The organism is Streptomyces sp. DSM 41931 (assembly GCF_050271085.1).
Classification (GTDB): Bacteria; Actinomycetota; Actinomycetes; order Streptomycetales; family Streptomycetaceae; genus Streptomyces; species Streptomyces albogriseolus.
Genome location: NZ_CP189902.1, coordinates 5687243 through 5743073 on the forward strand (window position 1 = coordinate 5687243; position 55831 = coordinate 5743073).

General features: G+C 74.0%; 52 protein-coding genes (2 of these 52 cut by a window edge). 24 read left to right on the forward strand and 28 right to left on the reverse strand.

The genetic code is table 11. The features are described 5' to 3' along the window. The 3 genes in view from ACP7TJ_RS26065 to ACP7TJ_RS26075 are tightly spaced (each overlapping or abutting the next) and all read left to right on the forward strand, a layout consistent with a single transcriptional unit that may run on beyond the window. A protein-coding gene (locus tag ACP7TJ_RS26065) for an extracellular solute-binding protein (RefSeq protein ID WP_427765762.1) crosses the window boundary here: on the forward strand, window positions 1-922 show its 3' portion. The gene continues 398 nt to the left of window position 1, outside the view; 922 of the gene's 1320 nt are visible here — the last part of the coding sequence; the start codon falls outside the window, past its left edge; the stop codon is at window positions 920-922. Beyond that, window positions 922-1881, forward strand: coding sequence for a carbohydrate ABC transporter permease (locus ACP7TJ_RS26070; protein WP_387790429.1), 960 nt, complete (start codon window positions 922-924; stop codon window positions 1879-1881). The genes ACP7TJ_RS26065 and ACP7TJ_RS26070 overlap by 1 nt, the downstream gene beginning before the upstream one ends. Then, entirely contained in the window at window positions 1878-2708 is an 831-nt protein-coding gene (locus ACP7TJ_RS26075) for a carbohydrate ABC transporter permease (protein WP_193458074.1), read from the forward strand. The genes ACP7TJ_RS26070 and ACP7TJ_RS26075 overlap by 4 nt, the downstream gene beginning before the upstream one ends. Before the next feature lie 22 nt (window positions 2709-2730). On the opposite strand, the gene ACP7TJ_RS26080 is transcribed toward ACP7TJ_RS26075, so the two are convergent. The 5 genes from ACP7TJ_RS26080 to ACP7TJ_RS26100 form a co-directional block, all read right to left on the reverse strand. Further along, the gene (locus ACP7TJ_RS26080; protein WP_427765766.1) at window positions 2731-4212 is read right to left on the reverse strand and encodes a TrkH family potassium uptake protein; all 1482 of its coding nucleotides are present in this window, start codon (window positions 4210-4212) and stop codon (window positions 2731-2733) included. Between the two features lie 62 nt (window positions 4213-4274). Further along, a complete protein-coding gene (gene trkA, locus ACP7TJ_RS26085; RefSeq protein ID WP_193458072.1) occupies window positions 4275-5588 on the reverse strand; it encodes a Trk system potassium transporter TrkA in 1314 nt (437 codons plus the stop codon). A 92-nt stretch (window positions 5589-5680) separates the two neighbouring features. After that, complete coding sequence (locus ACP7TJ_RS26090) at window positions 5681-6961, reverse strand: HRDC domain-containing protein (RefSeq protein ID WP_193458071.1); 1281 nt, start codon at window positions 6959-6961, stop codon at window positions 5681-5683. Between the two features lie 223 nt (window positions 6962-7184). Further along, on the reverse strand, window positions 7185-7847 hold the full coding sequence (locus ACP7TJ_RS26095) for a helix-turn-helix transcriptional regulator (protein ID WP_006130493.1): 663 nt from the start codon (window positions 7845-7847) through the stop codon (window positions 7185-7187). A 285-nt stretch (window positions 7848-8132) separates the two neighbouring features. Then, complete coding sequence (locus tag ACP7TJ_RS26100; protein ID WP_244353881.1) at window positions 8133-8765, reverse strand: DUF3000 domain-containing protein; 633 nt, start codon at window positions 8763-8765, stop codon at window positions 8133-8135. A gap of 203 nt (window positions 8766-8968) precedes the next feature. Between ACP7TJ_RS26100 and hemE the strand changes: the two genes are divergently transcribed. The 5 genes from hemE to ACP7TJ_RS26125 all read left to right on the forward strand — a co-directional run bounded on the left by hemE (window position 8969) and on the right by ACP7TJ_RS26125 (window position 15165). Continuing rightward, window positions 8969-10036: a uroporphyrinogen decarboxylase gene (hemE, locus tag ACP7TJ_RS26105; RefSeq protein WP_427765770.1), complete on the forward strand. Its 1068-nt coding sequence runs from the start codon at window positions 8969-8971 to the stop codon at window positions 10034-10036. 279 nt (window positions 10037-10315) lie between these two features. Further along, entirely contained in the window at window positions 10316-11608 is a 1293-nt protein-coding gene (locus tag ACP7TJ_RS26110) for an ABC transporter substrate-binding protein (RefSeq protein ID WP_093766258.1), read from the forward strand. A 10-nt stretch (window positions 11609-11618) separates the two neighbouring features. Continuing rightward, window positions 11619-12560, forward strand: coding sequence for a carbohydrate ABC transporter permease (locus tag ACP7TJ_RS26115; protein WP_266401800.1), 942 nt, complete (start codon window positions 11619-11621; stop codon window positions 12558-12560). Continuing rightward, the gene (locus ACP7TJ_RS26120) at window positions 12560-13411 is read left to right on the forward strand and encodes a carbohydrate ABC transporter permease (RefSeq protein ID WP_093766256.1); all 852 of its coding nucleotides are present in this window, start codon (window positions 12560-12562) and stop codon (window positions 13409-13411) included. The genes ACP7TJ_RS26115 and ACP7TJ_RS26120 overlap by 1 nt, the downstream gene beginning before the upstream one ends. A 17-nt stretch (window positions 13412-13428) precedes the next feature. Further along, on the forward strand, window positions 13429-15165 hold the full coding sequence (locus tag ACP7TJ_RS26125) for a CocE/NonD family hydrolase (protein WP_427765775.1): 1737 nt from the start codon (window positions 13429-13431) through the stop codon (window positions 15163-15165). On the opposite strand, the gene ACP7TJ_RS26130 is transcribed toward ACP7TJ_RS26125, so the two are convergent. The 3 genes from ACP7TJ_RS26130 to ACP7TJ_RS26140 form a co-directional block, all read right to left on the reverse strand. Next, window positions 15154-16197, reverse strand: a complete 1044-nt coding sequence (locus ACP7TJ_RS26130) for a LacI family DNA-binding transcriptional regulator (protein WP_093766254.1) — start codon at window positions 16195-16197, stop codon at window positions 15154-15156. The genes ACP7TJ_RS26125 and ACP7TJ_RS26130 overlap by 12 nt on opposite strands. A gap of 53 nt (window positions 16198-16250) precedes the next feature. Further along, the gene (locus ACP7TJ_RS26135) at window positions 16251-17786 is read right to left on the reverse strand and encodes a glycoside hydrolase family 43 protein (RefSeq protein ID WP_093766253.1); all 1536 of its coding nucleotides are present in this window, start codon (window positions 17784-17786) and stop codon (window positions 16251-16253) included. A gap of 86 nt (window positions 17787-17872) precedes the next feature. After that, entirely contained in the window at window positions 17873-18697 is an 825-nt protein-coding gene (locus ACP7TJ_RS26140) for a rhomboid family intramembrane serine protease (protein WP_427767475.1), read from the reverse strand. A 132-nt stretch (window positions 18698-18829) separates the two neighbouring features. On the opposite strand from ACP7TJ_RS26140, the gene ACP7TJ_RS26145 reads away from it, so the two are divergent. Continuing rightward, on the forward strand, window positions 18830-19180 hold the full coding sequence (locus ACP7TJ_RS26145; protein ID WP_093766251.1) for a hypothetical protein: 351 nt from the start codon (window positions 18830-18832) through the stop codon (window positions 19178-19180). A gap of 491 nt (window positions 19181-19671) precedes the next feature. Here the strand turns inward: ACP7TJ_RS26145 and ACP7TJ_RS26150 are convergent, their stop codons facing one another. After that, window positions 19672-21069, reverse strand: coding sequence for an FAD-dependent oxidoreductase (locus ACP7TJ_RS26150; RefSeq protein ID WP_093766250.1), 1398 nt, complete (start codon window positions 21067-21069; stop codon window positions 19672-19674). 37 nt (window positions 21070-21106) lie between these two features. Beyond that, a complete protein-coding gene (locus ACP7TJ_RS26155; RefSeq protein ID WP_427765781.1) occupies window positions 21107-22042 on the reverse strand; it encodes a DUF4349 domain-containing protein in 936 nt (311 codons plus the stop codon). 158 nt (window positions 22043-22200) lie between these two features. Between ACP7TJ_RS26155 and hemG the strand changes: the two genes are divergently transcribed. Both hemG and hemQ read left to right on the forward strand, forming a co-directional pair. Then, a complete protein-coding gene (gene hemG, locus ACP7TJ_RS26160; RefSeq protein WP_093766248.1) occupies window positions 22201-23658 on the forward strand; it encodes a protoporphyrinogen oxidase in 1458 nt (485 codons plus the stop codon). Window positions 23659-23663: 5 nt separating this feature from the next. Then, a complete protein-coding gene (gene hemQ / locus ACP7TJ_RS26165) occupies window positions 23664-24395 on the forward strand; it encodes a hydrogen peroxide-dependent heme synthase (RefSeq protein ID WP_093766247.1) in 732 nt (243 codons plus the stop codon). Between the two features lie 4 nt (window positions 24396-24399). On the opposite strand, the gene ACP7TJ_RS26170 is transcribed toward hemQ, so the two are convergent. The 3 genes from ACP7TJ_RS26170 to ACP7TJ_RS26180 all read right to left on the reverse strand — a co-directional run bounded on the left by ACP7TJ_RS26170 (window position 24400) and on the right by ACP7TJ_RS26180 (window position 28303). Beyond that, entirely contained in the window at window positions 24400-25968 is a 1569-nt protein-coding gene (locus ACP7TJ_RS26170; protein WP_427765785.1) for an alpha/beta hydrolase, read from the reverse strand. Between the two features lie 122 nt (window positions 25969-26090). Next, the gene (locus ACP7TJ_RS26175; RefSeq protein WP_427765787.1) at window positions 26091-26873 is read right to left on the reverse strand and encodes a TIGR04222 domain-containing membrane protein; all 783 of its coding nucleotides are present in this window, start codon (window positions 26871-26873) and stop codon (window positions 26091-26093) included. Between the two features lie 116 nt (window positions 26874-26989). After that, window positions 26990-28303 (reverse strand): DUF692 domain-containing protein, encoded by a 1314-nt coding sequence (locus ACP7TJ_RS26180; protein ID WP_427765790.1) that lies wholly within the window; start codon window positions 28301-28303, stop codon window positions 26990-26992. Between the two features lie 204 nt (window positions 28304-28507). Between ACP7TJ_RS26180 and ACP7TJ_RS26185 the strand changes: the two genes are divergently transcribed. Beyond that, window positions 28508-29161 (forward strand): DUF7691 family protein, encoded by a 654-nt coding sequence (locus tag ACP7TJ_RS26185; protein ID WP_427765792.1) that lies wholly within the window; start codon window positions 28508-28510, stop codon window positions 29159-29161. Window positions 29162-29189: 28 nt separating this feature from the next. Here the strand turns inward: ACP7TJ_RS26185 and ACP7TJ_RS26190 are convergent, their stop codons facing one another. Next, window positions 29190-31253 carry a neutral/alkaline ceramidase gene (locus ACP7TJ_RS26190; RefSeq protein WP_427765795.1) on the reverse strand — a complete coding sequence of 688 codons (2064 nt, stop codon included), beginning with the start codon at window positions 31251-31253 and terminating at the stop codon, window positions 29190-29192. A gap of 122 nt (window positions 31254-31375) precedes the next feature. Beyond that, window positions 31376-32095, reverse strand: a complete 720-nt coding sequence (locus ACP7TJ_RS26195; RefSeq protein ID WP_093766242.1) for a peptidyl-tRNA hydrolase — start codon at window positions 32093-32095, stop codon at window positions 31376-31378. Window positions 32096-32198: 103 nt separating this feature from the next. Between ACP7TJ_RS26195 and ACP7TJ_RS26200 the strand changes: the two genes are divergently transcribed. Continuing rightward, complete coding sequence (locus ACP7TJ_RS26200; RefSeq protein WP_167743827.1) at window positions 32199-32564, forward strand: gas vesicle structural protein GvpA; 366 nt, start codon at window positions 32199-32201, stop codon at window positions 32562-32564. A gap of 35 nt (window positions 32565-32599) precedes the next feature. On the opposite strand, the gene ACP7TJ_RS26205 is transcribed toward ACP7TJ_RS26200, so the two are convergent. The 3 genes from ACP7TJ_RS26205 to ACP7TJ_RS26215 form a co-directional block, all read right to left on the reverse strand. After that, window positions 32600-32791 carry a hypothetical protein gene (locus tag ACP7TJ_RS26205; RefSeq protein WP_367471742.1) on the reverse strand — a complete coding sequence of 64 codons (192 nt, stop codon included), beginning with the start codon at window positions 32789-32791 and terminating at the stop codon, window positions 32600-32602. Window positions 32792-32809: 18 nt separating this feature from the next. Beyond that, a complete protein-coding gene (locus tag ACP7TJ_RS26210; RefSeq protein ID WP_387749650.1) occupies window positions 32810-33652 on the reverse strand; it encodes a polysaccharide deacetylase family protein in 843 nt (280 codons plus the stop codon). A 103-nt stretch (window positions 33653-33755) separates the two neighbouring features. After that, window positions 33756-35282: an FAD-dependent oxidoreductase gene (locus tag ACP7TJ_RS26215; RefSeq protein WP_167743830.1), complete on the reverse strand. Its 1527-nt coding sequence runs from the start codon at window positions 35280-35282 to the stop codon at window positions 33756-33758. An 82-nt stretch (window positions 35283-35364) separates the two neighbouring features. Here ACP7TJ_RS26215 and ACP7TJ_RS26220 point away from each other — a divergent pair, with 82 nt between their 5' ends. Both ACP7TJ_RS26220 and ACP7TJ_RS26225 read left to right on the forward strand, forming a co-directional pair. After that, complete coding sequence (locus tag ACP7TJ_RS26220) at window positions 35365-35766, forward strand: ArsR/SmtB family transcription factor (protein WP_367494994.1); 402 nt, start codon at window positions 35365-35367, stop codon at window positions 35764-35766. Further along, window positions 35763-36248 carry an SRPBCC family protein gene (locus ACP7TJ_RS26225; RefSeq protein ID WP_427765801.1) on the forward strand — a complete coding sequence of 162 codons (486 nt, stop codon included), beginning with the start codon at window positions 35763-35765 and terminating at the stop codon, window positions 36246-36248. Before ACP7TJ_RS26220 ends, ACP7TJ_RS26225 begins: the two co-directional genes overlap by 4 nt. A gap of 54 nt (window positions 36249-36302) precedes the next feature. On the opposite strand, the gene ACP7TJ_RS26230 is transcribed toward ACP7TJ_RS26225, so the two are convergent. The 3 genes from ACP7TJ_RS26230 to zapE form a co-directional block, all read right to left on the reverse strand. Continuing rightward, entirely contained in the window at window positions 36303-37649 is a 1347-nt protein-coding gene (locus tag ACP7TJ_RS26230; RefSeq protein WP_380865715.1) for an alkaline phosphatase PhoX, read from the reverse strand. A 286-nt stretch (window positions 37650-37935) separates the two neighbouring features. Continuing rightward, a complete protein-coding gene (locus ACP7TJ_RS26235; RefSeq protein ID WP_367486725.1) occupies window positions 37936-39390 on the reverse strand; it encodes a SulP family inorganic anion transporter in 1455 nt (484 codons plus the stop codon). Window positions 39391-39982: 592 nt separating this feature from the next. Then, complete coding sequence (gene zapE, locus ACP7TJ_RS26240) at window positions 39983-41122, reverse strand: cell division protein ZapE (RefSeq protein ID WP_367494991.1); 1140 nt, start codon at window positions 41120-41122, stop codon at window positions 39983-39985. Here zapE and ACP7TJ_RS26245 point away from each other — a divergent pair. The 4 genes from ACP7TJ_RS26245 to msrB all read left to right on the forward strand — a co-directional run bounded on the left by ACP7TJ_RS26245 (window position 41121) and on the right by msrB (window position 44505). Further along, window positions 41121-41915 carry a pyrimidine reductase family protein gene (locus tag ACP7TJ_RS26245; RefSeq protein ID WP_167743835.1) on the forward strand — a complete coding sequence of 265 codons (795 nt, stop codon included), beginning with the start codon at window positions 41121-41123 and terminating at the stop codon, window positions 41913-41915. The genes zapE and ACP7TJ_RS26245 overlap by 2 nt on opposite strands. A gap of 224 nt (window positions 41916-42139) precedes the next feature. Continuing rightward, window positions 42140-42613 carry an indole-3-glycerol phosphate synthase gene (locus tag ACP7TJ_RS26250; protein ID WP_189908970.1) on the forward strand — a complete coding sequence of 158 codons (474 nt, stop codon included), beginning with the start codon at window positions 42140-42142 and terminating at the stop codon, window positions 42611-42613. A gap of 81 nt (window positions 42614-42694) precedes the next feature. Further along, entirely contained in the window at window positions 42695-44083 is a 1389-nt protein-coding gene (murC, locus tag ACP7TJ_RS26255; RefSeq protein WP_093766230.1) for a UDP-N-acetylmuramate--L-alanine ligase, read from the forward strand. A 14-nt stretch (window positions 44084-44097) separates the two neighbouring features. Next, a complete protein-coding gene (gene msrB / locus ACP7TJ_RS26260; RefSeq protein ID WP_093766229.1) occupies window positions 44098-44505 on the forward strand; it encodes a peptide-methionine (R)-S-oxide reductase MsrB in 408 nt (135 codons plus the stop codon). Window positions 44506-44520: 15 nt separating this feature from the next. Here msrB and ACP7TJ_RS26265 read toward each other — a convergent pair whose 3' ends face one another. Beyond that, window positions 44521-45897, reverse strand: a complete 1377-nt coding sequence (locus ACP7TJ_RS26265; RefSeq protein ID WP_427765808.1) for a hypothetical protein — start codon at window positions 45895-45897, stop codon at window positions 44521-44523. Between the two features lie 115 nt (window positions 45898-46012). Here ACP7TJ_RS26265 and ACP7TJ_RS26270 point away from each other — a divergent pair, with 115 nt between their 5' ends. Together ACP7TJ_RS26270 and ACP7TJ_RS26275 are read left to right on the forward strand one after the other, a co-directional pair. Beyond that, complete coding sequence (locus ACP7TJ_RS26270; RefSeq protein ID WP_167743838.1) at window positions 46013-47275, forward strand: molybdopterin-dependent oxidoreductase; 1263 nt, start codon at window positions 46013-46015, stop codon at window positions 47273-47275. A gap of 23 nt (window positions 47276-47298) precedes the next feature. Next, a complete protein-coding gene (locus ACP7TJ_RS26275) occupies window positions 47299-47736 on the forward strand; it encodes a hypothetical protein (protein ID WP_093766226.1) in 438 nt (145 codons plus the stop codon). A 28-nt stretch (window positions 47737-47764) separates the two neighbouring features. Here the strand turns inward: ACP7TJ_RS26275 and ACP7TJ_RS26280 are convergent, their stop codons facing one another. From ACP7TJ_RS26280 to ACP7TJ_RS26290, 3 genes are read right to left on the reverse strand one after another with little or no spacing between them, the layout of a single operon-like run. Beyond that, window positions 47765-48505: a class I SAM-dependent methyltransferase gene (locus ACP7TJ_RS26280; protein WP_427765811.1), complete on the reverse strand. Its 741-nt coding sequence runs from the start codon at window positions 48503-48505 to the stop codon at window positions 47765-47767. Beyond that, complete coding sequence (locus tag ACP7TJ_RS26285; RefSeq protein WP_093766224.1) at window positions 48502-49122, reverse strand: TIGR04282 family arsenosugar biosynthesis glycosyltransferase; 621 nt, start codon at window positions 49120-49122, stop codon at window positions 48502-48504. The genes ACP7TJ_RS26280 and ACP7TJ_RS26285 overlap by 4 nt, the downstream gene beginning before the upstream one ends. After that, a complete protein-coding gene (locus ACP7TJ_RS26290; RefSeq protein WP_427765814.1) occupies window positions 49119-49853 on the reverse strand; it encodes a glycosyltransferase family 2 protein in 735 nt (244 codons plus the stop codon). Before ACP7TJ_RS26290 ends, ACP7TJ_RS26285 begins: the two co-directional genes overlap by 4 nt. 104 nt (window positions 49854-49957) lie before the next feature. On the opposite strand from ACP7TJ_RS26290, the gene ACP7TJ_RS26295 reads away from it, so the two are divergent. Together ACP7TJ_RS26295 and ACP7TJ_RS26300 are read left to right on the forward strand one after the other, a co-directional pair. Then, window positions 49958-50698 (forward strand): response regulator transcription factor, encoded by a 741-nt coding sequence (locus tag ACP7TJ_RS26295; RefSeq protein WP_093766222.1) that lies wholly within the window; start codon window positions 49958-49960, stop codon window positions 50696-50698. Between the two features lie 4 nt (window positions 50699-50702). Next, window positions 50703-51812 (forward strand): sensor histidine kinase, encoded by a 1110-nt coding sequence (locus ACP7TJ_RS26300; RefSeq protein ID WP_093766221.1) that lies wholly within the window; start codon window positions 50703-50705, stop codon window positions 51810-51812. Window positions 51813-51883: 71 nt separating this feature from the next. Here the strand turns inward: ACP7TJ_RS26300 and ACP7TJ_RS26305 are convergent, their stop codons facing one another. From ACP7TJ_RS26305 to ACP7TJ_RS26315, 3 genes are read right to left on the reverse strand one after another with little or no spacing between them, the layout of a single operon-like run. Then, on the reverse strand, window positions 51884-52873 hold the full coding sequence (locus ACP7TJ_RS26305) for an NAD-dependent epimerase/dehydratase family protein (protein ID WP_427765818.1): 990 nt from the start codon (window positions 52871-52873) through the stop codon (window positions 51884-51886). Between the two features lie 52 nt (window positions 52874-52925). Beyond that, entirely contained in the window at window positions 52926-54338 is a 1413-nt protein-coding gene (locus ACP7TJ_RS26310) for a sensor histidine kinase (protein WP_093766530.1), read from the reverse strand. Window positions 54339-54376: 38 nt separating this feature from the next. Further along, the gene (locus ACP7TJ_RS26315) at window positions 54377-55066 is read right to left on the reverse strand and encodes a response regulator transcription factor (protein ID WP_093766219.1); all 690 of its coding nucleotides are present in this window, start codon (window positions 55064-55066) and stop codon (window positions 54377-54379) included. 292 nt (window positions 55067-55358) lie between these two features. On the opposite strand from ACP7TJ_RS26315, the gene ACP7TJ_RS26320 reads away from it, so the two are divergent. Beyond that, window positions 55359-55831, forward strand: partial view of an ABC transporter ATP-binding protein gene (locus ACP7TJ_RS26320; protein ID WP_376724137.1) — the beginning only. It continues 661 nt past the right edge of the window; 473 of the gene's 1134 nt are visible here — the first part of the coding sequence; the start codon lies at window positions 55359-55361; the stop codon falls past the right edge of the window.

Here is a 55831-nt window from a genome sequence, read left to right on the forward strand (position 1 = left end):
CACCGACTACTCCACCGTCGGCGGCAAGGTCTACGGCCAGAGTCCCCTCGGCGTCGTCCCCGGCTTCCTCTACAACAAGAAGGTCTGGAGCCGGGCCGGCGTCACCGACTGGCCCACCACGCCCGGCGAGTTCCTCGACGCCCTCAAGGCGATCCGGGCGAAGACCGACGCGGTGCCGTACTACACCAACTTCAAGGACATGTGGCCGCTGACCCAGTGGACCAACGTCAACGGCTCCGTCAGCTGCGACACCCGGGCCACCACCAGGCTCGCCGAGGGCGACCCGTGGGCCGAGGGCGCCGACCTGCGCGTGGGCGACACCCTGCTCCACGACATCGTGCGCGGCGGACTCGCGGAGAAGGACCCGACGACCACCAACTGGGAGGCGTCCAAGCCCCGCCTCGCCAAGGGCGAGATCGCCACCATGTGGCTGGGCTCCTGGGCCGTCGTGCAGATGCGGGACGCCGCGGAGCAGGCCGGCGCCGACCCGGCCGACATCGGCCTCATGCCGTTCCCCGTCCAGAAGAACGGCGTCTTCTGCGCGGTGACGTCCCCCGACTACCAGCAGGCCGTGAACGTCAACTCCGACAACAAGCAGGCGGCACGCGCCTGGATCGACTGGTTCACCGACAAGTCCGGCTACGCGCAGGCCAATCTGGCGCTGTCCCCGCTCAAGGACGCCCCGCTGCCCGACGTCCTCGCGCCCTACCGGGAGGCGGGCGTGAAGCTGCTCGACCTCGACGACAGCAAGGGCGCCGAGGTCAAGTCCATCGACAACTCCTCGGAGGTCGGCATCTTCAAGCCCGACTACCGCCAGGACCTCGTCGACCTCGCCCGCGGCGCCCGCAAGGGCAGCCTCGACGACTACCTCGCGGGCCTCGGCGAGCGCTGGGCCGAGGCACGCGACGCGCTGGGGTCGTGATGACCGACACCACCCGCAAGGGGGCGCGGCCGGAAGCGCCGGCCGCGCCCCCGGCCCCCGGGCACGCGGCGCCCGCCGCCCGCCGCACCCGGCGGCGGGCCCGCGCCGGCGTCACCCCCTGGCTGTTCCTCGCCGTCCCGCTCGCCCTGCTGCTGACCTTCACCTACGCGCCGATCGCCAACATGGCCGCGTACAGCTTCACCGACTGGGACGGGGTGAGCCCGGATCTGAACTGGACCGGCGCCGAGAACTACACCGAACTCCTCACCCGCTCCGAGCTGTTCGAGGTGTTCCTGGTCAGCGGCTACTACCTGGTCGCGTCGGTGGTGCAGATCGTCCTCGCCCTGTACTTCGCCACGGTCCTCAGCTTCAACGTCCGCTTCCGGAACTTCTTCAAGGGCGTGCTGTTCTTCCCGTACCTGATCAACGGGGTGGCGATCGGCTTCGTCTTCCTCTACTTCTTCCAGGACGGCGGCACCCTCGACTCCGTGCTGCGCCTGCTCGGCGTGGAGACCGACCACGCCTGGCTGGGCACGCCGTTCTCCGCGAACACCTCGCTGGCCGGCGTCTCCGTCTGGCGCTACCTCGGCCTCAACTTCGTGCTGTTCCTGGGCGCCATCCAGTCCATCCCCGGCGAGCTGTACGAGGCGGCCGAGATCGACGGGGCGAGCCGCTGGCAGCAGTTCCGCCACATCATCGCGCCCGGCATCCGGCCCGTGCTGAGCCTCAGCGTGATCCTGTCCGTCTCCGGCTCGCTGTCGGTCTTCGAGATCCCGTACATCATGACCGGCGGCGCCACGGGCACGGAGACGTTCGTCATCCAGACCGTGAAGCTGGCCTTCCAGTTCAACAAGACGGGGCTCGCCTCCGCGGCCGCCGTCGTGCTGCTGCTGATCGTCCTGGCGGTCACCTGGGTGCAGCGGCGCATCGTCCCCGACGAGAAGGTGGACCTGGTATGACCCGCCGTACCGTGGCCCGCGCCCTGGTGTACCTGTCGCTGACCGCCGCCACCCTGGTGGTGCTGCTGCCGCTCGCCGTGGTCCTGCTGACCTCGCTGAAGACCCCCCGCGAGATGGCGGACGGCAGCGGGGCGCTCGCCCTGCCCGACGACCCGCTGAACGTCGCCAACTACGTGACCGCGTTCCGGGACGGCCAGATGCTGTCCGCCTTCGCCAACACGGCGGTCGTCCTCGTCGTCGCGGTCGGCGGCACCATCCTCATCGGCTCGATGACCGCGTACGCCATCGACCGCTTCCGCTTCCGCTTCCGGAAGCTTGTGGTGGCGCTGTTCCTGCTGGCCGCGCTGGTGCCCGGGGTGACCACCCAGGTGGCGACCTTCCAGATCGTCGACAGCCTCGGCATGTTCGACAGCCTGTGGGCGCCCATCGCCCTCTACATGGGCACGGACATCGTGTCGATCTACATCTTCCTGCAGTTCATCCGCTCCATCCCGGTCTCCCTGGACGAGGCGGCGCGCCTGGACGGCGCGAACGCCTTCACCGTCTACCGCAAGGTCATCCTGCCGCTGCTGAAGCCGGCGATCGCCACGGTGGTCATCGTGAAGGGGATCAACGTCTACAACGACTTCTACATCCCCTTCCTCTACATGCCGTCCGAGGACCTTGGCGTGATCTCGACGTCCCTGTTCCGCTTCAAGGGCCCCTTCGGGGCGCACTGGGAGACGATCTCGGCGGGCGCGATCCTGGTCATCCTGCCCACGCTGGTCGTCTTCCTGTTCCTCCAGCGGTTCATCTACAACGGCTTCATGCGGGGGGCGACGAAGTGAGGGCCCGTTGTGCCGGGCGCGCCTACGCCCGCCAGTAGCCGCGCCGGAGCAGCACCGCCAGGGGCACGATCTCGATGCGGCCGAGCAGCATCAGGGCGGTCAGCAGCACCTTCGACGCCTGCCCGAGCGGTGCGTAGGAGCCGAACGGGCCGAGCTCGCCGAAGGCCGGGCCGACGTTTCCCAGGCAGGCCGCGGCGGCGCCGAGCGCGGTGAACGCACTGGTGCCTCCCTTCTCGGCCCCCGCGTCCAGGGCGAGGCCCAGTGTGCCGAGCGCGAGGGCGAACAGGTAGAGGAGGACGAAGAGCAGGACCGAGCGGAGCACGGGGGTGCCGACCACCCGGCCGCTCACCCGCACCGGCAGGACGGCGTCCGGATGCACTGCCTGTTCCAGCTCGCGGCGGGCGAAACGGAAGAGGACGAGATGGCGGACGACCTTGATCGAACCGCTCGCCGAACCGGCACAGGCCCCGGCGAACATCAGCGTCAGGAGCGTCAGCGTCGCGAGGGCTCCCCAGTCCGACCAGTCAAGCGTCGCGAAGCCGGTGGTGGTCATCACCGAGACCGCCTGGAAGGCGCCGTGCCGCACACCGGCGAGCCCGGTGACGGTGCCCGCGGCGAACAGCTCGGCCGCCACGACGCACGACGCCACGAGCAGCAGGCCGAGGTAGAGGCGCAGTTCCTCGTCGCGGGAGACGGCCCTGACCTGGCGCAGCACGGCCAGGCGGTACAGTCGCAGCAGGTTAAGCCCGGCCACGGCCATCAGCCCGCACAGCGCCCATTGCGTCACCGGGGCGAGGTTCCGCGCCGAGTCGTCGTCCGGCGTGAACCCGCCGAGCGCCACGGCGGACGTCGCGTAGGAGAAGGCGTCGAAGAGGCCCATCCGCCGGTCCAGCCCGGCCCACCCCAGCGCGGCCAGCACCAGGACGCCGGCCGCCGTCACCGCGAGGTAGACCTTCCACAGCCGGCGGGCGGTCCCGCGGACGGTCGCGCCGAGCGGCTCCGTCTCGATGGGGCCCGGCAGCTCGGAGCGCAGCAGCTCGCGCCCTCCGATGCGCAGCCGGGGCAGCACCGCGAGCGCGAGCACGATGATCCCGGCGCCCCCCAGCCAGTGGGTGAACTGGCGCCAGAACAGCATGTCGGGCCTCAGCGCGTCCACGTCCGTCAGCACCGTCGCACCGGTGGCGGTGAACCCCGACATCGCCTCGAACCAGGCATCGGCCGGGTGATCGAGCTGCGGGACGTCACCGATCAGGAACGGCATCGCGCCGAACGCGGGCACGAGCAGCCAGACGGCGACGACGACGAGGAACCCCTCCCGGACGCCCAACGGGGGCCGGCTGCCCGTCAGGCGCCTGAGGACCGCGCCGGTCACGGCCACGGCCGCCGCGGTGACGAGGAAGGGCCACGGGGGCTCGCCTGCCGCCAGCGCGACGGCCGCCGGAGCGGTGAACGCGAAGGCGAACCAGGTGAGCAGGGCGCCGACGACCCCGAGCGCGGTCCGCACGTCGACGCCGGTCCGTCCGCGTGGGCTCCACCGGCGCCGGACCGGCGACGGACGCGGCCGCCTCACAGGTCGTGCTCGATCGACGGGACGCGGGCGGGTTCGGTGAGGACGACCACCCGGTCGCCGGGCAGCAGTTCGTCCCGCCCGTCGGGAAAGAGCACGGTGCCGTCCCGCACGATCGCGCCCACACCGGCGCCGGGCAGCGCGTCGACGGGACCGTACGCGAACCGGCTGCCCGGCCGCACGGTGACGTCCAGCACCTCGAAGCGGTCGTCCCCCAGCATCGCCATCTGGCGAGTGCGCTCGTCGAACGTGAAGCGGGCCATCTTCTCGGCTGTCTCGTCACCCGGGTCGATCGTCACATCGGTGCCGGCGGCCTCGAAGACCCGGGCGGCGGCGGGGTCTTCGAGCACCGCCATCGTCAGCCCGATCCCGTGCAGCCTCGCGAGCACGGCCGCGTGCAGGTTGCGCGAGTCGTCCCCGCCGGCGAGCACCGCCGCCCCCGCCGTGCCGATACGCTCCCGGCTCAGGAACGCCGGGTCCAGACCCGACGCCCGGAACACCCGTGCACGGTCGAGCGCGGCGGCCGCCGCGCGTGCCCGGGCCGCGTCCGGTTCGACGATCCGCACCAGGACGCCCCGGTCGAGCAGCACCTGGGCCACGGCCCGGCCCATGCGCCCGGCGCCGAACACCACCACGTCGTCGACGGGATCTGCCCCGGTGACCAGACGGCTCCAGGCACGCGCCGCCGAGGGGGACGCCATTGCGATGATCCAGTCGTCGGGGAGCACCACCTCGTGCGCGGCCGGCACGGTCCAGGTGCCCTCGCGCACGAGGGCGACCACCCGCGACGCGGCGGGCAGCCCCGCCTCGCGCAGCGGGCGGCCGGCCAGCCGCGGTGACGCCGTCCCGCGGACGTCGACGCCGAGCACGACGACCTCACCGCGGGCGAAGAAGTCCACGTGCCGTGCGCCCGGCACGTGCAGGACGCGTTCGACGGCGCTCGCCGTCTCGAACGCGGTCGAGACGAGCAGGTCCACGTCGAGGTCACCCGCACGCCAGGCGTCCAGGTAGTCCGTCCCGGTGGCCCGCACCACCGTCCGCGCCGACGACAGCCGGCGGGCGAGCATGGCGGTGACCAGGTTGACCTCGTCCCGCGAGGTGCACGCCAGGACGAGGTCCGCGCCGGCCACGCCGGCGTCCAGGAGCGTCTCGCGGCGGGTGCCGCTGCCGTGCGCCGTCCGTACGTCGTAGGCGTGCGACAGGGCGTCAAGACGTGTCCGGTCGATGTCGATCACCGTGCACTCGTGCGCCTCGGCGAGCGACTTGACCACGGTGTGACCGACCTGGCCCGCACCCACCACGACGACCCGCATGCCTGCATCGTGGCACGCCCACCGGCGGCCCGCCCGGCACCGCTCACCCCGGTTGCGGTGTGCCCTGTGCCGGGCCCGGGGTGGAGGGGTGTTCAGGCGGTGAGCGCGGCCATCAGCACCGGCGTGACCTGCTCGACCTGCCAGGCGCGGGCGCCGTGGGCGGTCAGGGCCGCGGCGACCGACTCGGCCGTGGCCGGGGCCGGGGGCTCCCAGCAGACCCTGCGCACGGTGTCCGGCGTGATCAGGTTCTCCGCGGGCATGTTCAGCCGCTCCGCGAGCGCGGTCACGCCCGCCCGCGCGGCCGTCAGCCGGGCCGCGGCCGCCGGGTCCTTGTCGGCCCAGGCGCGCGGCGGCGGGGGACCGGTCACCGGCTGGCCCGGCTGGGGCAGTCGGTCCTCGCTCAGCGCCTTCGCCCGGTCGACCGCCGCCTGCCACTGCTCGAGCTGGCGGCGGCCCACCCGCTGACCGAAGCCGTTCAGCGCGGCCAGGGCCTGAGGGCCGGACGGCATGGCGAGGGCGGCCTCGACGATCGCCGCGTCGGACAGCACCTTGCCGGGGGAGACGTCACGGCGCCGCGCGATCCGGTCCCGGGTCTGCCACAGCTCCCGTACGACGGCCATCTGCCGGCGGCGGCGGATCTTGTGCATGCCGGAGGTGCGGCGCCACGGGTCCTTGCGGGGCTCCGGCGGCGGCGCCGAGGCGATCGCGTCGAACTCCTGCCACGCCCAGTCCAGTTTGCCCTGCCGGTCCAGCTCCTTCTCCAGCGCGTCCCGCAGGTCGACCAGCAGCTCGACGTCGAGGGCGGCGTACCGCAGCCACGGCTCGGGCAGCGGGCGGGTGGACCAGTCGACGGCGGAGTGCCCCTTCTCCAGCAGATAGCCGAGCACGCTCTCGACCATCGCGCCGAGGCCGACCCGGGGGAACCCGGCCAGCCGGCCCGCCAGCTCGGTGTCGAAGAGCCGCGTCGGCACCATGCCTATCTCGCGCAGGCAGGGCAGGTCCTGGGTGGCGGCGTGCAGCACCCACTCCACGCCGGACAGCGCCTCGCCGAGGGACGACAGATCCGGGCAGGCGACCGGGTCGATCAGCGCCGTGCCCGCGCCCTCGCGCCGGAGCTGGACGAGGTAGGCGCGCTGTCCGTACCGGTAGCCCGAGGCGCGCTCGGCGTCCACGGCGACGGGTCCGCGGCCCGCGGCGAAGGCGGCGACCACCTCGGCGAGGGCGGCTTCGTCGGCCACCACGGGCGGGATGCCCTCGCGGGGCTCCAGCAAGGGGATCGGCGCCTGTGCAGCAGAGGATCCGCCGTCGTCCGGAGGGGCGCCTCCGGTGGTGCGCAGTGAACTGTCTGCTGCGGTGTCGTGGGCGTCGGTCACCTGTCAAGAGTATCCGTACGGGCCGGTACCCGGCCCTCCCCTCCGCCCGGTGACCCCGCCGACCAGCGAGAACAGGCCGCTCCGGGTCCTGTGAGGTCCCTCGTGCGGGCGTGCGCGCGGGAGCGCCCGCCGACGCGGGGGCATCGGCGGGCGCGGGCAGGGACGGTCGGGACGGGTCCGGGGACGGTGGGGAAGGAGGGATCAGACAGTGGGGAAGGAGGGATCAGTGGATGATGCCGGTGCGCAGGGCCACCGCCACCATTCCGGCGCGGTCGCCCGTGCCGAGCTTGCGGGCGATGCGGGCGAGATGGCTCTTCACGGTCAGGGCGGACAGGCCCATCGAGACGCCGATCGCCTTGTTCGACTGGCCCTCCGCAACCAGCCGCAGCACCTCGACCTCACGGCCGGACAGCTCGCGGTAGCCACCCGGGTGGCTCGGGGCACCCGGGGGACGACGGTGCAGGCGCGCGGCCGCCGCGCCGATGGGGGCCGCACCGGGACGGGTGGGGAGCCCGAGGTTGGTGCGGGTGCCGGTGACGACGTAGCCCTTCACGCCGCCGGCGAGGGCGTTGCGCACGGCGCCGATGTCGTCGGCGGCCGAGAGGGCGAGGCCGTTGGGCCAGCCCGCGGCGCGGGTCTCGGAGAGGAGGGTGAGGCCGGAACCATCCGGCAGGTGGACTTCGGCGACGCAGATGTCGCGGGGGTTGCCGATGCGGGGACGAGCCTCCGCGACGGACGAGGCCTCGATCACGTCGCGCACACCGAGGGCCCACAGATGGCGGGTGACGGTGGAACGGACGCGGGGGTCGGCCACGACCACCATGGCGGTCGGCTTGTTCGGGCGGTAGGCGACCAGGCTTGAGGGCTGCTCGAGGAGAACGGACACCAGGCCTCCTGGGGTGCGGGACGGGGCCGGCTCGTGGGGGTGAAGCCGGGACGAACCGTGCTTTCAAGGTCACAGTCGTCTTCGGCAGCAAACCTGATGTCCTTTAGGAAATGATCACGATCTGGTGAGTAACAATCCGGGCAATTCGGACGCACGATCGATCATTCGAAGATCGAACGGTTTCGGTCTGCGTCGCAACGCTTCCGAATGTGGCCGTATCGACAAAGAGACGGCCAATGCGGCATGCAAGCGGCATGCGTGCGGCATCCGGCCGGCCGGCGAACCTCAGCGCGACTGCGGCCCCCGCCGCTGCGGCAGCGTCACCACCGACGCGTCCCCGGGCGCGGCCGGCGGCAGCCCCGCCACCTGCGCGAGCAGATCGCACCAGGCGACCAGATGGGTCGCCGTGTCCGGAACCCCGCCCAGCCCTTCCCGCGGCGTCCAGGAAGCGCGAATCTCGATCTGCGAGGCGGCCGGCCGCTCGGACAGTCCGCCGAAGTAGTGGGAGCTGGCCCGTGTCACCGTCCCGCTCGGCTCGCCGAACGCCAGCCCGCGCGCGGTGAGCGCACCCGTCAGCCAGGACCAGCACACGTCAGGCAGCAGCGGGTCCGCCGCCATCTCCGGCTCCAGCTCCGCGCGGACCAGGGTCACCAGGCGGAACGTGCCGCGCCAGGCGTCGTGCCCGGCCGGGTCGTGCAGCAGCACCAGCCGGCCGTCGGCGAGGTCCTCCTCGTCGTCCACGACCGCCGCCTCCAGCGCGTACGCGTACGGCGCGAGGCGTTTCGGCGCGGGGGTGGGATCGACCTCGATCTGCGGCCGCAGCCGTGCGCCGCGCAGCGCGTCGACAGCGGCCCGGAAGGGCAGCGGGGGCGTACCCCCGGGTCCGGTGGTGTCCCCTGCCCCCTTCGGTTCGTCCATTTCGCCAGCGCCGTCCGACAGTCGTCCCTGAGCCGCAGCCATGCGGGGAAGATTAAGCGGAACGGGCCGTCGGCGCAGGGAGGGACACCCGTGCCGTCCGGGGGTGTCCGGATCACGCCGTACCCCCGCCGCGCGCCGCCGCTCCCCGCGCCCCTGGATCCCGGCGGCCGGGACGGTTCCGGCGACATGCGAGACTGGCCGGTGTGAGCGCCAACGTGAGCCCGACGGGCAGCCAGCCGACTTCGACGTACGACAGTGCCTTCCTCAAGGCGTGCCGGCGTGAGCCGGTGCCGCACACCCCGGTGTGGTTCATGCGGCAGGCCGGGCGCTCCCTGCCGGAGTACCGCAAGGTGCGCGAGGGCATCGGCATGCTCGACTCCTGCATGCGCCCCGACCTGGTCACCGAGATCACGCTCCAGCCGGTGCGCCGCCACCAGGTCGACGCGGCCATCTTCTTCAGCGACATCGTCGTGCCCCTCAAGGCCATCGGCATCGACCTCGACATCAAGCCGGGCGTCGGGCCCGTCGTCGAGCGGCCGGTACGCACCCGCGCCGACCTCGACCGGCTGCGCGACCTGACCCCCGAGGACGTCCCGTACGTCACCGAGGCGATCGGGATGCTGACCCGGGAGCTGGGCGCCACCCCGCTGATCGGCTTCGCGGGCGCCCCCTTCACCCTCGCCAGCTATCTCGTCGAGGGCGGTCCGTCCCGCACGTACGAGAACGCCAAGGCGATGATGTACGGCGACCCGGAGCTGTGGGCGGACCTGCTGGACCGGCTCGCGGACATCACGGCCGCCTTCCTGAAGGTGCAGATCGAGGCCGGCGCCTCGGCCGTCCAGCTCTTCGACTCCTGGGCCGGCGCGCTCGCCCCCGCCGACTACCGCCGCTCGGTGCTGCCCGCGTCGGCGAAGGTGTTCGACGCGGTGGCCTCCTACGAGGTGCCGCGCATCCACTTCGGCGTCGGCACCGGCGAGCTGCTCGGGCTGATGGGCGAGGCCGGCGCGGACGTCGTCGGCGTCGACTGGCGCGTCCCGCTGGACGAGGCGGCCCGCCGCGTCGGCCCCGGCAAGGCGCTCCAGGGCAATCTGGACCCGACCGTGCTGTTCGCCGGCCGCGAGGCCGTCGAGGCCAAGGCGCAGGAGGTCCTGGACGCGGCCGTCGGCCTGGAGGGCCACGTCTTCAACCTCGGCCACGGCGTCATGCCGTCCACCGACCCGGACGCCCTGACCCGGCTGGTGGAGTACGTCCACACGGCTTCCGCCCGCTGACCGTATACGGCTGACCTTCGCCGAGGCCGGTGCCGCGCGCCCCCGCGCGAGGCACCGGCCTTTCGCGTTCCCGGGCACCCACCGAACCGACTCTCCCTTGCCTTGTTCGGCATTCCGAACGGCGGTCGCTATGTCGGTAACGATTGGGCATCTTGCGAAAACTTTCTGTTGCCGCACCGACATTTTCGGCGATAGACCTTGCCCAACTTCGCGGACGGCTCGTTAGTTTGCGCAAACTCATCACCGTTTGGATCACTGACGACAGATCAGGAGCGCCCGATGACGAGGAAGACCCGCAGCGCGACGGCTGCCGCGATCGGCCTGTGCTGCCTCGCGCTCGCCGCCGCCGGATGCGCCGGTGGCGGCGACGACGGCGCATCCGGCGGCGGCGAGGCGACGGTGACCGTCTGGACCAACGCGATGGAGGGGCGCGGCCTGGTGTTCTGGCAGAACGCCGCGAAGGAGTACCGGAAGCTGCACCCCGACGTCACGATCAAGATCCAGTCTGTGCAGAACGAGGACCTCGACGGCAAGCTGCAGAACGCCCTCAACTCGGGCTCGGCGCCGGACGTCTTCCTCCAGCGCGGCGGCGGCAAGATGCAGGCCATGGTCGACGCAGGCCAGATCAGGGAACTGGCGCTCACCGACACCGACCGGGCCAACGTGGGCGAGGCGGCCCTCGAGGGTTCCTCCCTCGACGGCAAGGTCTACGCCATGCCGCTCGACACCCAGCCCGAGGGCATCTACTACAGCAAGGACCTCTTCGCGAAGGCCGGCATCGACGCGCCGCCGACGACGCTGGACGAGCTCAAGGACGCCGTCGCCAAGCTGAAGGCGATCAAGGTCGCGCCCATCGCGGTCGGCGCCAAGGACGCCTGGCCCGCCGCGCACTGGTACTACAACTTCGCCCTGCGCGAGTGCAGCCAGGAGACCATGCAGGAGTCGGCCAAGTCGCTCACCTTCGACGACCCCTGCTGGACGAAGGCCGGTGAGGACCTCGCGGACCTGCTGGGCGCCGACCCCTTCCAGAAGGGCTTCCTCACGGCCACCTCGCAGCAGGGCGCCGGATCGTCGGCCGGCCTGATGGCCAACCACAAGGCCGGCATGGAGCTCATGGGGAACTGGAACCCCGGTGTCATCGCCGACCTCACCCCGGACAAGAAGCCGCTGCCCGACCTCGGCTGGTTCCCCTTCCCGGCCGTCCCCGGCGGCAAGGGCGACCCCACCGCCATCATGGGCGGCGCCGGCGGCTACTCCCTGTCCAAGAACGCGCCCGAAGAGGCCCTCGGCTTCCTCCAGTTCGTGGTGACCAAGGACCAACAGGTGGCCTACGCCGAGGCGTTCGACACCATCCCGGTGAACAAGGCGGCCCAGGGCGTCGTCACCGAGCCGTACAACATCTCGGCGCTCCAGGCCTTCAACAAGGCCGCCTACTCCATGCAGTTCCTCGACACCGTGTACGGCCAGAACGTCGGCAACGCCATGAACATCGCCGTCGTGAACCTGCTGGCCGGCAAGGGCTCCGCGGCCGACATCGTCAAGGACGTCAAGGCCGCCGCGGAGAAGGGCTGACCAGGCAGACATGAGCGACACCCTCGCCCCGCGGCGCGCGGCCGCACGCCGCCGGGGCAGGACGCGACTGGAGATCGCCGTCCTGTCCGCACCGGCGGTCATCGTGTTCCTGGCGTTCGTGATCTTCCCGGTCGCCCTCGCCGCCTACTACGGCTTCTACCGGTGGAAGGGCTACGGAGAGCCCACCGACTGGGTCGGCCTGAACAACTACCGGCTGATCCTCACCGACCCCGCCTTCCACGACGTCCTGTGGCACAACGGCCTGATCCTGGTGCTGTCCCTGGTCGTCCAGGGGCCGCTCGCCATCGGTCTCGCCCTGCTGCTCAACCGGCGGATCCGCGGCCGCTCGGCGATCCGCGTCCTGGTCTTCGTGCCGTACATCATCTCCGAGGTGATCGTCGGCACCGGGTGGAGCCTGATGCTGCAGAGCGACGGCGCCGTCAACGGCCTGCTGCGCGCGATCGGCCTGGGCTCGCTGGAGGCCGACTGGATCTCCGACCCGGGCCTGGCCCTCTGGACCCTGATGGCCGTCATCACCTGGAAGTACCTCGGCTTCGCGGTGATCCTGATGCTCGCCGGCCTGCAGTCCATCCCGGACGAGATCTTCGAGGCCGCGCAGATCGACGGCGCCTCCTACTGGCAGATCCAGCGCCGGATCACCGTGCCGCTGCTGGGACCGACGATCCGCATCTGGGCGTTCCTGTCGATCATCGGCTCGCTGCAGCTGTTCGACCTCGTCTACATCATCTGGGGCCAGTACGTCTCAGGCACCGCCGGGACTTCCACCATGGCGATCTACATGCTCGCCCAGGGCCGCAACGCGGGCAACTACGGCTACGGAAGCGCCGTCGCCGTCGTGATGTTCGTGATCTCGCTGGTCGTCGCGCTGATCTACCAGCGCTTCGTCCTGCGCCGCGACCTCCGGGGCGCCGTCACCGAAAGGACCGTGTGATGAGCGCGACGACCACCGTCTCCCGGAAGCCCACGGGGCGCGACGGCGGCCCGGTCACCTACTTCGTCGCGCTGCTCTTCGTCGGCGTCTGCGTCGCTCCGGTGCTGTACATCGTGCTCGGGGGCTTCCGCACCAACGCCCAGATCACCACCGACCCGGCCGCGCTGCCCGACCCCTGGGTCAGCGCCAACTACCTCGGCGTCCTCAAGTCGTCCGTCTTCTGGGGCGAGTTCGCCAACTCCCTGATCGTCGCGCTCGCCAGCACGGCCGGCATCGTCGCGCTCGGGCTGATGGTCAGCTTCGTCATCGCCCGCTACGACTTCCGGTTCAAGGGCGCGATGTACTCCCTGTTCGCGGCGGGCCTGATGTTCCCGATGGTCATCGCGATCACCCCGCTGTACCTGGTGATCAAGGACCTCGGTCTCGTCGACAACCTGCTCGGCGTGATCGTCCCGCAGATCGCCTTCGGCCTGCCGACGACGGTCATCATCCTGGTGCCGTTCCTGCGGGCCGTCCCGGACGAGATCGAGGAGGCCGCCGCGCTCGACGGGCTGAGCCGGCTCGGGTTCTTCTTCCGCATGGTGGTCCCGCTGTCGCTGCCCGGCGTCGTCACCGTCGGCATCCTCGCCTTCGTCGGCAGCTGGAACAACTACCTGCTGCCCCTGTACGTCCTCAACTCGCAGGCCAACTTCACCCTGCCGCTGGGCGTGCAGGTGTTCTCCTCGCAGTACTCCACGGACACCGCGAAGGTGCTCGCCTTCACCTCGCTCGCCATGCTGCCCGCCCTGGTGTTCTTCTCGGTCTTCGAGAAGCGCATCGTCGGCGGTCTCACCGGCGCGGTGAAGGGCTGAGGGAAGGAACCGCGGCCGTGCCCGTCACCTCCCGGCCGACACCGGACCCGGTCGCCGAACGCCGGGAGGTGACCTGCCCGTTGCGCGACGGAACCCGGCTGCGGACCCTCCTGCTCCTCCCGCACGGCGCCGGACCCTGGCCGGCCCTGCTCACCCGCCATCCCTACGACGTGACCCGCGAGGAGGACGACGGCCACCTGGACGTCCGGCGCCTCGTCGCCGCCGGCTACCTGGTCGCGCTCCAGGACGTGCGGGGCCGCTTCGGCTCCGAGGGCGTCTTCGAACCGTGCGCCCAGGAGGAGGCGGACGGCGCCGACGCCGTGGCCTGGCTCGCGGGACGCCCCGAGTGCGACGGCACCGTGGGCATGTGGGGCGCGTCCTACGCCTCCGACACCCAGTTCGCCGCGCTGCTCGGCGGCGCCCCGGCGCTGCGGGCGCTCGCCCCGGCCATGACGCCGGCGCTGTCGGCGCTCGACGGGTTCCGGTTCCGCGGCGGCGTGCCGGAGCTCGGCAGCACCCTGGCGTGGACGCACTACGCCATCGCCCCGGACGCCATCGCCCGTGCCGCCTCCGCCCGCGAACGGGAGACCGAGCGCCGGCGCTGGGAGGCGACCGAGCGCGCGATCACGACGGGCGAGGCGTACGGCGCCGGGGCCCTGCACGCGGGACGGGACGCCGAGGGGAGCGTCCGGTGGGGGCTGGACCGCCTGCGCGAGCCACTGGACTCGCCGCGTCACCGCGAAGGGAAGATCGTCGACCGGATCGACGCGGTCGACGTGCCCGTGCTGCTGACCGGCGGCTGGTTCGACGTGTTCCTCGGGCCGACCCTGGAGCTGTACCGGCGGCTGCGGCGCCGCGCGGAGGACACGGGCGGGCCGGCGCCCCGGCTGGTCGTGGGCCCGTGGACGCACGACGACCTGTCAGGCCGGGCGGCGGGCCTGGACTTCGGGCCGGAGGCGTCCGCCGACGCCGCGGACCTCACCGGACTGCACCTGCGCTGGTTCGACGCGATGCTGCGCGGGCGCGCGCTCGGTCCGGCGCCGGTCCGGGTGTTCCTGATGGGAGCCGGCCGCTGGGTCGAGACGGACGGGTTCCCGCCCCGCGACGCGCGGACGTTCGAGCTGTACCTGCACGCCGGCGGCGCCCTCGCGCCCGAGCCGGCGGGGAGCGGAAGCCTGCGGTTCGTCAGCGATCCGGCGTCCCCGGTGCCGACGTGCGGCGGGGCGGTCCTGCTGTTCGCGCCGTTCGGGGCGGGCCCCGCCGATCAGACGGCGGTCGAGGCGCGGCCGGACGTCGTCTCGTGGCGCACCGAGCCGCTGGAGAAGGACCTCACGGTGATGGGCGCGGTCCACGCCGTCGTCCATCTCAGCACCACCGGCACGGACGCGGACGTGGTGGTCCGGCTGTGCGACGAACACCCCGACGGCACCAGCCGTGTCGTCGCCGACGGCGTGCGGCGGGGGTCGGCGCGGTCCGTCGACCCGGTGACGGGCCGGGGCGAGAGGGGGCCGCTGGAGCCGGGCCGGGTGTACGAGATCACCGTGGACCTCTGGTCGACCGCGCACGCCTTCCCGCCGGGCCACCGGATACGCGTCGACATCGCGCCGAGTTCGTCACCGCGCTGGGACGTGGGCGTCAACGCCTTCGCACCGGACGGGGAGTTCGCCCAGCCCGTCGTGGCGGAGCACACAGTCCTGCTGGGACCCGGCCACCCGAGCCGGCTCGTCCTCGACGTCGTCACGTCACCGGCGTGACACGGGGCCGGTCGAGGCGCGGACGACCAGTTCGGTCGCCAGCTTCATCCGGGCCGGGGGCCGGCTCCCGCCGTCCTCGCCCCGCGAGAGGTCGAGCAGCAGCTTGACCGCCGCGGCGCCCAGTTCGGTGCTGGGCTGGCGGACGGTCGTCAGACCGGGGGTGATGTACTGCGCCTCCGGCAGGTCGTCGAACCCGATGACGCTGATGTCGCCGGGGACCCGCAGGCCCCGCTCGCCCAGCGCGTCGTAGACGCCGAGCGCCATCGAGTCGGCGCAGGCGAAGACCGCCGTGACGCCCGGATCCTCGTCGAGCAGCGCGTGGGTGGCGGCCGCCGCCTTGGCGCGGTTCCAGCCGCCGTGGGTCACCGTCACCGTGGCCCGCCCCCCGGTCTCCGTGTCGGCCGCGCCGCGGAAGCCGTCCACGCGCGCCCGGCTGAACAGATGGCGGGCGTGCCCGGCGACCACGCCCAACCGCTCGTGGCCGAGGGACAGTAGATGCTCGGCGGCCATGCGGCCGCCCTCCCAGTTCGCCACGCCGACGCTCGTCACGCCCGCCGGCGGTGTGGTCATCGGGTCGATCAGCACCACCGGGACGCCCGCCGCGAACAGCGCGCCGAACTGCGGCGAGGCGGGGTCGACCAGCGTGCCGACCACGCCGAGGGTGCGCCTGCGCAGCACCCGCGACACCCAGTCGCCGTGCGGCTCGGCGAGCGTCAGCACGACGTCGAGCCCCGCCGCGGCGGCCTCGCGGCCGACCCCGGCGACGAGGAGGTTCGCCCACGACCCCTCGAAGTGGGTGACCACCAGGTCGAGGACGTGCGACCAGCCGTTCTCGTCCCGCACGCCCTCGCTCCTGCCCCCGGCCCTGCGGGTGTAGCCGACGGCCCGCACGGCCTCCATGACCCGCGCGCGGGTCTCCGCCGAGACGTCCGTCCCGCCGCGCAGCACCTTCGACACGGTCGGCACGCTCGTGCCGGCGGTCTTGGCGACCAGGGACAGGGTGGGGCGCGTTCCGGCTGGTCGGGGTGGCATGGGGGACAGGTTAGCCGAACCGGCGCGGCGGCCCTCCGGCCGCGCGCCGCCCCTCACACGGCGGGCGCCGGGACGTACTCGAACCAGTCGAAGGCGACCGAACCCTCCGTGGCGTACATGCCGATGACGCGGCCGGTGAAGCCGCCGGCGACCTCGGTGGACAGGTAGCGCCCGTCCAGTTCGGCGAGCGGGTGGGCGCCCGGGGCCGTGGGGTCGCCCAGCCAGAAGGCGAGGGTGTCGGGTCCTGTGGCGTGGCCGTCGGTGAGCAGGGGCGACGCGGGCACCAGGTCCGAGGTGCGGACGGTCACCCCGAGGACCAGCGGACCGGGCGGGGCGGACCGCTGGGCCACGGTCTCGCTCAGCGGCCCGATCCGCGCCACGACGCGGACCTCCCCGTCGCCGGCCTCCACCTCGTAGTGATGGGCCTCGTCCAGCCGTACGCAGATCCCGCCGCGTCCCGTGCCCGGGTCGACCAGGGCGGTGACGCGGCAGTCGTGGTGCTGCTGGCGGCGGCCGACGAAGGTGTAGCCGGGGGTGTCCAGGGTGGGGCCGGTGGCGTGCAGCACCAGCGATCCGGGGCGCTCCGTGAGCGACCAGGAGCCCTCCGGGCGGGTGAACGGCGAGATCCAGTGCGGTGCGAGGACGGTCCCGTCGAAGTCGTCGCGGGCGGGCGGGGCCGGTACGGGGTGCCAGGCGCCGCCCGGCGCCGGATGACGCTCGGGTACGGGCGCGACGACCGGCCAGCCGTCCTCGTCCCACTCCACGGGCGTCAGGAACGTCTCCCGGCCCAGGACGTGCACATCGGGCGTGAATCCGCGCGGACGGACGCCGAGCAGCACCATCCACCAGCTCCCGTCGGGCGCCCGCACCAGGTCGGCGTGGCCGGTGTTCTGGATCGCGCGGCCGGTGCCGCTGTGGGACAGCAGCGGATTGCCGGGCGCGGCCTCCCAGGGGCCGCGCGGGGAACGGGCCCGGGCCACCGACACGGCGTGGCCGCGCTCCGTGCCGCCCTCGGCGATCAGCAGGTACCACCAGTCGCCAATGCGGTACAGGTGCGGCGCCTCGGGGTACTTGAGGCCGCTGCCCGACCAGGTGGGGAAGGGCCCCTCCAGCACCGCGCCCCCGACCGGGTCGATCCGCGCCAGGTTGACGCCGCCCGCGGGACCGGAGAAGGCGCACCAGCAGGTGCCGTCCTCCTCCCACGCCAGGTCGGGGTCGATCCCTTCCAGGCCGATCCAGACCGGGTCGCTCCACGGCCCCTCGGGCCGCTCGGCCGTGACGACGAAGTTGCCGCCGCCGTCCACGTTGGTGTTGACGACATAGAAGCGGCCGTCGTGGTGACGGATCGTCGGGGCGTAGAGGCCGCCGGACGCCTTCGAGCCGGGAAGCGGCAGCGGCAGTTGGGCGGGGCGGTCGAGCACGTTGCCGATCTGCTCCCAGTGCACGAGGTCCCGGCTGTGGAAGAGGGGCAGCCCGGGGACGTACTCGAAGCTGGAGCACACCAGGTAGTAGTCGTCGCCGACCCGGCACACGCTCGGGTCGGGGTGGAAACCGCTGATCACCGGATTGTCGTACGTGTGGTCGAACATGGTCCTCCCCATCGAACGGCGGGCCGCTGGGGGGAGTCTAGGCCCGCGGACGATCAAGCGGGCGGCCGATCGGGCGGCCCGGCCGTCTACCGGCCGGGCCGCGCCCGCCTGCCGAAGAGGACGCCGCGCGGCTCGGGCGGCGGGGGAGTGCCCGGCTTCAGCGGCCACGCCAGCAGCATGCCGACCACGAAGCCGACGACGTGCGCCGCGTACGCCACCGTGCCCGCGTCCGTGACGCCCTGGCCGGCCGAGTACACCGCCTGCAGCCCGAACCACAGGCCCAGCACGGTCCACGCGGGCAGCCGCAGCGGCAGGAAGATCAGGAACGGCACCAGCACCCAGACCCGGGCCCGCGGATAGAGGACCAGGTACGCGCCCAGGACGCCGGCGACGGCGCCGGACGCGCCGATCAGCGGTTCGCCCGAGCCGGCGTTCAGCACCGCGAAGCCGTACGCGGCCGCGTAGCCGCAGACCAGGTAGAACAGCAGGAAGCGGACGTGGCCCATGCGGTCCTCGACGTTGTTGCCGAAGATCCACAGGAACAGCATGTTGCCCAGCAGGTGCAGCCAGCCGCCGTGCAGGAACATCGCCGTCACCACGCTCAGTTCGGGCGACTTGTCGTAGCGGGCCGGGCCGATCACGCACCCGGCGCCCTGCGGGCCCACGCCGGTGGCGCCGGTGGGCACCAGGTTCGGCAACTGATGGTGGATCAGCTCCCTGGGCACCACCGCCCACCGCTCCAGGAACGCCTGGAGGTGGCACAGGTCCGCCAGGCTGCCGCCGCCCCCGGTCAGGGAGCCGACGACACCGGGCGTGAGCGCCACGAAGACGACGATGTTGGCGATGATCAGCGCGTACGTCACCCAGGGAGTGCGGCGCGCGGGGTTCACGTCATGGACGGGGATGACCACATCCCACTGGTGCCCGGACGGCCGCCGGTCAATCAAGGGGCCCCTGAACGCCGCCCGTCCGCCGTGCGTATGTCTCCTCAACCGCCCGCGGCGCGGGGAAGGCGCCGCGGGGCCGACGTGAGGACACAGGCGATGAACGACCGAGTGACCGTCCCCGTGCACGCGCTGCCCGACGGCGAGGCCGAGCTGACGCTCGTGGTCCGCCTCCCCTGGGAGGACGTCGCCCGGCTCGGCCAGGAGGCGGGGCGGCTCGCCTCGCAGATGCAGCGGCCGGTGACGCTGGACGAGGCGGTCGGCCACCGCCTGCGGTCCGTGCGCGCCACCGCCGCGCACGCCCGCCCGACGGCCGGCGAACAGCCGCCCGCCGTCCCGCCGGCCACCGCCTCCGCCACCCCGACGGCCGGCTCGGTCTCCTCCCTCCCGTCCCGCCCGCCGGCGGAACAGGCCCGCCAGGCGATCGAACGGATCAACGGGACGGCGTGACGCCGTCCCGTCGAGCGGGGGCGGGGTGCGCACGCGCGGTGTCCCGCACGGCGGCCGCGCGTCGGGCTCGTTCCGCCGGGCCGCCGGCCGGTACGACGTCCCGGGGCACGGGCCGGGCGGCGGGGGTGGATCCGCACGACGGGCGTGAGCCGCCCCGGCCGGGTGCGGGCCCGGGGCCTTGCGCGGCCGGGGCGCGGCCCAGGCTCAGGCGTGCCGTGCGCCGGGCTCGTTCCGCCGGGCCGCCGGCCGGTGCGACGTTCCGGGGCCACGGGCCGGGCGGCGGGGGTGGATCCGCACGACGGGCGTGAGCCGCCCCGGCCGGATGCGGGCCCGGCACCCCGCGGGGCCCGGTCCGCTCGGTCCCCTGCGGGGCGCCCCGCAGGCGGCCCTGACCCTCGGGCGCTCGCCCGTGGCCGTCAGCCGCGTCGTGTCGTCGGGAGCCGGGCACTGCCCCGCCGACCGCACCGGCCTGCCGGGAGCGTGGAGGGCGCTCAGCCCGTCGCCCTCACCTTCGCCGCCGCCTTCCGGGCCGCCACCTGGATCGGGTCCCACACCGGGGAGAACGGCGGGGCGTAGCCCAGGTCCAGGGCCGCGACCTGGTGGACCGTCATGCCCGCCGTGAGGGCCACCGCCGCGATGTCCACGCGCTTGCCCGCGCCCTCGCGGCCGACGATCTGCACGCCGAGGAGGCGGCCCGTGCCCAGTTCGGCCAGCATCTTCACCGTCATGGGCGCGGCGTTCGGGTAGTAGCCCGCGCGGCTGGTCGACTCGATCGTCACCGCCTCGAAGCGCAGGCCCACGCGGTGGGCGTCCTTCTCCCGCAGTCCGGTGCGCGCGATCTCCAGGTCGCACACCTTGCTGACCGCCGTGCCGACCACGCCCGGGAAGGTCGCGTAACCGCCGCCGGCGTTCGTGCCGATGATCTGCCCGTGCTTGTTGGCGTGGGTGCCGAGCGGGATGTGCCGCAACTGCCCGGAGACCAGGTCGAGGACCTCCACGCAGTCGCCGCCCGCCCACACGTTCTCCTGACCGCGCACCCGCAGCGACCGGTCGGTGAGCAGTCCGCCGTGGTCGCCGAGGGGCAGCCCGGCGTCCCGCGCGAGGGTGGTCTCGGGCCGTACGCCGATGCCCAGGACGACGACGTCGGCGGGGTACTCGGCGTCCGCGGTGGCGACCGCCCGCACCCGGCCGTCGGCGCCGGTGGGCAACGCGGTCACCTCGGCGTCGTCGACCATCGTGATGCCCAGTCCGGTCATGGCCTCGTGCACCAGCCGGCCCATGTCGGGGTCGAGCGTCGCCATCGGCTCCCGGCCCCGGTTGACGACCGTCACCTCGTAGCCGCGTCTGATCAGCGCCTCGGCCATCTCCACGCCGATGTAGCCCGCCCCCACCACCACCGCGCGGCGCCCTCCCGTACGGGCCAGCGTGTCCAGCAGCGCCTGCCCGTCGTCCAGGGTCTGCACCCCGTGCACCCCGGACGCGTCGATCCCGGGCAGGTCCGGGCGGACCGGCCGCGCACCGGTCGCGATCACCAGCTTGTCGTACGACGTCCAGGACTCGGCGCCCGACTCCAGGTCGCGGGCGCGCACCCGGCCCCGGGCCACGTCGATCTCCGTGACCTCGGTGCGCAGCCGCACGTCGATGTCCCGCGCGCGGTGCTCCTCCGGGGTGCGGGCGATCAGCCGGTCCCGGTCCTCGACGTCGCCGCCCACCCAGTAGGGGATGCCGCAGGCGGAGTAGGAGGTGAAGTTGCCGCGTTCGAACGCCACGATCTCCAGCTCGTCCGGGCCCCTCATCCGCCGGGCCTGCGACGCCGCGGACATGCCCGCGGCGTCGCCGCCGATCACGACCAGCCGTTCCCTCGCCCCGTGCGCAGCGCTCATGTTCATGACGCCACGCTACGGGGGAGGGGCAGAGGGCGGTCGGTCAGGCGTCGCCGTTGCCGGCGTCCGGGGACGGCCGCGGGCGGCGCGGCAGCCGGGGGCCGATCAGCCTGCTCCACACCAGGACCACCAGCGCCGCCACGGCCGCGAACGGCAGGATCGCGCCCAGCGCCAGCATCAGCCAGCGCAGCAGGGTCAGGAAGACGCCCCAGCCGCCTGCGAGCGCGTCCAGGAAACCGGGGTCGTCGTCAGCCTTCGCCGCCTTCTTCACCGGCGTCTCGGACAGCGTGAGCGTGATGGTGGCGAGGCTGGTGCGGTCCTTCAGGGACGCCTGCCGGGCGAGCAGCGACTCCAGGTCCGCCTGGCGGCTGCTCAGCTCGCCCTCCAGCGTCACCACGTCGCTGAGCCGGGTCGCCCGGTCCATCAGCTCACGGATCCGCGCCACGCTCGCCCGCTGCGACCGGATCCGGCTCTCCACGTCGACCACCTGGTCGGTGACGTCCACCGCGCTCGCGTTGCGCTCGACCAGGGTGCCCGTGCCCTCCAGCGCGGCCAGCACCCTGTCGTACGCGTCGACGGGGACGCGCAGCACCACGCGCGTGCGCTCATGCCCCTGGCTGTCCCGGCGGGTGGTCTCGTCGCCGACGTAGCCGCCCGCGCCGGTGATCGCGGTGCGGGCCTCGTCGAGGGCCGTCGGCACGTCCTTGACGCGCACCGTCAGGGACGCGGTGCGGATGATGTGCTCCGCCGCGATCCGGGGCGTCGACGGGGCGGACCGGTCCGCCGTGCCGCCGGGCGCGCCCTGCTTCGCGGACTCGGGCCCCGCCTGGGCGTCCGCCCTCTCGTCCGCGGCCACCCCCGCTCCGGCCTTGCTGTCGGCGCTGTCGCCGGCCCCGCTGCACCCCGTGACCAGGAGGGCCGCCGCCAGCAGGGTCCCGGCCAGGGCGTGGGCGGATCGTACGGTTCGTCGTGTGCGCATGCGGGGCTCCCCCTCGTGACCTGACGGCTGACGCTCCTCAGACGCCGTGAGGGGGGCGGGCGTTCGGGCCGTACGGTCGCGATGGGGTCACGGTAGGGACTCGGCAGGGCCACACGGCCCTGGCGGACCGGCGTGCGGCATTTGAGAAGGTGGAGGGCATGAGCGGATCACACAGGGACGGCGGCCGGCACGCCGTCGTCGTCGGAGCGGGCATCGCCGGGCTGGCGGCCGCGCACCGGCTGCTGGAGCACGGGGCGCGGGTCACCGTGCTGGAGGCCTCGGAACGGGTCGGCGGCAAGCTGCTGCCCGGCGAGATCGCGGGCGCCCGCGTCGACCTCGGCGCCGAGTCGCTGCTGGCCCGCCGCCCCGAGGCGGTCGGACTCGCCCGCGCGGTGGGACTGGCCGACCGGCTCCAGCCGCCCGCCACCGCCTCCGCCGCGCTGTGGACCCGCGGCGCCCTGCGCCCCATGCCGAAGGGGCACGTCATGGGCGTGCCCGGCACCGCCGCCGCCCTCGCCGGGGTGCTGTCCGACGAGGGCCTCGCCCGGATCGGGCGGGACGCCGAGCTGCCGCCCACCGAGATCGGCGACGACGTCGCCATCGGCGAGTACGTCGCCGAGCGGTTCGGGCGGGAGGTCGTCGACCGGCTGGTGGAGCCGCTGCTCGGCGGGGTGTACGCGGGGGACGCGTACCGCATCTCGATGCGCTCGGCCGTCCCGCAGCTGTTCGAGGCCGCCCGCGCGCACGCCACCCTGACCGAGGCGGTCCGCGCAGTCCAGGCGCAGACCGCCGCCGCCCGGCAGACCGGGCCCGTCTTCACGGGCGTCGCGGGCGGCGTGGGCACCCTGCCGCTCGCGGTCGCCGACTCCCTGCGCTCCCGGGGCGCCCGCATCCTCACCGGCACCCCGGTCACCGAACTGCGCCGTGAACCCGGCGACGGCTGGCGGCTCGTCGCCGGCGGCGAGGTGCTGCACGCCGACGCGGTCGTCGTCGCCGTGCCCGCTCCGGCCGCCGCCCACCTGCTGCGCGCCGAGGCGCCGGGCGCCGCCGCCGAGCTGTCCGCCGTCGAGTACGCCTCGATGGCGCTGATCACCCTCGCCTACCGGCGCGACGAGGCGCGGCTGCCCGAGGGCAGCGGGTTCCTGGTGCCACCCGTCGAGGGCCGCGACATCAAGGCGTCCACGTTCGCCTCCCGCAAGTGGGGCTGGATCGCCGAGGAGAACCCGGACCTGACCGTCGTGCGCACCTCGGTGGGCCGCCACGGCGAGACGGAGATCCTGCGCCGCGACGACGACGAGCTGGTGGAGCTGTCCCGGCACGACCTGAAGGCGGCCACCGGCCTGGACGCCGCCCCGGTCGCCGCCCGCGTGACCCGCTGGGACGACGGCCTGCCGCAGTACCCGGTCGGCCACCACGCGCGCGTGGCCCGCGTCCGCGCCCACCTCGCGGGCCTGTCCGGGCTGGCCGTGTGCGGCGCCGCCTACGACGGCGTCGGCGTCCCCGCCTGCATCGCGAGCGCGTACGCCGCGGCCGACCAGATCCAGGGTGACCTGCGCGGTGTGGAGGAGCTCACCGCGCACCCGGTGCAAAGCCTTCACGGAGGAGCAGGAGAATAAGGGACATGAGTGACGACGCCACCACCCCCGCGCCCGACCGGATCCCCAACAAGGGCAAGCTGGCCAAGGACCTCAACGAGGTCATCCGCTACACCCTGTGGTCCGTGTTCAAGCTGAAGGACGTCCTGCCGGAGGACCGCGCCGGCTACGCCGACGAGGTCCAGGAGCTGTTCGACCAGCTCGCCGCCAAGGACGTCACGATCCGCGGCACCTACGACCTGTCGGGCCTGCGCGCGGACGCCGACCTCATGATCTGGTGGCACGCCGAGACCGCCGACCAGCTCCAGGACGCCTACAACCTCTTCCGCCGCACCAGGCTGGGCCGCGCGCTGGAGCCGGTCTGGTCGAACATGGCGCTGCACCGCCCCGCCGAGTTCAACCGCTCGCACATCCCGGCGTTCCTCGCCGACGAGACGCCCCGCGACTACGTGAGCGTCTACCCGTTCGTGCGCTCCTACGACTGGTACCTGCTGCCCGACGAGGACCGCCGCCGGATGCTCGCGGACCACGGCAAGATGGCCCGCGGCTACCCGGACGTGCGCGCCAACACGGTCGCCTCGTTCTCCCTCGGCGACTACGAGTGGATCCTCGCGTTCGAGGCCGACGAGCTGCACCGCATCGTCGACCTGATGCGTCACCTGCGCGGCTCGGAGGCCCGTATGCACGTCCGTGAGGAGGTCCCGTTCTTCACGGGCCGCCGCAAGGACGTCGCCGACCTGGTCGCCGGACTGGCCTGATCTCTCAGGCGGTGGGCTCGGGCGCCGGGTGCGGTGCGCAGGACGCGCGCCGCCCCGGCACCCGGCCCTCCAGCAGATACGCCGTCAGGTGCGCGTTCACGCACGCGTTGGCGCCGCCCGCGAGGCCGTGGCTGCCGGCGTCCCGCTCCGTCACCAGGGTGGACCCGGCCAGCCGCCGGTGCAGCTCCAGCGCCCCGTCGTACGGGGTGGCCGCGTCCCGCTCGGCCGCCAGGATCAGCGTGGGCGGCAGCTCGCCCTTCCCGGCGCGCACGTCCAAGGGCTTCAGCCGGGGCGCGGGCCAGTAGGCGCAGGGCAGGTTCGTCCACACGTTGTCCCACGTCTCGAACGGCGCCCGGCGCGCGAGCCGCGTGTTGTCCCGGTCCCACACCGCGAAGTCCGTCGGCCAGGGCGCGTCGTTGCACTCCACGGCCAGATACACCGCGCGCGTGTTCTCCGCCTCCGCCGCCGCCTCGGGATGCTCCTCCGCCTGCTCCACCAGCGGTCCGGGGTCGCCCTTCAGATACGCCGACAGGGCGTGCGCGCGCTGCGGCCAGTGGTCGTCGTAGTACGCGGCCTTCAGCATCGCCGTGTGCAGCTGCGCCGGACCGACCTTCCCGCCCGCCGGCTCCCCCGCCAGCCGCTCCCGCACCACGTCGTAGCTGTCCCGCACCTCCCGAGCGGTGTCGCCGAGACCGTACACGTCGTGGTGGCGGGCGACCCAGGCCCGGAAGTCCGCCCAGCGGTCCTCGAACGCGGCCGACTGGGCGAGGTTGTTGCGGTACCAGATCCGCTCCGGGGCCGGATTCACCGCCGAGTCGAACACCATCCGCCGCACGTGCGAGGGGAACAGCGTCGCGTACAGCGCCCCGATGTACGTGCCGTACGACGAGCCGAGGAACGTCAGCCGGGTCTCGCCCAGCGCGGCGCGCAGCACGTCCAGGTCGCGGGCGTTGTTCGGCGAGGTGTAGTGCCGCAGCGCGTCGCCGGCCCGCTCGGCGCACCCCCGCGCGTACGCCGCGGCGCGGGCCGCGCGCTCCCGCTTGACCCGCGCCGACGGATGCCGGGGCGCCGGCGCGGGGCCCTGGTGGAAGGTCTTCGGGTCGGCGCACGACAGCGGGGCGGACCGGCCTACCCCGCGCGGCGCGTAGCCGACCAGGTCGTACGCCGCGGCCAGCCGCTTCCAGCCCGGGACCACGCCCAGCATCGGGAAGTACATGCCGCTGACCCCCGGCCCGCCCGGGTTGTTCACCAGGGAGCCCTGCCGGGGCACCGCGCGCCCGGTCGCGGGGTCCTCCCCGGTGGCCCGGGAGCGGCTGACGGTCAGCAGGATCTGCTCGCCGTCCGGGCGGGCGTAGTCGAGCGGGACGCGCAGCGTGCCGCACTCCACGGCGGGCGGCAGGTCCTGCTCCGCGGAGCACCGGCCGAAGTCGATCCCCTCGGACGCGGCGCGCGCGGCGGCCACCGCGGTGCCGTGCGCCTCGGACGCGGGCGCGGACACGGGGGTGCGGGCGGCGGCTGACGGGGTGGCGAGGAGCAAGGACCCGGCGGCCACGAGGGCGGCGGCGGTTCTCATCGGTGAGGTGATCCCTTCGGTGCGCTGCGGCGACAAAAGGGATGTTTTCGGCAGGCGTGGTGCCGGGCAAGGACCGTCCGCCGGGTGTCGGCGACCGGTTCACCGCCTCCGGGATCGCCCTGTCACCACTCCACGCGCGGCTCCCGGTGCGCGAAGGCCGCGCGCACCTGCGGTTCGCCCACCGCGTGCACCCCGCGCACGGCGACCGAGGTGAGGTACGCGCGGTCGTCGTCGGTGTCGCCGGCCGCCGCCCGGCGCGCGGAGGCCAGCAGCCGCTGCCCCGCCGGGGACGCCCAGGGCGAGGCGGGGCTCAGCTCGAAGCGGGCGATGACCAGGCAGCCCAGCGTGAACGCCAGCGGCAGCGCGAACCACAGCGCGACCAGCGGGCGCGGCACCGGTGACGGCACAGGCATGAGCAGCGCCACGGCGGCGAGACCGGCCACGGCCGGCACCGCGAGCCGCATCCGGCGCAGCGCCCGGGCGACGGTCCGGCCGTCGCCCTCGCGCACCGCGAGGCCGGCGCGCACCAGCCGTTCCGCCAGCGCGCGCACCGCCTCCGCGGTCGCCGCGGCCTTCCGCACCGGAGCTATGGGCGACTGACCCTCCGGTCCGATCGCCCCTATCACCGTGCGCTCCATGTCGTCCCGCCCCCGCGGATCGACGACGGTGGCCCAGCCGGTGTGGGCCAGCAGCAGCCGCCGCTGACGGGCCATCGCGACGAGCGTGAGATCGGCGACCCGGGCGGGTCCGCCGGACAGGAACGCCGCCTCGTACAGCGTCAGCCCCCGCCGCCCTCCCGCACCGTCACCGGCAGCCGCCGCCTCACGCACCGCGGCACGACACAGCCGCAACCCCGCGATCCCGGCGATCGCCCAGGCCAGCAGCAGGAGAGGAACCCAGAACATGAGTTGTTTGTAAGGGACACGGTCGCACGAACACCATGCCTTGTTCACGATCCGGACACAGCGTCGTGGGGAGGTGACCTCCCGGGAGACATCCCCGGCGGGCGTTCCGGACGGCGTCAGCGGCGCAGCAGTGCCCGGCGGGTGGCGCGGGCGAGGCGGATCGCCGGGCGGTGGGACCGGGGGCGGGGGCCCGAGCGGTCGTGGTGCCACTCGCGCAGATCGCGGCGCGTCCGGGGGTCCTCGAGGCGGCCGGGTCGCAGGAGCTGCTCCACGAAGGTCATCGCGTCCTGCCGGTACCCGCCGGTCATCGGGCGGGTCTGGGCGTACGCGAGGAAGGCCGGGCGGTAGGCGTCGCCGAGGATCTCCGGCAGCTCGGGGGCCACCTTCGCCACGACGTCCGCCCGCTTGGCGGTCAGCGCCCGCGCCTGCACCCGCATCCGCGTCCGGTCGAACCCCTCCGGCACCGGCGTCCCCGCGACCAGCGACGACAGCACCGCGGTCTGTGCGAGCGCCAGCCGTTCCCGGGTGGCCCCGGGGGCGGCCTCCACGGCGACCGGCTCCCGTAGCCGCTCCGGAGCCGGGGCCGTCCCGCGGGCCCGGGCGCCCGCCTCCAGCGCCCCGCGGACCGCGCCCAGTTCGTGCTCCAGCTCCGCCGGGGGCGGGAAGTTCTCGTCCCGCTCCAGCAGCACGCCCGGGGGCGACACCTGGGAGGCGAGGTCCGTGAGGATGTCCAGCACCGGACGCGGCACCGGGTGGGCGTGGCTGTCGTGCCAGACGCCGTCCCGCTCGAACCCGCCCGCGACATGGACGTACGCGAGGGCCTCGAGGGGGAGTTCGGCGAGCGCCTTGGCCGGGTCCTCGCCGCGGTTGACGTGGTTGGTGTGCAGATTGGCGACGTCGACGAGCAGCCGGACCCCGGTGCGGTCGGCCAGCTCGTACAGGAACTGCCCCTCGGTCATCTCCTCGCCGGGCCAGGAGAACAGCGCGGCGATGTTCTCCACGGCGAGCGGCACCGGAAGCGCGTCCTGGGCGATGCGGACGTTCTCGCACAGCACGTCGAGGGCGTCGCGGGTGCGCGGCACCGGCAGCAGGTGCCCGGCCTCGATGCCGGGGGACGCGGTCAGCGGACCGCCCGCCCGCACGAACGCGATGTGCTCGGTGACCAGGGGCGATCCGAGCGCCGCGGCCCGCTCGGCGAGCGCGGTGAGCCGCCGCTCGTCGGGGCGTGCGGCACCGCCGAGCCCCAGGGAGACGCCGTGCGGCACGACGGTCACGCCGCGCTCGCGCAGCCGCGTCAGCGACGCGGGCAGATGTCCGGGGCAGACGTTCTCCGCCACCACCTCGACCCAGTCGATGCCCGGCATGGCCTCCACCGCGTCCGCGATCTCCGGACGCCACCCGATCCCGGTCTCCAGCCGCACCGTCGTCATCCCCGTCCCCTCCCTCACCCCGGCGTTCCCGCCCGGCCCCCGATCCGTCCGCACGGGCGTTCCGGACGTGCCGGGGATATGACCCACGGCGCCGCGCCCGAACCGTCCTCCGGCCGCCTTCAGAGGAACATTTGAGGTTGGGGGAGCGCTTCCGGGGCACGAGCGCCTGATGCCCTGTCAGTGGGGTGCGGCAGGATGAGGATCATGAGTCGCGTGATCACGTACAACACGGCTGCGAAGGCCGACGTCCTGTCGTACCTCGGAGCGGGCGGGAAGCTCACGGCCGAGCAGCACCGCGTCCTCGGCATGGTGCGGGAGCGGGCCGAGGCCGCCCAGCGGGACCTGGACGCACAGCGCGTCGACTGGGGGCCGGCGATACCGGAGGCCCTCGGCCATCTCCTCGACGGCCGCGCGGACTCGACCGCGCACTACGCGGCCGGCGCCTACGCCACGGCCCTGCAGTGCATCATCGACATCAACGGGTCCGACCCGTACGAGCTGGGCGTCTACTCCAAGCCCGCCACCTTCTTCCTCGCCCTGGACGAGGAACTCCGCCGCGTCGGGGTGAGCGAGGACCTGCTGCTGTACCCGCACGTGTTCTCGGGCCCGCCGAAGGAGATGCCGTTCTTCTTCCCGCACGCGGTGGACGGCCCGCACATCGGCATGTTCCCGCTGGCCAAGGCCAAGCCTGCCGCGGACGCCTACCGCGCGGCGTACGAGGCCGTGTCACCGGACTTCCGCAGCGAGGTGTACGGGTTCGTGGTCCTGCTGGAGCGTGAGCACGACGAGTGGGAGTACGCGACGAAGGCCATCGACTGGTACGACCAGGACACGATCTTCTTCTCGATCACCGGCTGAGCCGACGCCCCCGTCGGCTCGGACGGGCTCACCGCACCTGGAACGCCGTCGACACACCCTCGATCGACGAGACCTTCCCGTCCAGGCTCTTCGCGTCGCCGTGATAGACGACGCGGTAGGTGCCCGAGGGGGTGCCCTGGGGGATGTCCCAGGTGATGGTGACCTTGGACGCGGCGATGCCGTCGCGGGCCCAGTGGAAGCGGGTCGCCCAGTCGCCGTCGTCGGCGACGGTGCGCCACGCGCCGCCGGAGTCCCGCCGCTCGATCCGCAGATACGTGTCGCCACGGTGCAGATCGTTGCCCGGGTGGGCGCCGGCGAAGACGACCTCGACGCGTTCCCCGGCCCGGTAGTTCTCCCTCGGCGGCACCAGCACGTCGCCGAACCTCCGGAACAGGGGCGGCGCGTCCAGCACCACGCCCGGCTGGAGCGAGAGCGCCTTGCCGGTCAGGTCCGGCGGCTCGGGCCCGAGCGGCAGGTCCGTGCCGTCGCGCAGGGAGACCGCCAGCTCGGCCGCGGTCTGCTGGAGCGCCGGGAGCTGCCAGCGCCCGAAGAGGGTGCTGCCGCCCTCGTACTGCTGGGCGTCGTACTCCTCCGGCGTGGTCACGTAGTGGAAGTAGGCGTTGCTGTACCCGGCGACCAGCACGTCGTCGAGGTCCGCGCCGACGATCCCGGCGACCGTGCGCCGCAGCCGCAGCCCCGCGCAGACGGTGACCTCGCCGGGGATGCCGATGAGGTACAGGCCGCCGATGCGCACCAGCATCACCGGCACCCGCTCCTGCACCCACGGGTAGATCCGGTTCATCTCCCCGATCGGCACGAAGACGTCCTTCGGCGCCTGTGCCTGCTTCAGCTCGGGGGAGACGGTGTAGACGACCGAGTCCGAAATGGCGTCCCAGAAGGGGTTGTCGCCCTCGTCGAAGCCGGGGAAGGCGGGCCCGTCCTCCAGGCTGCCCGCCGCCATCGCCGCGCCCACGCACGGTTTCGACGTGCGGTGGGTCTTCCCGTCACCGGTGAACTCCGGGCGCACGGTGACGTCGGAGAGGTCCACGTACACCAGCCGCGAGTCGACCGGCCCGGACAGCCGCACGCCCGGCTTGTCCGCCTGCGCCGCGGCCGCCTCGTACTGCCGCAGCCCGCTGGTGCGGGTGGCCTCGAAGTCGGCGGGCGTCGTGGGCGGCACCAGGTCCAGATTGGGCGACATGTCGCCGCTGTTGGTCTGGGCGAACGCCGACACGAACTCCGGTTCGCCGTCGGCGAGATAGTCCACTCCGTGGACCTCGCGCTCCCAGTGGTAGGCCGCGTAGCCCTTGTTGTCGGCGCTGATCAGACGGTTGTCGCCGGACATGCTGGTGCCGTGCACCGGGAACCAGTTGACCGCCCCGACCGTGCGGCCCTCCCGCTCCACCCGCAGCAGGGTGGTCAGGGTGTCCACGCCGTCCGGGAAGTGGTCGCGGTCGGCCTTCGGGTTGCGGTCGAAGGCGGTCCGTGAGCGGTTGACGCTCGCGCCGGTCAACGTGCCGTGGCTGAGAAGCAGTTCGGACGGGGCGAGGTCCTCGTGCGCGTTGCGCGCCGCCTCGAACAGGCCGTCCGCCACCGCCTCGAAGGTCGCCCGGTGGAAACCGAACGTCGTGGTGTTGTAGAGGAGATGGTGCGAGTAGCCGCCGGGGCCCGCGTGGGTGTGGGTGGCGGTGATGAGGACGTTCCGCTCGGTGTACAGATCGCCGTACGCCTGCCTCAGCCGCCGCAGCACCGCCCGGTGCACACTCTCGAAGATCATGGGGGAGTCGGCGACGATCAGCAGCACACGGCGCCCGCCCGCCTGCTCGGCCACGACGAACGCCCGCGCCCGCAGCCGGGTGTGCAGACCGGCCGCCTGCTGGTCGAAGCGGCCGTACCCCATCATGCCGACCTCGGCGACCTCGCCGGTGGCGTCGGAGATCCCCCGGCCGACCAGATATCCTCCGCCGCTTCCCGGGGCGGCGGCCGCGGCGCCCGGGGCGACCAGACGGGCGCCCGCGAGACCCAGGCCGGTGACGGCGCCCGCCCTCAGGACGGTCCGGCGGCTGCGCAAGGGACGACGTTCCGCGGTCATACGCTGCTCCTCAGGCTCGGCCGGCCCCCGGCGAAGAAACATGAACAACATTCAAGTTCCGTGCCTCATTGGTACACCGGCCGTCATGAACACGGCAAGAGTCGTGCGCGCATGACGCCGGGTCAGCGCAGCGCGGGGTGGTCCGCCACCACGGTGCACGAGCCGGGGGCGATCTCCGTGAAGCCCGCGTCGCGCACCGTCGGCAGGCCGCCTCCGGTCAGGGCCGGCCAGCCGGCCGGGTCGGCGGTGCGCACGGCGAGCGGGAAACCGGCCGCGTGCCAGGCCTCGCGAGCCGCGTCCGGCAGCTCCCACCAGGCGAGCTGGGCGCCGTGCCCGGCCTGGGCCATCGCCTTGCCGGCCGACATCTCCAGGTCCGGATTCATCCAGAGCACAGGCACGCCGGGGTCCGCCGGCGGCACCGGGTCCGGGTCGTCGAGGTCGGTGCCGGACACCTGGAGCCGGGCCAGGTCCTTGGGCCAGCCGTCCAGCGGCACCGGCGGGAAGACCCGCACCTCGGCCGTCTTCCCGGTCACGGTGATCCCGGGAAGCGCCTCCGCGCGCCGCCACTCCGCGCCGCGCGCCCGCCGCACCACCTTGCGGATCCGGGCGTCCTGCCAGTCGCGCATCGCCCGCGCCCACGCGCCGTCGCCCACCGACCGCTCGTCGGTCAGCATCACCAGCACCGCGCGGGCCGCCGTCTCCAGCGCGTCCGTCCGCGCGGGCGGCGAGCCGCGCTCGATACGGACCACCAGCGGCAGCACGAACTGCGGCGCCGCGTCGCGGTCGCCCGGGTCGGGTCGGAAGGGGCTGTCGGGGGCGGGTGTCGTCCGGTCGTCGTTCACCCGCCCAGTGTGCCAAGCGGGACGGGGACGGCGCCGGGCGGCACCGACGGACATCAAGGGGCGCCGAGGGGGCACCAGGGTGGAGGGAAGGGGCTGATGCGCGATGACTCAGGCGGTGCCGCAGCGTGGCGGAGGAGGCTCGAGCGGTCTCTACGACGTGCTGGAGCTGATCCTCGACCGAGGGCTGGTGATCGACGCGTTCGTGCGGGTGTCGCTGGTCGGGATCGAGATACTCAAGATCGACATTCGTATCGTGGTGGCGAGCGTCGACACCTACTTGCGCTTCGCCGAGGCGTGCAACCGGCTGGACCTGGAGTCCGGGCCGCGCAAGCCCGCCGGGCTGACCGAACTGCCCGACAAGATGCGCGAGTCGGGCTCCAAGGGGGCGGCCAAGGGGCTGCTGTCCGGCGCCGCGGAGACGGTCGCCGAGGCGTTCCAGTCCGCTCGCGGGGAACCGAGGCGACGGTAGCGGCGTGGGCGGCGGGCCCCGCCCGACGGCGCCGGTCAGCCGGAGCAGGCCGTGCGTTCCGCCTCGCGCCATTCGCAGACCGGGCACAGCGTGATGCCCCTGTACGCCTCCGGGTACTCCGTGGGCTCCTGGCACTGGACGCACGCCGCGTACGGCGGGCCGTCCGCCTTCGGCGGTCGGCCCGTGCCGACGAGGCAGTAGTCGCGGTCGGTCACGTCGTCGCTCATGACACCAGCGTAGGACGGTCAGCCGCGTCCGTTCGCCGCGCCGATCAGCTCGGAGACCTTCACGAAGCGGTATCCCTGCCGGCGCAGCTCCGGGACGATGCTCCGCACCGCCTCCTCCGTCGTCGGGGCGGCGCTGCGGGTGCAGTGCAGGACCACCACCGAGCCGGGCCGCACCCCGTCCAGCACCTGCCGGGCCACCGCGTCCGCGTCGGTGGCGAAGGCGTCGCCGCCGACGACGTCCCACTGCACGGCCGTGACGCCGGCCGGGGTGAGCGCCTCGAGGGCCCGCCGGTCGTAACAGCCCCCCGGGAAGCGGAAGTACGGCATCGGGTCGGGCACGCCCACCGCGCGGAACGCCTGGTACGCCCGCTCCACGTCGGCCCGCATCCGCTCCTTCGGCACCGTGGGCAGGCCGTAGCAGTCGGCGGTGAAGGCGTAGTGGCTGTACGAGTGGTTGGCGACCTCGAAGAGCGGGTCCCGGCCGATGGCGCGGGCCTGGTCCGGGTACTCCTCGGCCCATCGGCCCGTCATGAACACCGTCGCCGGCACCTTCAGCGCCCGCAGCGTCCCGATCAGCCGCGGGTGGTCGAAGTGCTCGCCCGCCGCGGCCCGCGGGCCCTGGTCGGCGGTCATGTCGGCGTCGAAGGTGAGGGCGACGGCCTTCCCGGCGGCCCGGGGACCGTGCTCGAAGACCGGGGTGAGCCCCGCGGGGCCCGCGGCGAGCGTGGGCGGCGCCGACGGGACGGCGGGGGAGGGCGCGGGCGCGGGTGGCCGTGCGGCGGGACCGGCGGAGGCGCCGCACGCGGTGAGAGCGGAGGCGAGGGCACAGACGGCGATAACACGACGTGAAAATGTGATCACCGTATGAAAATAGGGCGACGGTCGGCGGTGACCGTCGCGGCTCGGTCGGAGGGGGCGGCGCGCTCACCCGGTCGGAGGCGCCGCCGCTCCGGCCGGGGCGAACTCAGATGTCCCGTCGCTCCAGCGGCTTGGTCGCCGGCCCCTGCACGACCTTCCCGTCGGTGTCGAAGCGGGACCCGTGGCACGGGCACTCCCACGCGCGCTCGGCCGCGTTGAAGCCGACCAGACAGCCCATGTGCGTGCAGCGGGCGGACACCGCGTGCAGGGCGCCCTCGTCGTCCCGGTACACCGCCAGCCGGCCGCTCTCCGTGCGCACCACCGCTCCCTCGCCCGGCGGCAGCGCCTCCACCGGGGGCGACGGGCGCAGCCGGTCGCCGACGAAGTGCCCCGCGACCTGCGCCTGGTGCTTGAGGAAGGCCGGCGCCTCCCGCACGGCCGAGGCCAGGCGCCGCGGGTCGTACAGACCGGCCCACGCGCACTCCCCGCCCGTGATCTGCGCGGTGAGCAGCCGGCCCGCCATCATGCCGCCGCTCATGCCCCAGCCGCCGAAGCCGGTGGCCACGTAGGTGTGCCGGGCGCCCGGGTGCAGCGGCCCCACCAGCGGCACCGTGTCGGTGGGGTCGTTGTCCTGCGTGGCCCAGAAGTGCGTCAGCTCCACGCCCGGGAAGTGCCGGCGGGCCCACTGCGCCAGCCGGTCGAAGCGGGCGCGGGTGTCGCCGGTGCCCGGGGTGAAGTGCTCGCCGGTCACCACCAGCAGCCGGCGGGAGGCGTCGTCGCCGTAGGGCGCGGTGCGCACCGAGCGGGAGCCGCCGTACGGGGTGATGTACATCCCCTCCGGGTCCAGCTCGGCCGGCACCGGTCCCGCCACCACCAGCTCGCGGCGCGGGGAGAGGCGGGTGAACAGCAGCGCGCGGTCGAAGACGGGGTAGTGCGTGGCGACCACGACGTCCCGGGCCGTCACGAACGCCCCGGCCGACGTCGACAGCCGGCAGGGCTCGCCCTCCTCCAGCCCCAGCACGGTCGTGTCCTCGTACAGACGGCCGCCGTACGCCTCGATGTCGTCGGCGAGCGCCAGCAGGTACTTGCGCGGATGGAACTGCGCCTGGTCCGGCACCTCCACCGCGCCCGCCACCGGGAACGGCAGCCCCGTCTCCGTCACGAACGACGCGGGCAGGCCCGCCTCCCGCGCGGCCCGCGCCTCCGCGCGCACCTCGTCCACCCGGTCCGCGTCCGTGACGTACGTGTACGAGCCGCGCCGCTCCCACTCGCAGTCGACGCCCAGCTCCTCCACCACCCCGGCGGTCCGCTCGATCGCCTCCGCCTGCGACCTGGCGTACAGCCGCGCGCCCTCGCCGCCGCGGGTGCGGCGCAGCTTGTCGTAGACCAGCGAGTGCAGCGCGGTGACCTTGGCGGTGGTGTGCCCGGTGACGCCCGCCGCGATCCGGCCCGCCTCCAGCACGGCGACACTGCGCCCCGCCCGGGCCAGCTCCCACGCCGTGCACAGACCGGCGATCCCGCCGCCGACCACCGCCACGTCGACGTCGAGGTCGTCGGCCAGTGCGGGGCGGCGCTCCCCGCCGGGCGCGGTGTTCAGCCAGTACGAGTCACCCGAGTGCTGCTTCTCCGTCATGCGGGGGCGGGTACCCCGGCGCGGAGGCTTCACGGCGGTGTGCGGTTGCGGGCGTGGGGGCGCGGGGATAACGTACAACCAAATGGTTGTAGATGGGATCGACGAGGCCGACCGGGCCGTGGACCGGCTGTTCCACGCGCTCGCCGACGCGACGCGGCGCGACATGCTGCGCCGCTGTGTCCGCGGTGAGCTGTCCGTGTCACGGCTGGCCGCCGCGTACCCGATGAGCTTCGCCGCGGTGCAGAAACACGTCACGGTGCTGGAGCGGGCGGGGCTGGTCACCAAGGAGCGGCGCGGACGGGAGCAGCTCGTGCGCACCGACCCCGAGGCGGTGGCCCGCGCGCGGCAGGCGCTCGACGCGCTGGAGTCGGCCTGGCGGGCCCGCGTGGACCGGATGTCCGGCCTGCTCTCCGAGGAGGAGGACGGCCCAGACACCGGCCGGGGGCCCGCGAAGGGAAGCGACAGGAAAGGACCGGACGGATGACTGTCACCCGTGTCGACAAGGACGTCGACACCCTCACGCTCACCCTCGTCGCGGATTTCACCGCACCGGTGGAGCGGGTCTGGCGGCTGTGGGCCGACCCGCGGCTGCTGGAGCGCTGGTGGGGCCCGCCCGGATTCCCGGCGACCGTCGAGGAGCACGACCTCACCCCCGGCGGAGGCGTGAAGTACTACATGACCGGGCCGGAGGGCGAGAAGTACGGCGGCTGGTGGCGGGTCTCGTCGGTCATGCCGCCGACGTCCCTCGAGTTCACCGACGGTTTCGCCGACCAGGACGGGCGGCCGGACCCGGAGATGCCGGTCACCACGGTCCGGATGACCCTCACCGGGGGCGAGGGCGGGACGCGGATGGAACTGCGGTCCGTGTTCGACACCCGGGAGCAGATGGAGCGGCTGGCCGAGATGGGCATGGCCGAGGGCATGAGCCAGGCCGTCGGCCAGATGGACGCGCTGCTGGAGGGCTGAAGCGGCTCGGGCGGGGAGGACGGGCGTGCCGCGCCCGTCCTCCCCGCCCCGGTGTCATCGGCGCCAGGGGCCGGTCACGGCGAACGTCGTGCCCGGGTCGTAGACGTTGACGTACATCGTCCGGCCGTCCGGGGAGAACGCGACGCCGGCGAACTCGCCCCAGTCCGGCTTGTCCTCCGTACCCGTGTTCTGGCGGTTGCGGGCCATCGGATAGACGTCGCCGTGCCGGGTGACGCCGTAGACGTGCTGGGCGCCGCCGCCGTCCTCGCACACCATCAGACCGCCGCTGGGGGCGAGGCAGATGTTGTCCGGGGACTCTCCGGGCAGCTGGATGTCGGTGTCCGGACCGAAGACGACGACCAGGGTGAGGCGGCGGCGGTCCGGGTCGTAGCGCCAGATCTGTCCGTAGTGGTCGGCGGCCGAACCGTCCGAGGCGCGGGCGAAGGACGACACGAAGTAGACGGAGCGGCCGCCCCAGTAGCAGCCCTCCAGCTTCTGCGCGTGGGTGATGCCCTTCGGGCCGAAGTCCTGGAGACGGATGGGCGTCTCGACGGCCAGCGGGTCGGGGACGTCCACCCACTCGATGCCGTCGAATCGGGCGCCGATCTCCTGGATCGAGGAGAGGTCCGGCACGCCGGGCACCCGCATCGCCTGGAGCTTGCCGCCCGCGCGCAGCGAGCCCGTGCCGCCGAGCGGCTTCTTCGGCAGGAAGCGGTAGAACAGGCCGAAGGGGCGCTGGAAGGCGTCCTCCGTCTCGTAGACCACGCCCCGCTGCGGGTCCACCGCGATCGCCTCGTGCGCGAAGCGGCCCATCGCGGTCAGCGGTACGGCGCCGGTGCGGCGGGGGTCGGCGCCGTCCACCTCGAAGATGAACCCGTGGTCTTTGGTGTAGCCGTTGGTGCCGGCCTTGTCCTCGGTCTCCTCGCAGGTCAGCCACGTCTTCCACGGGGTGGGCCCGCCCGCGCAGTTGACGGCCGTGCCGGCGATCGCCACCCGCTCGTCGACCACGCGGCCGCTCCGGTCGAGGGTGAGCGCGGTACAGCCGCCCTTGCCCTGCGGGTCGTACGTCAGCCCGTCGATCACCGGGACCGGGACTCTGCCGGTGGCGCGGTTCTCATGGTTGCGGACCAGGTGGGTACGGCCCTGCCGGCCGGCGAAGGCGGCCATGCCGTCGTGGTTGGAGGGGACGGGGCCCTCACCGGAGCGGAGCTGGTCGCCCTCCCTGGAGAGCACGGTGTAGCGGAAGCCCTTGGGCAGGTCGAGCAGTCCGTCGGGGTCGGGGACCAGGTCGCCGTAGCCGTGGTGGCCGAGGTTCTGCGCGGCGGAGGTGCCGGCGAACAGTTCGGAGAGGGCGCCGGTGAAGGCGATGCCGGCACCGACGGCGCCGGAACGGGCGAGCATCTGGCGTCGGGTTGTTGCCGTGGAGCCGTGGGGGGACCCGTTTTCTGACATGGGGAAACCTTCCTGCTGGCGGACAGGAACTGTGACCCCGCCGTGTCTATCACCTGCCGCCGATCCCGTGAACCACGCAGACCGCCCGTGTCCCGCCGGGCGGGCCCGCCCGCGTGGACCCACGGGGCGTCGTCGGCCACGCTGCCACCGGGTGCCGGTCCGGCCGTCCGGCTGACCGCGGCGCGGGCCCGGCCCAGGGCCGGGCAGCCCGAACCGGTGCCCCCAGGGGGCACCCTCACCGCATCGTCAGCCGCACCGGCGGTGTGTCCGCCCCGCTGTGCCGTTCCGCCCAGTGGTGCAACGCCGTGCTGCAGGCGTGGTCCAGGTGGTGGAGGGCCGTGAGGTCGAGTTCGACCGGGCGGTCCTCGGGGAGGGACTCCAGGGTGTCCAGGATCTTCGGCAGGCGCAGGAACGTCGCGTTGCCGGAAAGGTGGACCTGGATGGGGCCCGCGCCCTTGTCCATGACCTCCAGCTTGACCTTCGAGGACTCCCAGGCCGTCTTCACCACCGACAGGGCCAGCCCGATCAGCACCCCCTCGAACATGTTCACCATGACGATCGACACGGCCGTGACGACCAGGACCAGGGCCTCGCCCCGCTGGCCGCGCCACAGCGAGACCAGCCCCCGGAAGGGGATCAGCTTCCAGCCGGCGTGGATCAGGATGCCGGCCAGCGCGGGCAGCGGGATCAGCGCGAGGGCGGACGGCAGCAGCGCCGCGAACATCAGCAGCCACACCCCGTGCAGCACCCGGGACGCCTTGGTCCTCGCGCCCGCCTGGACGTTGGCCGAGCTGCGCACGATGACCGCGGTCATGGGCAGCGCGCCGAGCAGCCCGCACACCGTGTTGCCCGCGCCCTGCGCCATGAGCTCCTTGTTGTACCGGGTGCGCGGACCGGTGTGCATCCGGTCCACCGCGGCCGCGCTGAACAGGCTCTCGGCGGAGGCGATGAGGGCGAAGGCCACGACCGTGCCGAGCATCCCGATGTCCGCGAGCGTCCCGAAAGCGTCCGCGCCGGGCGGCTGGACCGCGTCGACGAGCCCCCGCACCTCGACGGTCGCGGCCGGTACGCCGAACGCCGCGGTGACCGCCGTCGCCAGCAGCACCGCGGCGAGCGCCCCCGGTACGGCCCCGGCCGGTCCCGGCAGCCGCCGCCACAGCACCATCACCACGACCGTGCCCACGCCGACGGCCAGCGAGGCGAGCGCCTCTTCGTCGGCGAGCACCTCCGCGGCGGCCCCCGGCAGTCCGAGAAGCTTGTCGACGCCGCCCGCGGGCGCCGTCAGCCCGGCCGCCGTGTAGAGCTGGCCGGCGATGAGCACCAGGCCGATGCCGGCCAGCATGCCCTCGATCACCGACAACGACATCGCCCGGAACCAGCGCCCGAGCCGCAGGGCGCCCATGAGGAGCTGAAGCAGTCCCGCGGAGAGCACGATCACGCCGAGCGCGGGCAGTCCGTAGGTGTCCACCGCCTCGTAGACCAGCACGGTCAGGCCGGCGGCCGGGCCGGACACCTGGAGGCTGCTGCCCGGCAGCAGTCCGGCGACCAGGCCGCCCACGATCCCGGTGATCAGGCCGAGTTCGGCGGGGGCCCCGGAGGCGACGGCGACGCCCAGGCACAGCGGGACGGCGACGAGGAAGACCACGAGCGAGGCGGCGACGTCCTGCCGCAGATGAGGTAAGCGGAGCACGCGCGCCCTCACCGGGTGCGGCGCGTGCCGGTGGCGGCGCGCGCGACGTCGGCGGAGGGGAGTGCGGAGGGGGGTGCGGAAGGGAGGACGGCGCCGGGGAGCCGGTCCCCGGCGCGGCGGGCCCTCGGGTCAGGGCGTCGGCCGGACGTACGGCGGCGGTCGGCGAAAGGGCGGTGCATCTGTTTCCTCCTGGCGCGTGTGGGGACGCGTCGGACGGGCATGACGGGGACCGGTCCGCTGATCCATGGCCCGCGCTTGACGGACCGTATGAGCGGGTGCAAAGTCCGCAGGGTCCGCGGGCGGGCGCGGCGGAGGTAAAGCGACGGCAAGGGCCGGGGTGTGGCCGCCGGTCGCCCGACCTCGCAACACGCGTACCTGCGACGGTGGTTCGCACCTCAAGGTGCAGGCATACGTTTGGTCAACGGTTGGTCAAGAAACACCGTAACCCCGCGTGGCTGTTTGCAGGGTCACATCGGTGAGCCACGCCGGAGAGAGCCCGAAAAGGACGGGTGGGATGGCGCGAACGCTCCCGTCGTCACCGGTGATCCGATCGAAGGGGGAACGTCCGTGCGGCGGGCCCTCGACGCCTGGGTCAGACGGTGTCCGCGAGCCGTTTGGCGTCCCTGGCCAGAGCGGTGAGGCGTGAGATCGCGCGGAAGTACTTCTTGCGGTAGCCGCCCTTCAGCATCTCCTCGCTGAACAGCTGGTCGAACGGCATCCCCGACGCGAGCACCGGCACCTCGCGGTCGTACAGCCGGTCCGCGAGGACCACGAGCCGCAGCGCGGTCGACTGGTCCGGCACCGGCCGCACCCCGGTGAGGCACACCGCGCCGACGCCGTCGGTGAGGGCGCCGTAGCGGCTGGGGTGGACCCGCGCGAGGTGGTCCAGCAGATCGGGGAAGGCGTCCAGCGACGCGCCCTCGGTGGCGTGCGCCACCCGGGTCACCACGTCGTCGGAGTACGGCGGCGGCGCCTCGGGCAGCCCCCGGTGCCGGTAGTCCTCGCCGTCGATCCTCAGCGCCCGGAAGTGCGCCGACAGGCCCTGGATCTCGCGCAGGAAGTCCGCCGCCGCGAACCGGCCCTCGCCGAGCTTGCCCGGCAGCGTGTTGGAGGTGGCGGCGAGCGCGACGCCCGCCTCGACCAGCTTGCCGAGCAGGGTGGAGACCAGCACGGTGTCGCCCGGGTCGTCCAGCTCGAACTCGTCGATGCACAGCAGCCGGTGCCCGGAGAGCGTCTTCACGGTCTGCTGGAAGCCGAGCGCGCCCACCAGGTTGGTCAGCTCCACGAACGTGCCGAACGCCTTGAGCGCCGGCTCGGCCGGGGTGGCGTGCCACAGCGAGGCCAGCAGGTGCGTCTTGCCGACGCCGTAGCCGCCGTCCAGGTAGACGCCGCGCGGCCCGGACGGGGCCTTCTTCGGCGCCTTGCCGAAGCCGAACAGCCGGCGCCGGCCTGGCTCCCCGGCCGGCGACCCGTCGAGACCCGCCGCGAAGCCCTCGAGGACGCGCACGGCCTCGGTCTGGCTCGGCTGGTTCGGGTCGGGGATGTACGTGCCGAAGCGGACGGCGTCGAACCGCGGCGGCGGCACCATCTCGGCGACGAGCCGGTCCGCGGGGACGTGCGGCTCGCGGGCGCACAGCGAGAGCGGGGCCACGTCGGCTATGGGACCGGGGCGGGAGGCTGCGGAGGACGACACGGTCCCCCATCGTACGGGGCGTGGAAGACTGCCTGACATGCGACGCCTGTTCCCCGTGACCGATGTGACCGACGAGACGGCAGCCGCCGGCGGCCCGGCCGGCCGGGAGTGGAGCCTGGCCGAGCTGGCCGCCGCCTACGCCTACCCCGAGCCCGGTCCGGAGGGCCCCACGCCCTGGCTGCGCGGCAACATGGTCTCCACCCTCGACGGCGCCGCCCAGCACGAGGGCCGCTCGCAGCCCATCTCCTGCCCGGCCGACATGCGGATCTTCGGTGTGCTGCGGGCCCTCGCGGACGTGGTCGTGGTCGGTGCGGAAACGGTACGGCGGGAGGGCTACCGCCCGGCCCGCGCCCGCGCCGAGTTCGCCGCGGCGCGGGAGGCCGCAGGACAGGGCCCGGCGCCCGCGATCGCGGTGGTCTCGGCGAGCCTGGACCTGGACTTCTCGCTGCCCCTGTTCACCTCCCCGCTGGTGCCCACCCTGGTCCTCACCGGCGCCGCCGCCGACCCGCAGCGCAGGGCGGCCGCCGAGAAGGCGGGCGCCCGCGTGGTCGTCGCCGGGGAGGGCGCCGGGGTGGACCCCGGGCGGGCCGTACGATCCCTCGCCGAGCTGGGGCACACCCGGCTGCTGACCGAGGGCGGGCCCCGGCTGCTGGGCCGGCTGATCGCCGCCGACGTGCTGGACGAGCTCTGCCTCACCGTCGCGCCGATGGTCACGGCCGGTGACGCTCAGCGCATCGCTGGTGGGCCCTCAGTGACACTTCCGCGGCGCATGACGCTGTCGTCGGTGTTGGAGGAGGACGGATTCCTGTTCACGCGCTACCGGAGGGCCTGACCGGCCCGGCCGGGTGTGGAACCGCCGGAGGGAGGACAACCGGTACGACGACGCCGCCGCCGGTCCGGCGATCGGCGGAACCATCCGCCCGTCCCGCGCGGTGACGGGCAAGACTGAATCCGGCCGTACTCGCGCCCGCACGGGGAAGGATCATCTCCGGGGGCCTGGCTCGGCCCACGGAGCAGCGAGGGCCCACAGGTCCTCCGAGGAGTAAGGGGCGCCTGGTGTTCACAAGCGTACTGATGATCGAGAAGGCCCTGACGTCCGCCGACGTGGAGTTCGTCACCACCCTGCACGGCGACGAGCCGGTCGCCTTCCACGTCCTGCTCCAGCCACGCGGCGAACAGGCCGACCGGCTGCTGAGAGCCATCGACGACGTCGCGCTGGGCGAGCTCGACGAGGCCGTGCGCGAGGGCGAGACCCCCGAGGGCGACGAGGCCCGCTCCACGGGCGAACGGGCGCTCGCGGTCTCCCTCCAGGCGCTGCGCGCGACCGGCGACACCGCCGAGGGCCGCCTCGTCGAGGACCACCCGCTGGACGCGCTGAGGACGATGGTCGAGGAGGTCGGCGCGGACGAGGTGATCGTCCTGACCGATCCGCACTACGTGGAGGAGTTCTTCCACCGCGACTGGGCCTCCCGGGCCCGCCACAAGGTCGGGGTGCCGGTGCTGAAACTCTTCTCCCACAGCAAGGCATAGGCTGGGGCCGCGCTCTTCCGGCTCGGCACGCGAGGGCGCGAAGACCGTCGTCCCGCTCGTCGCACCACTGGGAGAACACGCATGGCACCCGGCCTTCCTACCGCCATGGACCGACCGCACTTCATCGGCATCGGCGGCGCCGGGATGTCGGGCATCGCCAAGATCCTCGCCCAGCGCGGCGCCCGGGTGGCCGGCAGCGACGCCAAGGACTCGGCGACCGCCCAGGCCCTGCGCGGCCTGGGCGTCACCGTGCACCTCGGGCACGCCGCCGCGCACCTCGCCGACGACGCGAGCTGCGTCGTGGTCTCCTCCGCGATCCGCGAGGACAACCCGGAGCTGCGGCGCGCCGCCGAGCTGGGCATCCCCGTGGTGCACCGCTCCGACGCCCTCGCCGCCCTGATGGACGGCCTGCGCCCGATCGCCGTGGCCGGCACCCACGGCAAGACCACCACCACCTCCATGCTGGCGGTCGCCCTCACCGAGCTGGGCCGCGGGCCGTCGTACGCCATCGGCGGTGACCTCGACGCCCCCGGCTCCAACGCGCTGCACGGCGCGGGCGAGATCTTCGTCGCCGAGGCCGACGAGTCCGACCGCAGCTTCCACAGGTACGCGCCCGAGGTCGCGATCATCCTCAACGTGGAGCTGGACCACCACGCCAACTACGCGTCGATGGAGGAGATCCACGAGTCCTTCGAGACGTTCGTCGGCCGGATCGTCCCCGGCGGCACCCTGGTGATCTCCGCCGACCACGAGGGCGCCCGCGAGCTGACCCGCCGCCTGGACGGCTCGGTGCGGACCGTGACGTACGGCGAGTCCGCGGACGCCGACGTGCGGGTGCTGTCGGTCGTCCCGCAGGGGCTGAAGAGCGAGGTGACCGTCGAGCTGGACGGCGCCCCGCTCACCTTCACCGTGTCGGTGCCGGGCAAGCACTACGCCCACAACGCGGTCGCCGCGCTCGCCGCCGGCGTCGCGCTGGGCGTCCCGGCCGCCGAGCTGGCCCCGGCGCTGGCCGCGTACACCGGCGTCAAGCGCCGCCTCCAGCTCAAGGGCGAGGCCGCCGGCGTCCAGGTGATCGACTCCTACGCGCACCACCCCACCGAGATGACCGCGGACCTCGAGGCGATGCGCTCCGCCGCCGGGGACTCCCGCATCCTCGTCGTCTTCCAGCCCCACCTGTTCTCCCGCACCCGCGAGCTGGGCAAGGAGATGGGCCACGCCCTCGCCCTCGCCGACGCCTCGCTGGTCCTCGACATCTACCCGGCCCGCGAGGACCCGATCCCCGGCGTCACCAGCGAGCTGATCATCGAGGCGGCCCGCGCGGCCGGCGCGGACGTGACGGCCGTCCACGACGCGGCGGAGGTCCCCGCGGCGGTGGCGGGAATGGCCAAGCCCGGCGATCTGGTTCTCACCATGGGAGCGGGCGACGTCACCGACCTCGGCCCGCGCATCCTGGACCGTCTGTCGAACTAAGGGGCTGGAACCTCATGCCGTACGACGTGGAGAAGCCGGACGAGCAGTGGCGCGCGGAGCTGTCGCCGTCCGAGTACGCGGTTCTGCGCCAGGCGGCGACGGAACCCGCCTTCACCGGTGAGTACACCGACACCAAGACCGAGGGCGTGTACTCCTGTCGCGCCTGTGGCGCCGAGCTGTTCACCTCGGACACCAAGTTCGAGTCGCACTGCGGCTGGCCGTCGTTCTTCGACCCGAAGGACACCGACGCCGTGGAGCTGGTCGAGGACCGCTCGCACGGCATGGTGCGCACCGAGGTGCGCTGCGCCCGCTGCGGCTCACATCTCGGGCACGTGTTCAAGGGTGAGGGTTATCCGACGCCCACCGACCAGCGGTACTGCATCAACAGCATCTCGCTGAGCCTGCAGCCCGCCGATTCCTGATCCGACGCCCGCTCCTCACCACCCGGTCAGCACCAGGTGGTTGAGGAGCAGGGCCAGTGCCGCCTGCCCGGCGAGCCAGCCGCGCGGACCGGGCAGGAAGGAGCAGGCGGGCAGCAGCCACAGCGCGAACGGCAGCCAGATCCGCTCCGTCTCCGCCTTGCTCATCCCGGACAGGTCGGCGATCAGCAGGGCCAGCAGCGCGGAGCCCGCCAGCAGCGCCAGCCGGGGCGCGGGACCCCGCAGGAGGGCCGCCCGGGCGGTCCCGAGCAGCACGCCGCCGCCCCTGCGCAGCCCCGCCACCGTCGCGGGGCCCACGACCAGCACCGTGCACGCCAGGTTCGCCCAGACCCAGTAGCCGTACGGGCGCACACCGCCCGCGCCCTGGTAGTAGCGGGTCACCAGCAGCCGGTACGCCTCCCACCAGTCGAAGCCCAGCGCCGTGAACACGGCCGGCACGACCAGGAACCCGGCGGCCACGTACGGCAGCGGCCGCAGCCGGCGGGCGCCGAGCAGCAGCACCGCCGCGGCGATCACCGCGACCAGCGTCAGCCCGTACGACAGGTACACCGTCACCCCGAACAGCAGCCCGGCGCCCAGGCCCGTCCAGGCCGGGCGGCGGCCGGTGACGGCGAGGGCCAGCAGGGCGAGCGCCCATGCGGCGACCGCCGCGAACCAGCCGTCGGCGGAGGTGCCCGTCCACACGGCCGCGGGGGCCAGGACGAGGAAGGGCGCGGCCCGGCGGGCGAGGTCCTCGCCGGCCAGCCGCCGCACCGTGACCAGGACGGCGACGGCCGCCGTGGTGCCGGCCGTGACGACGAACGCCCCGGCCCACGCTCCACCGCCCAGCCCGATCCGGTCCAGCAGCACGAACGTGAGGGTGGCGCCCGGCGGATGCCCCGCCACGTGCGCCGGCCAGTTGTCGGGGGCGCCGATGAGGATGTGCGCGTGGAAGTCCCGCAGAGTCTCCGGGACGTCCTGGAAGCGGTCGATCACCTGGAGGTACTCGTGCCGGGTGGTCAGCCGCCCGGCGACGCCCCGCTGCCAGCCGTCGACCAGCGCCAGCGACCATGTCCAGACGAGCGCCCCGCCCCACACGGCGAGCAGCAGCGGCCGCCACGGCAGCCGGACCGTGAGCGACGGACCGTACGCCACCACCGCCACGGCGACCGCGAGCGCGGCCGGGGTGCCCGGGCCGGCGTGCGGCATCCAGCCGCCCACCAGGGGCGGCCATCCGACGCGAAGGGTGCCGTAGCGGTTCTGGAGGTGCGTGCCGACCAGGGCGGCGGCCAGGACCAGCAGCCCGGCGGCGGCCACGGCGTACGCGTCGGCCGCCGCGCCGCCGGGGCGGACGGCCGGGTCACGGAGATCCGTGCGGGGAGGAGTGCGCTTCACGTCGTCACACGCTAGGCCGCCCGGCCTGCGGCAAGCGGCTGACGAGCGGCGACGTCAGCATTTCGTCACCGGTCGCGGACCCCTTCCGGGCGCCGTGCCGACCTACCGTCGGCACATGGCACGGTCTTCCCTCCCCGGCCGCCTCCCGCGCGGCCCCTTCTCGCCGGACTTCTGGCGCAGCCCGCTGCGCGGCACATGGTTCACCTCGGTGCTCGGCGTGGTGCTGCTCGCCGGCATCACGATCCTGTTCGTGACGGGCCTGGTGTCGTACGCGGCGTACAACCCGGATCTGTCACCGGTGAACGACCGCACCCCCGGCAAGGGGATCCTCGGCTTCTACCTGTTCTCCTGGCCCACCGACCCGCCGTGGCTCTACCGGCTCACCCAGGGCGTCCACGTCACCCTCGGCCTGGGGCTCGTACCGGTGCTGCTGGCCAAGCTGTGGTCGGTCGTGCCGAAGCTGTTCACCCTGCCGCCGGCCCGCTCGGTCACCCACGCCCTGGAGCGGATCTCGCTGCTCCTGCTGGTCGGCGGCGCGCTGTTCCAGTTCGTCACCGGCATCCTCAACATCCAGCTGGACTACGTCTTCCCGGGCTCGTTCTACCCGCTGCACTTCTACGGCGCGTGGGTCTTCTTCGGGGCGTTCCTCGCGCACGTGGCGCTCAAGGCGCCGGCCGCCTTCCGGAACCTGCGTGGGATGCGGCGCGGGGAGGGCGAGGAGCCGGACCAGGAACTGGCCGCGGCGCGGCCCGGCCCGCCGACCGTGTCCCGGCGCGGGGCGCTCGGCCTGGTCGGCGGGGGCTCCCTGCTGCTCGTCGCCACCTCCGCCGGGCGCAGCTTCGACGGACCGCTGCGCCACACCGCCGTCCTCTCCCCGCACGGCGGGTCCGAACCGGGCAGCGGGCCGGGCGCCTTCCAGGTCAACAAGACGGCCGAGTACGCCGGGATCCGCCCCGACGACACGACCGAGGAGGCCTGGCGGCTGACCGTCGCCGGCCGCACCGGCACCGTGCGGCTCAGCAGGGCCGACCTGCTCGCCATGGACCAGCACGACGCCGCGCTGCCCATCGCCTGCGTCGAGGGCTGGTCCACCTCCGACCAGGCCTGGCGGGGCGTCCGGCTGCGGGACCTCGCCGCGCTGGTGGGGCACGACGACCCGGCCGACGTGTACGTGGAGTCGCTGCAGTCGCGCGGCACCTGGCGGCACGCCGCCCTGAGCGCCGGTCAGGTCGCCGACGCGCGCTCACTGCTGGCCCTGTCCGTCAACGGCGCGGATCTGACCCCGGACCACGGCCACCCGGCCCGCGTCATCGTCCCGGCCGCGCCCGGCGTGCTGAACACCAAGTGGGTCGCGCGGCTGACCTTCGGCGAACTGTGAGGAGACGTCCGGTGCCCGAGCGGATGCCCCGGCCGGTGCCGGGCAGCCCCTTCCCTCTCCTGGTGCTGCTGTGCTCGTTCGCCCTGTGCGCGTACGCGGGGGTGCGGCTGCTCGACGGCGACTGGCCGATGATCACCCTGTGGTTCGTGGGCGCGGCGCTGGTCCACGACCTGGTGCTGCTGCCGCTGTACGCGGCGGCCGACCGCGCCCTGGTCACCGTCACGGCCGGGCGCGCGGCCTGGGTGAACCACGTCCGCGTCCCGGCCGCCCTGTCCGGGCTGCTGCTCCTGGTGTGGTTCCCGCTGATCTCCGGCCGGGTGTCGCAGCGCTACGCGGCCGTCACCGCCCTCTCCGCCGACGGCTTCGCGGCCCGCTGGCTGCTGATCACGGCGGCGCTGTTCGGGGGGTCGGCGGTGCTGTTCGCGGTGCGTGTCGGAAGGCGGCGGCCGGGGGCGGGATGAGTCCCCGGGCGCCGGAAGCGGGCCGGGGTCAGGCGGACCCCGGCCCGCCCTCCGCGGCGGGCGCCCGCAGGGCCGCAAAGGTGCGGGTGTGCGCGGACCACTGGTCCGCCACGCGCCAGCCGCACGCGCGGGCGCGGCTCAGCAGGGCCGGGGCGCCGAGGCGGGCCCACGGGAAGGGGGCGCCCGGGGTGGTGCGGGGGCCGGTGAGCTGGACCGTGAGGCGCTCGTCGACGTCCGGGTGCGGCGCCGTCTCCACGAGGAGCAGGCCGTCCGCGGTGAGCAGCCCCGCCAGCCGGGTCAGCAGGGCGTGCGGGTCGCCGCCGATGCCGATGTTGCCGTCCATCAGCAGCGCCGTGCCCCAGCGCCCGGCGCCGGGCAGCGGGTCGAACACCGAGGCCCGCACAGCCCGTCCGCCGCGCCGGACGGTGTGCGCCACCGCGGCCTCGCTGACGTCGACGCCGAGCGCCCGGCGCCCCTGCCCGGCGAGCGCGGCCACCAGCCGGCCGGGTCCGCAGCCCACGTCCAGCACCGCGCCCTCGCAGCGCCCCAGCACCTCGAGGTCGGCCGGGTCCGGCTCCGCGCACCAGCGTTCCACGTCCAGCGGCAGCAGCCATCCGTCGGTGCGGCGCAGGAACAGCGGACCCCGTCCCGCGCGCAGGGCGTCGGCGTACGGGTCGGCCGACCAGGCGGGGTCCGCGGCCGGGAGCGGACGGCCGGGGGCGCGCTGCGTTCCGAGGCGGGGCGCGGCCGTCGCCCGTGCCCCGCTCACCGGCGGCCCGCCGTCAGCCGGGCCAGCCGCGCGGCGAACCGTCCGTCAGGCGCCGCACCCGCGACAGCCGCCGCGTCCCGGGCCGTGTCCACGTCCCGCAGCAGCGGCAGGTCCCGTACCCGCAGCCCGTCCAGCCGCCGCCGTTGCGCGGCCCCCGTGTGCGGCGTCGACATGGGCACCCCGCGCAGCAGGTCCGGGTCGGGGTCGGCCAGGCCCAGCGCCCAGAAGCCGCCGTCCGCGGCCGGGCCGAACCAGGCGTCGCAGTCCGCGAAGTCCACCGTGAGCAGCTCCGGCGTCACCTGCGGGGTGTCCATGCCGATGAGCAGGGCGGGGCCGTCGCACCCGGCGAACGCGCCGGCCAGCCGCTCGTCGAGGCCGCCCGCGCACTGCGGCACGACCTCCACACCGGCCGGCAGCCACCGACCCGGCGACCCGTCCAGCACCAGCACCCGGCGTCGCGCGGGCGTGCGCGCCACCGCGTCGAGCGTGTCGGCGAGCGCGGCCTCGGCGAGCGCCGCCGCCTCCTCCGGCGTGAACGGCGGGGTCAGCCGCGTCTTCACCCGGCCCGGCCGCGGCTCCTTCGCGATGACCAGCAGCGTCAGCTCCGGCACTGTCACGGCGTCACCCCCTCGCGTGCGGACGGCTCCCGCAGCACCCGGCTCATGTCCCGTACGGCGTGCCAGGTGCCGCGCCAGGTGCCGGTCACCTTGGAGGCGCCGGTGCGCGGGGTGTACGGCACGTCGTGCTCGGTGATCCGCCAGCCGGCGTCGGCGGCGCGCACCACCATCTCCAGCGGGTAGCCGCTGCGCCGGTCGGCGAGGCCGAGCGCGAGCAGCTCCGCGCGCCGGGCCGCCCGCAGCGGGCCGAGGTCGCGCAGCCGCAGTCCGGTGCGGCGGCGCAGCAGCAGGGCGAGGGCCGCGTTGCCCGCTCGGGCGTGCGGCGGCCAGGCGCCCCGCCCCCGCGGACGGCGCCGGCCCAGTACCAGGTCGGCGGCGCCGGAGCGGATCTCGTCGACGAACGGCACCAGGTCCGCCGGGTCCAGCGAGGCGTCGCAGTCGCAGAAGCAGACGATCTCGGCCGTGGCCGCGGTCAGTCCGGCGTGGCAGGCGGCGCCGAAGCCGCGCCGCGCCTCGCGCACGACGGTGGCGCCGAGTTCGCCGGCGACGCGGTCGGAGCCGTCGGTGGAGCCGTTGTCCACGACGAGCGCCCGCCAGCCGGGCGGGATCCGCCGCAGCACCCACGGCAGCGCCGCGGCCTCGTCGAGACAGGGCAGGACGACGTCCACGGACAGGGCCGGGCCGCCCGGCGGTGGTTCCGGGGAGGAGGGGGAGGTGGTCACGGCTCTCACCCTACGAACGCGAAACGGGCATACCGGGCATCGGCTCCTTACGAAACTCGGACGTCGCCGCCCGCCCCGACGGTTCGCGCGCACGGGGTGCGAGGCTGGACGGCATGGAGCAGCCACCCACCGGCGGCGGGGCCGGAGCCCGGGTCCTCGTCGTCGACGACGACCCCACCGTCGCCGAGATCGTCACGGGCTACCTCGACCGCGCCGGGTACGTCGTCGACCGGGCCGGCGACGGCCCCGACGCCCTCGCCCGCGCGGCCGCCCACCGGCCCGACCTGGTCGTCCTCGACCTCATGCTGCCCGGCATGGACGGCCTCGAGGTGTGCCGCAGGATGCGCGGGCAGGGGCCGGTGCCGGTCATCATGCTCACCGCGCGGGGCGACGAGGACGACCGCATCCTCGGCCTGGAGGTCGGCGCCGACGACTACGTCACCAAGCCGTTCAGCCCGCGTGAACTGGTGCTGCGGGTGGGGTCCGTGCTGCGCCGCGCGCGGCCGGCGGGGGACGCGTCCGGTCCCGGCGCCGGTTCCGGTGTGCTGCGGGCGGCCGGGCTCACCGTCGACCCGGAGGCCCGGCGGGCCGTCAAGAACGGGGCCGAACTGGCGCTGACGGTGAGGGAGTTCGACCTCCTCGCGTTCTTCCTCGCACACCCCGGACGGGCGTTCGCGCGGGAGGAGCTGATGCGGGAGGTGTGGGGCTGGGACTTCGGCGACCTGTCCACCGTGACCGTCCATGTGCGGCGGCTGCGCGGCAAGGTCGAGGACGACCCGGCGCGGCCCCGGCTCATCCGCACCGTGTGGGGCGTCGGCTACCGCTTCGACCCCGCGACGACCGAGGAGGGGTGAGACGGTGCGCGACGCTCTGCTCATCGCCCTGTTCGCGTTCCTCGGCGCCACCGCGGCCGGTGTGCTCGGCGCGGGCGTCCTGCTGCTGATCCGGCGGTGGTCGCTGACCGCGCACCTCGCGGTCGTCGCCGCCGTCGCGGTCGCGGCGATGCTGGCGGGGACGCTGGCCGTCGCCCGCGCGATGTTCCTTTCGGCGCACGATCTGAGCGTGGTGACGACCGTCGTCGCCATGGCCGCGGTGGTCTCGCTGGTCACCGCGTTGTTGCTGGGGCGGTGGGTCGTCGCCCGGAGCCATGAACTCACGCTGGCCGCACGGTCGTTCGGGGACGGTGGGGACTTCGCCGCGCCTGACGGGCCCGCCGCGGCCGAGTTCGCGGCGCTGAGCCGGGAGTTGCAGGCCACGAGTGTGAGGCTCGCGGAGTCGCGGGACCGGGAGCGGGCCCTGGAGACCTCCCGGCGGGAGCTCGTCGCCTGGATCTCGCACGACCTGCGGACCCCGCTCGCCGGACTGCGCGCGATGGCCGAGGCGCTGGAGGACGGGGTGGCCGCCGATCCCGACCGCTATCTCCGGCAGATCCGCACGGAGGTGGAGCGGCTGAACGAGATGGTCGGGGACCTCTTCGAGCTGTCCCGGATCCACGCGGGGGCGTTGTCGCTGTCGCCGGCCCGGATGAGCGTCTACGACCTCGTCGGCGACGCCCTCGCGGGGGCGGATCCGCTCGCTCGTGAGCACGGGGTGCGGCTCGTCGGGGACGGGGTGGAACCGGTGCCGGTGGAGGTGGACGGGCGGGAGATGAGCCGGGTGCTGGGGAATCTGCTGGTCAACGCGATCCGGCGGACGCCGGCGGACGGCACGGTCGCGGTGTCCGCGCGGCGGGCGGGGGAGGGGGTGGTGCTGTCCGTGACGGACGGGTGCGGGGGGATTCCCGAGGAGGACCTGCACCGTGTCTTCGACACGGGGTGGCGGGGGAGCCATGCGAGGACGCCTCCGGCGGGGGCGGGGCTGGGGCTGGCGATCGTGCGGGGGATCGTGGAGGCGCATCGGGGGAGGGCGACGGTGCGGAACGTTTCCGGCGGGTGCCGGTTCGAGGTGACGTTGCCTGTGGCGGGGTGAGGGTTTTGGGGGCGTGCGGTTGAGGGTTCGGCGCGGGCCGGTGGGGGCTGGTCGCGCAGTTCCCCGCGCCCCTAGAGGGCGCTTGCGAACTCTCTCATTCCTGCCTCGAAGGTGACCTCCGGCTTCCAGCCGAGGTCGGCTCGTAGACGGGTGGAGTCCGCGGTGATGTGGCGGACGTCGCCCAGGCGGTAGTCGCCGGTGACGACGGGGGACGGGCCGCCGTGGGCCTCGGCCAGGGCGCGGGCCATCTCGCCGACCGTGTGCGGCGTGCCGCTGCCCGTGTTGTACGCGGTGAGGGCGCCGGCCGGCGGATCCGCCTCCAGGGTCGCCACGTTGGCCGAGGCGACATCCCGGACGTGCACGAAGTCCCGGCGCTGGTCGCCGTCCTCGAAGACGCGCGGGGCCTCCCCGCGGGCCAGGGCGGAGCGGAAGAAGGACGCGACCCCGGCGTACGGGGTGTCCCGGGGCATGCCCGGACCGTACACGTTGTGGTAGCGCAGCGACACCGCCGAGCCGCCCGTCGCGCGCGCCCACGCGGCGGCCAGGTGTTCCTGCGCCAGCTTGGTCGTGGCGTACACGTTGCGCGGGTCGGCGGGGGCGTCCTCGGCGACCAGGCCCGGGGCGAGGGCGGCGCCGCACACCGGGCACGGCGGTTCGAACCGCCCGGCCGCCAGGTCCTCCTCGGCGCGCGGGCCCGGCCGTACGACCCCGTGCCCGGCACACTCGTAGCGGCCCTCGCCGTACACCACCATCGAGCCGGCCAGCACCAGCCGTCGTACGCCCGCGTCGGCCATCGCGGTCAGCAGGACGGCCGTGCCGAGGTCGTTGCGGGAGACGTACTCGGGCGCGTCGGCGAAACCGGTGCCGAGGCCGACCATGGCCGCCTGGTGGCAGACCGCGTCCACGCCGTCGAGCGCCGCCCGCACCGCGTCCGGCGCGCGCACGTCCGCCGCCGGGTCGCCGCGGACGTCGAACACGACGGGCTCGTGCCCGCGCTCCCGCAACGCCGTCACGACATGGGACCCGATGAACCCGGCACCGCCGGTGACCAGCACACGCATGCCCTCACGCTAAGCCCGCGCCCGCTTGGGACGCGGCCTGGCGCCCGGCACGTCACACCTCCGTAAGACCCCGGAACGGCAGCCGCACCGTGAACACCGTCGCGCCCGGTCCGCTCGTCAGGTCGATGTCGCCGCCGTGGGCGCGGACCAGGGAGCGGGCGACCGCAAGGCCGAGTCCGCTGCCGCCGCGGTCGCGGGTGCGGGCCTTGTCGACGCGGTAGAAGCGGTCGAAGACCCGGTCCCGGTGGTCCGCCGGGATGCCGGGGCCCGCGTCGGCGACCCGCACCAGGGCCGTGCCGGCGCCGGCGGCGAGTTCGACGGTCACCGGGGTGCCGGGCGGGGTGTGCACGGCGGCGTTGGCGAGCAGATTGTCCAGCACCTGCCGTATCCGCTGCGGGTCGAGGCGTAGGACCAGCGGGCCGGTGGTGCGCGTGGTCACCGTGAGCGGATGGGCCGGACGGCCCGCACGGAACGCGTCCGCCGCCTGCTGCACCAGCTCCGTCAGGTCGGTGTCCGCCGTCCGCAGCGGCGTCTCCGCCTCCGCCGCGTCCAGCCGGGCGAGCAGCAGCAGGTCGTCCAGCAGGATCCCCATGCGCGCCGCCTCGGCCCGCAGCCGCGCCAGGTGCCGCTCCCGCTCGGCCGGTTCGTTCGCGGCGGCGTACTGGAACAGGTCCGCGTAGCCGCGCACCGACATCAGCGGGGTGCGCAGTTCGTGCGAGGCGTCCGCGACGAAGCGGCGCAGCCGCAGCTCCGCCTCCGCACGGACCGCGAGGGAGTCGTCGATGTGCTCCAGCATCGTGTTGAACGCGGTGCGCAACTCGGCCACTTCACGTCCGCCGTCGCGTCCGTCCGCGCGCAGCGGCAGCCGGGCCGCCGCCTCGGTCAGGTCGTGCGAGGTGATGCCGTGCGCGGTGTGCGCCATGTCGCTCAGCGGCTTGAGACCGCGCCGCAGCATCCGCCGTCCGAACACCACCAGCGCCGTCAGCGCCAGCGCGAACACCACCACCTGCACGGTGACCAGCCGCTCGACGGTCTCCTCCACGTCCTCCACCGGGGCCGCGCTCACCAGCACCACCCCCGGCTCGACCTCGCAGCCGCGCAGCCGGTACGTGCCCTCCCCGTCGATCCGCGCGGTGCGCATCAGCTCGGTGTCGGAGTGCGCCATCGCCCGCGCCAGATCGGCCAGCGGCCGGGTGTCGTCCGGCACGTCGGCGGGCCGGCGCAGCGAGACCGAGCCGCCGCTGACGTCGTACACCGCCGTGTACCAGCCGTAGTACGGCTTGCGCCGCACCGTGCCGTGCGCCGCCGCGTCCTTGGCCTGCACGGTCTGGATGAGCTTCAGCTGCTCGCCGAGCTGCTGTTCGAGATAGTCCCGCATGTACGCGGTGAGCGCCGTGCCGACGACCGCGAACACCGCGAGCGACAGCACCCCGAGGCCCAGCGCCAGTCGGGTGCCGAGCCGCATCCGCCGGTAGGTGTCCCGCAGCCGCCGGGCGGCGGTCCTCACTCCGCCGCCTGCCGGATCACGTACCCGAAGCCCCGCACGGTCCGGATCAGCGGCGCGCCGGTGGCGTCCAGCTTGCGCCGCAGCCGGCTGACCACCAGCTCCACCACGTTGGACCGGCCGCCGAAGCCGTACTCCCACACGTGGTCGAGGATCTGGGCCTTCGTCAGCACGGTGGGGGAGCGGCGCATCAGATACCGCAGCACCTCGTACTCGGTCGGGGTGAGCGCCAGCGGATGCTCGCCGCGCCGCACCTCCCGGGTGTCCTCGTCCATCGTCAGGTCGCCCACCCGCAGCACCGACCGGGCGACGTCCGGGCCCGAGCTGCGCCGCAGCACCGTCCGCAGCCGCGCCATCAGCTCCTCGACCGCGAACGGCTTGACCAGGTAGTCGTCCCCGCCCCGGGTCAGCCCCGCCACCCGGTCGGCGACCCCGTCCCGCGCGGTGAGGAACACCACCGGCACCATCCGCCCGGAGCGGCGCAGCCCGTCCAGCACCCCGAAGCCGTCGACGTCCGGCAGCATCAGGTCGAGCACGACGATGTCCGGGCGGAACGCGTCGGCGCGGCGCAGCGCCTCCGCGCCGGTGTGGGCGGTGACCGCCTCCCACCCCTCGTACCGGGCGACCGTCGCCACCAGGTCGGCTATCGGAGGGTCGTCGTCCACCACGAGCAGTCGCACTCTGTCCACCCGCCCATACTGCGTCACCGCGCCCCTCCCGCCCGAGGCCGCTGCACGACCGGAACCCGATCGACAGCGAAACGACAGGAAGCCGGCAGCCGTCCCCCACACGGTCCGGTCGCGGCAGGTGGTTTGGCCCGCCGGGATCCGGGCAGGTGGCGGCGTGGCCCCCGGCCGCCCCGACGCCGGGGTCCCGTGTTTTTCCCGGGGCCTCGTCGGTGCCGACGTCTACACTCGACCGGCACACGGCGCGGGCGACCTCGGCCGACCATCTTCTGCCACCCGAAGGGCAAGCGGCGTCTTGATACGGATCGACTCAGTCACGAAGCGGTACCCGGACGGCACGGTGGCGGTCGACCGGCTGTCGCTGGAGATCCCCGACCGCTCGATCACCGTCCTCGTCGGCCCCTCGGGCTGCGGCAAGACGACCACCCTGCGCATGATCAACCGGATGGTCGAGCCCACCGAGGGCAGGATCCTCCTCGACGGCGAGGACGTCCAGCGCCGGCCGGTGACCGCCCTGCGCCGCGGCATGGGCTACGTCATCCAGAACGCGGGCCTGTTCCAGCACCGCACCATCGCCGACAACATCGCGACGGTGCCCCGCATGCTCGGCTGGGGCAAGCAGCGCGCCCGGGAGCGCGCGGCGGAGCTGATGGAACGGGTGGGGCTCGACGCCTCCCTGGCCAAGCGGTACCCGTACCAGCTGTCCGGCGGCCAGCAGCAGCGCGTCGGCGTGGCGCGGGCGCTCGCCGCGGACCCGCCGGTGCTGCT

Coding starts and splice junctions, on each gene's coding strand:
- ACP7TJ_RS26175 (WP_427765787.1), bottom strand. CDS start 26,873: ATGTTCTGGGTTCCTCTCCTGCTGCTGGCCTGGGCGATCGCCGGGATC.
- ACP7TJ_RS26135 (WP_093766253.1), bottom strand. CDS start 17,786: ATGTTCGACCACACGTACGACAATCCGGTGATCAGCGGTTTCCACCCC.
- murC (WP_093766230.1), top strand. CDS start 42,695: ATGGCACCCGGCCTTCCTACCGCCATGGACCGACCGCACTTCATCGGC.
- ACP7TJ_RS26100 (WP_244353881.1), bottom strand. CDS start 8,765: ATGGACGAACCGAAGGGGGCAGGGGACACCACCGGACCCGGGGGTACG.
- ACP7TJ_RS26200 (WP_167743827.1), top strand. CDS start 32,199: ATGACTCAGGCGGTGCCGCAGCGTGGCGGAGGAGGCTCGAGCGGTCTC.
- ACP7TJ_RS26150 (WP_093766250.1), bottom strand. CDS start 21,069: ATGAACATGAGCGCTGCGCACGGGGCGAGGGAACGGCTGGTCGTGATC.
- ACP7TJ_RS26310 (WP_093766530.1), bottom strand. CDS start 54,338: ATGCGGCTCGGCACCCGACTGGCGCTGGGCCTCGGGGTGCTGTCGCTC.
- ACP7TJ_RS26075 (WP_193458074.1), top strand. CDS start 1,878: ATGACCCGCCGTACCGTGGCCCGCGCCCTGGTGTACCTGTCGCTGACC.
- ACP7TJ_RS26120 (WP_093766256.1), top strand. CDS start 12,560: ATGAGCGCGACGACCACCGTCTCCCGGAAGCCCACGGGGCGCGACGGC.
- ACP7TJ_RS26220 (WP_367494994.1), top strand. CDS start 35,365: ATGGTTGTAGATGGGATCGACGAGGCCGACCGGGCCGTGGACCGGCTG.
- ACP7TJ_RS26215 (WP_167743830.1), bottom strand. CDS start 35,282: ATGACGGAGAAGCAGCACTCGGGTGACTCGTACTGGCTGAACACCGCG.
- ACP7TJ_RS26245 (WP_167743835.1), top strand. CDS start 41,121: ATGCGACGCCTGTTCCCCGTGACCGATGTGACCGACGAGACGGCAGCC.
- ACP7TJ_RS26115 (WP_266401800.1), top strand. CDS start 11,619: ATGAGCGACACCCTCGCCCCGCGGCGCGCGGCCGCACGCCGCCGGGGC.
- trkA (WP_193458072.1), bottom strand. CDS start 5,588: ATGCGGGTCGTCGTGGTGGGTGCGGGCCAGGTCGGTCACACCGTGGTC.
- ACP7TJ_RS26145 (WP_093766251.1), top strand. CDS start 18,830: ATGAACGACCGAGTGACCGTCCCCGTGCACGCGCTGCCCGACGGCGAG.
- ACP7TJ_RS26205 (WP_367471742.1), bottom strand. CDS start 32,791: ATGAGCGACGACGTGACCGACCGCGACTACTGCCTCGTCGGCACGGGC.
- hemG (WP_093766248.1), top strand. CDS start 22,201: ATGAGCGGATCACACAGGGACGGCGGCCGGCACGCCGTCGTCGTCGGA.
- ACP7TJ_RS26190 (WP_427765795.1), bottom strand. CDS start 31,253: ATGACCGCGGAACGTCGTCCCTTGCGCAGCCGCCGGACCGTCCTGAGG.
- ACP7TJ_RS26155 (WP_427765781.1), bottom strand. CDS start 22,042: ATGCGCACACGACGAACCGTACGATCCGCCCACGCCCTGGCCGGGACC.
- zapE (WP_367494991.1), bottom strand. CDS start 41,122: ATGTCAGGCAGTCTTCCACGCCCCGTACGATGGGGGACCGTGTCGTCC.
- hemQ (WP_093766247.1), top strand. CDS start 23,664: ATGAGTGACGACGCCACCACCCCCGCGCCCGACCGGATCCCCAACAAG.
- ACP7TJ_RS26180 (WP_427765790.1), bottom strand. CDS start 28,303: ATGACGACGGTGCGGCTGGAGACCGGGATCGGGTGGCGTCCGGAGATC.
- ACP7TJ_RS26275 (WP_093766226.1), top strand. CDS start 47,299: ATGCCCCGGCCGGTGCCGGGCAGCCCCTTCCCTCTCCTGGTGCTGCTG.
- ACP7TJ_RS26170 (WP_427765785.1), bottom strand. CDS start 25,968: ATGAGAACCGCCGCCGCCCTCGTGGCCGCCGGGTCCTTGCTCCTCGCC.
- ACP7TJ_RS26130 (WP_093766254.1), bottom strand. CDS start 16,197: ATGCCACCCCGACCAGCCGGAACGCGCCCCACCCTGTCCCTGGTCGCC.
- ACP7TJ_RS26305 (WP_427765818.1), bottom strand. CDS start 52,873: ATGCGTGTGCTGGTCACCGGCGGTGCCGGGTTCATCGGGTCCCATGTC.
- msrB (WP_093766229.1), top strand. CDS start 44,098: ATGCCGTACGACGTGGAGAAGCCGGACGAGCAGTGGCGCGCGGAGCTG.
- ACP7TJ_RS26110 (WP_093766258.1), top strand. CDS start 10,316: ATGACGAGGAAGACCCGCAGCGCGACGGCTGCCGCGATCGGCCTGTGC.
- ACP7TJ_RS26230 (WP_380865715.1), bottom strand. CDS start 37,649: ATGCTCGCCCGTTCCGGCGCCGTCGGTGCCGGCATCGCCTTCACCGGC.
- ACP7TJ_RS26225 (WP_427765801.1), top strand. CDS start 35,763: ATGACTGTCACCCGTGTCGACAAGGACGTCGACACCCTCACGCTCACC.
- ACP7TJ_RS26295 (WP_093766222.1), top strand. CDS start 49,958: ATGGAGCAGCCACCCACCGGCGGCGGGGCCGGAGCCCGGGTCCTCGTC.
- ACP7TJ_RS26185 (WP_427765792.1), top strand. CDS start 28,508: ATGAGTCGCGTGATCACGTACAACACGGCTGCGAAGGCCGACGTCCTG.
- ACP7TJ_RS26070 (WP_387790429.1), top strand. CDS start 922: ATGACCGACACCACCCGCAAGGGGGCGCGGCCGGAAGCGCCGGCCGCG.
- ACP7TJ_RS26270 (WP_167743838.1), top strand. CDS start 46,013: ATGGCACGGTCTTCCCTCCCCGGCCGCCTCCCGCGCGGCCCCTTCTCG.